General features: G+C 69.2%; 46 protein-coding genes. 15 read left to right on the top strand and 31 right to left on the bottom strand.

Annotation, left to right across the window (positions count from 1 at the left end):
- Positions 1-127: 127 nt before the first annotated feature.
- Positions 128-556: a CBS domain-containing protein gene (locus tag A5680_RS16275; RefSeq protein ID WP_055402585.1), complete on the bottom strand. Its 429-nt coding sequence runs from the start codon at positions 554-556 to the stop codon at positions 128-130.
- A gap of 176 nt (positions 557-732) precedes the next feature.
- Between A5680_RS16275 and A5680_RS16270 the strand changes: the two genes are divergently transcribed.
- Positions 733-1,572: a ribonuclease Z gene (locus A5680_RS16270; protein WP_067821090.1), complete on the top strand. Its 840-nt coding sequence runs from the start codon at positions 733-735 to the stop codon at positions 1,570-1,572.
- A 3-nt stretch (positions 1,573-1,575) separates the two neighbouring features.
- Here the strand turns inward: A5680_RS16270 and A5680_RS16265 are convergent, their stop codons facing one another.
- The 4 genes from A5680_RS16265 to A5680_RS16250 form a co-directional block, all read right to left on the bottom strand.
- Positions 1,576-2,151, bottom strand: coding sequence for a hypothetical protein (locus A5680_RS16265; RefSeq protein ID WP_156675141.1), 576 nt, complete (start codon positions 2,149-2,151; stop codon positions 1,576-1,578).
- Positions 2,152-2,276: 125 nt separating this feature from the next.
- Positions 2,277-3,116 carry a transglutaminase family protein gene (locus tag A5680_RS16260; protein WP_055402587.1) on the bottom strand — a complete coding sequence of 280 codons (840 nt, stop codon included), beginning with the start codon at positions 3,114-3,116 and terminating at the stop codon, positions 2,277-2,279.
- On the bottom strand, positions 3,116-4,093 hold the full coding sequence (locus A5680_RS16255) for an alpha-E domain-containing protein (RefSeq protein WP_067821082.1): 978 nt from the start codon (positions 4,091-4,093) through the stop codon (positions 3,116-3,118). The genes A5680_RS16260 and A5680_RS16255 overlap by 1 nt, the downstream gene beginning before the upstream one ends.
- Positions 4,080-5,774, bottom strand: coding sequence for a circularly permuted type 2 ATP-grasp protein (locus A5680_RS16250; RefSeq protein WP_055402592.1), 1,695 nt, complete (start codon positions 5,772-5,774; stop codon positions 4,080-4,082). Before A5680_RS16250 ends, A5680_RS16255 begins: the two co-directional genes overlap by 14 nt.
- A gap of 138 nt (positions 5,775-5,912) precedes the next feature.
- Here A5680_RS16250 and rpsT point away from each other — a divergent pair, with 138 nt between their 5' ends.
- A complete protein-coding gene (rpsT, locus tag A5680_RS16245) occupies positions 5,913-6,173 on the top strand; it encodes a 30S ribosomal protein S20 (RefSeq protein WP_055402594.1) in 261 nt (86 codons plus the stop codon).
- 10 nt (positions 6,174-6,183) lie between these two features.
- Here the strand turns inward: rpsT and holA are convergent, their stop codons facing one another.
- The 3 genes from holA to A5680_RS16230 are packed head-to-tail and all read right to left on the bottom strand — an operon-like array spanning position 6,184 to position 9,591.
- Positions 6,184-7,134: a DNA polymerase III subunit delta gene (holA, locus tag A5680_RS16240; RefSeq protein WP_156675140.1), complete on the bottom strand. Its 951-nt coding sequence runs from the start codon at positions 7,132-7,134 to the stop codon at positions 6,184-6,186.
- A gap of 44 nt (positions 7,135-7,178) precedes the next feature.
- On the bottom strand, positions 7,179-8,759 hold the full coding sequence (locus A5680_RS16235) for a ComEC/Rec2 family competence protein (protein WP_067821076.1): 1,581 nt from the start codon (positions 8,757-8,759) through the stop codon (positions 7,179-7,181).
- Positions 8,752-9,591 carry a ComEA family DNA-binding protein gene (locus tag A5680_RS16230; RefSeq protein ID WP_067821072.1) on the bottom strand — a complete coding sequence of 280 codons (840 nt, stop codon included), beginning with the start codon at positions 9,589-9,591 and terminating at the stop codon, positions 8,752-8,754. The genes A5680_RS16235 and A5680_RS16230 overlap by 8 nt, the downstream gene beginning before the upstream one ends.
- Before the next feature lie 177 nt (positions 9,592-9,768).
- Here A5680_RS16230 and A5680_RS16225 point away from each other — a divergent pair, with 177 nt between their 5' ends.
- From A5680_RS16225 to A5680_RS16200, 6 genes are all read left to right on the top strand, one after another.
- Positions 9,769-10,929, top strand: coding sequence for an acyl-CoA dehydrogenase family protein (locus A5680_RS16225; RefSeq protein ID WP_067821069.1), 1,161 nt, complete (start codon positions 9,769-9,771; stop codon positions 10,927-10,929).
- A 7-nt stretch (positions 10,930-10,936) separates the two neighbouring features.
- A complete protein-coding gene (locus A5680_RS16220; protein ID WP_067821066.1) occupies positions 10,937-12,043 on the top strand; it encodes an acyl-CoA dehydrogenase family protein in 1,107 nt (368 codons plus the stop codon).
- A gap of 3 nt (positions 12,044-12,046) precedes the next feature.
- Complete coding sequence (locus tag A5680_RS16215; RefSeq protein ID WP_067821064.1) at positions 12,047-12,478, top strand: PPOX class F420-dependent oxidoreductase; 432 nt, start codon at positions 12,047-12,049, stop codon at positions 12,476-12,478.
- A 26-nt stretch (positions 12,479-12,504) separates the two neighbouring features.
- Positions 12,505-13,563 (top strand): dihydrodipicolinate reductase, encoded by a 1,059-nt coding sequence (locus A5680_RS16210; protein WP_067821061.1) that lies wholly within the window; start codon positions 12,505-12,507, stop codon positions 13,561-13,563.
- Between the two features lie 204 nt (positions 13,564-13,767).
- A complete protein-coding gene (locus A5680_RS16205) occupies positions 13,768-14,196 on the top strand; it encodes an MmpS family transport accessory protein (protein ID WP_067821057.1) in 429 nt (142 codons plus the stop codon).
- Positions 14,193-17,093 carry an RND family transporter gene (locus A5680_RS16200; RefSeq protein ID WP_067821054.1) on the top strand — a complete coding sequence of 967 codons (2,901 nt, stop codon included), beginning with the start codon at positions 14,193-14,195 and terminating at the stop codon, positions 17,091-17,093. The genes A5680_RS16205 and A5680_RS16200 overlap by 4 nt, the downstream gene beginning before the upstream one ends.
- Here the strand turns inward: A5680_RS16200 and A5680_RS16195 are convergent.
- From A5680_RS16195 to A5680_RS16150, 10 genes are all read right to left on the bottom strand, one after another.
- Positions 17,090-17,920: a DegV family protein gene (locus A5680_RS16195; protein ID WP_067821051.1), complete on the bottom strand. Its 831-nt coding sequence runs from the start codon at positions 17,918-17,920 to the stop codon at positions 17,090-17,092. The two genes, A5680_RS16200 and A5680_RS16195, sit on opposite strands and share 4 nt — an antisense overlap.
- The gene (octT, locus tag A5680_RS16190) at positions 17,917-18,768 is read right to left on the bottom strand and encodes a diglucosylglycerate octanoyltransferase (RefSeq protein ID WP_067821049.1); all 852 of its coding nucleotides are present in this window, start codon (positions 18,766-18,768) and stop codon (positions 17,917-17,919) included. The genes A5680_RS16195 and octT overlap by 4 nt, the downstream gene beginning before the upstream one ends.
- On the bottom strand, positions 18,758-19,432 hold the full coding sequence (gpgP, locus tag A5680_RS16185) for a glucosyl-3-phosphoglycerate phosphatase (RefSeq protein WP_067821046.1): 675 nt from the start codon (positions 19,430-19,432) through the stop codon (positions 18,758-18,760). The genes octT and gpgP overlap by 11 nt, the downstream gene beginning before the upstream one ends.
- Complete coding sequence (gene rsfS / locus A5680_RS16180; RefSeq protein ID WP_067821043.1) at positions 19,429-19,818, bottom strand: ribosome silencing factor; 390 nt, start codon at positions 19,816-19,818, stop codon at positions 19,429-19,431. Before rsfS ends, gpgP begins: the two co-directional genes overlap by 4 nt.
- A complete protein-coding gene (gene nadD, locus A5680_RS16175) occupies positions 19,815-20,483 on the bottom strand; it encodes a nicotinate-nucleotide adenylyltransferase (protein ID WP_082970396.1) in 669 nt (222 codons plus the stop codon). The genes rsfS and nadD overlap by 4 nt, the downstream gene beginning before the upstream one ends.
- A gap of 150 nt (positions 20,484-20,633) precedes the next feature.
- The gene (locus tag A5680_RS16170) at positions 20,634-22,082 is read right to left on the bottom strand and encodes a VWA domain-containing protein (RefSeq protein ID WP_067821040.1); all 1,449 of its coding nucleotides are present in this window, start codon (positions 22,080-22,082) and stop codon (positions 20,634-20,636) included.
- A gap of 18 nt (positions 22,083-22,100) precedes the next feature.
- On the bottom strand, positions 22,101-22,976 hold the full coding sequence (locus tag A5680_RS16165) for a MoxR family ATPase (RefSeq protein ID WP_067821037.1): 876 nt from the start codon (positions 22,974-22,976) through the stop codon (positions 22,101-22,103).
- Positions 22,977-23,003: 27 nt separating this feature from the next.
- Positions 23,004-24,263 carry a glutamate-5-semialdehyde dehydrogenase gene (locus A5680_RS16160; protein WP_055400084.1) on the bottom strand — a complete coding sequence of 420 codons (1,260 nt, stop codon included), beginning with the start codon at positions 24,261-24,263 and terminating at the stop codon, positions 23,004-23,006.
- Positions 24,264-24,368: 105 nt separating this feature from the next.
- Positions 24,369-25,814, bottom strand: coding sequence for a mechanosensitive ion channel domain-containing protein (locus tag A5680_RS16155; RefSeq protein ID WP_067821034.1), 1,446 nt, complete (start codon positions 25,812-25,814; stop codon positions 24,369-24,371).
- Complete coding sequence (locus A5680_RS16150) at positions 25,814-28,039, bottom strand: adenylate/guanylate cyclase domain-containing protein (RefSeq protein ID WP_067821031.1); 2,226 nt, start codon at positions 28,037-28,039, stop codon at positions 25,814-25,816. Before A5680_RS16150 ends, A5680_RS16155 begins: the two co-directional genes overlap by 1 nt.
- A gap of 146 nt (positions 28,040-28,185) precedes the next feature.
- On the opposite strand from A5680_RS16150, the gene A5680_RS16145 reads away from it, so the two are divergent.
- From A5680_RS16145 to A5680_RS16135, 3 genes are all read left to right on the top strand, one after another.
- On the top strand, positions 28,186-28,857 hold the full coding sequence (locus A5680_RS16145) for a cation transporter (protein ID WP_067821028.1): 672 nt from the start codon (positions 28,186-28,188) through the stop codon (positions 28,855-28,857).
- Positions 28,858-28,909: 52 nt separating this feature from the next.
- Positions 28,910-29,788 (top strand): ribokinase, encoded by an 879-nt coding sequence (locus A5680_RS16140; protein ID WP_067821025.1) that lies wholly within the window; start codon positions 28,910-28,912, stop codon positions 29,786-29,788.
- A gap of 96 nt (positions 29,789-29,884) precedes the next feature.
- Positions 29,885-30,292, top strand: coding sequence for a hypothetical protein (locus tag A5680_RS16135; RefSeq protein ID WP_055400095.1), 408 nt, complete (start codon positions 29,885-29,887; stop codon positions 30,290-30,292).
- A 49-nt stretch (positions 30,293-30,341) separates the two neighbouring features.
- Here A5680_RS16135 and A5680_RS16130 read toward each other — a convergent pair whose 3' ends face one another.
- A complete protein-coding gene (locus A5680_RS16130; RefSeq protein ID WP_067821022.1) occupies positions 30,342-32,384 on the bottom strand; it encodes an NAD(+) synthase in 2,043 nt (680 codons plus the stop codon).
- A 59-nt stretch (positions 32,385-32,443) separates the two neighbouring features.
- On the opposite strand from A5680_RS16130, the gene A5680_RS16125 reads away from it, so the two are divergent.
- Together A5680_RS16125 and A5680_RS16120 are read left to right on the top strand one after the other, a co-directional pair.
- Positions 32,444-32,983, top strand: coding sequence for a cysteine hydrolase family protein (locus A5680_RS16125; protein WP_067821018.1), 540 nt, complete (start codon positions 32,444-32,446; stop codon positions 32,981-32,983).
- 19 nt (positions 32,984-33,002) lie between these two features.
- Positions 33,003-33,851 carry an NAD-dependent deacetylase gene (locus tag A5680_RS16120; protein ID WP_067821015.1) on the top strand — a complete coding sequence of 283 codons (849 nt, stop codon included), beginning with the start codon at positions 33,003-33,005 and terminating at the stop codon, positions 33,849-33,851.
- Here the strand turns inward: A5680_RS16120 and A5680_RS16115 are convergent.
- Positions 33,848-35,125: a cytochrome P450 gene (locus A5680_RS16115; RefSeq protein WP_055400103.1), complete on the bottom strand. Its 1,278-nt coding sequence runs from the start codon at positions 35,123-35,125 to the stop codon at positions 33,848-33,850. The genes A5680_RS16120 and A5680_RS16115 overlap by 4 nt on opposite strands.
- A gap of 104 nt (positions 35,126-35,229) precedes the next feature.
- Between A5680_RS16115 and A5680_RS16110 the strand changes: the two genes are divergently transcribed.
- Both A5680_RS16110 and A5680_RS16105 read left to right on the top strand, forming a co-directional pair.
- Positions 35,230-35,874 (top strand): TetR/AcrR family transcriptional regulator, encoded by a 645-nt coding sequence (locus A5680_RS16110; RefSeq protein WP_067821012.1) that lies wholly within the window; start codon positions 35,230-35,232, stop codon positions 35,872-35,874.
- A 35-nt stretch (positions 35,875-35,909) separates the two neighbouring features.
- Positions 35,910-36,329 (top strand): DUF5313 domain-containing protein, encoded by a 420-nt coding sequence (locus tag A5680_RS16105; protein ID WP_055400184.1) that lies wholly within the window; start codon positions 35,910-35,912, stop codon positions 36,327-36,329.
- A gap of 6 nt (positions 36,330-36,335) precedes the next feature.
- On the opposite strand, the gene proB is transcribed toward A5680_RS16105, so the two are convergent.
- The 11 genes from proB to A5680_RS16050 all read right to left on the bottom strand — a co-directional run.
- Positions 36,336-37,439: a glutamate 5-kinase gene (gene proB, locus A5680_RS16100; RefSeq protein WP_067821009.1), complete on the bottom strand. Its 1,104-nt coding sequence runs from the start codon at positions 37,437-37,439 to the stop codon at positions 36,336-36,338.
- Positions 37,436-38,890 carry a GTPase ObgE gene (gene obgE / locus A5680_RS16095; protein WP_067821006.1) on the bottom strand — a complete coding sequence of 485 codons (1,455 nt, stop codon included), beginning with the start codon at positions 38,888-38,890 and terminating at the stop codon, positions 37,436-37,438. Before obgE ends, proB begins: the two co-directional genes overlap by 4 nt.
- 81 nt (positions 38,891-38,971) lie before the next feature.
- Complete coding sequence (rpmA, locus tag A5680_RS16090; protein WP_055400110.1) at positions 38,972-39,238, bottom strand: 50S ribosomal protein L27; 267 nt, start codon at positions 39,236-39,238, stop codon at positions 38,972-38,974.
- Between the two features lie 47 nt (positions 39,239-39,285).
- A complete protein-coding gene (gene rplU, locus A5680_RS16085) occupies positions 39,286-39,597 on the bottom strand; it encodes a 50S ribosomal protein L21 (protein ID WP_007169506.1) in 312 nt (103 codons plus the stop codon).
- 203 nt (positions 39,598-39,800) lie between these two features.
- Positions 39,801-42,650 carry an Rne/Rng family ribonuclease gene (locus A5680_RS16080; protein WP_082970394.1) on the bottom strand — a complete coding sequence of 950 codons (2,850 nt, stop codon included), beginning with the start codon at positions 42,648-42,650 and terminating at the stop codon, positions 39,801-39,803.
- 315 nt (positions 42,651-42,965) lie between these two features.
- Entirely contained in the window at positions 42,966-43,376 is a 411-nt protein-coding gene (gene ndk, locus A5680_RS16075) for a nucleoside-diphosphate kinase (RefSeq protein ID WP_067821003.1), read from the bottom strand.
- Between the two features lie 51 nt (positions 43,377-43,427).
- On the bottom strand, positions 43,428-43,787 hold the full coding sequence (locus A5680_RS16070; protein ID WP_067821001.1) for a DUF4233 domain-containing protein: 360 nt from the start codon (positions 43,785-43,787) through the stop codon (positions 43,428-43,430).
- A complete protein-coding gene (locus tag A5680_RS16065) occupies positions 43,784-45,235 on the bottom strand; it encodes a folylpolyglutamate synthase/dihydrofolate synthase family protein (RefSeq protein WP_067820998.1) in 1,452 nt (483 codons plus the stop codon). The genes A5680_RS16070 and A5680_RS16065 overlap by 4 nt, the downstream gene beginning before the upstream one ends.
- Positions 45,232-47,865, bottom strand: coding sequence for a valine--tRNA ligase (locus tag A5680_RS16060; protein WP_067820995.1), 2,634 nt, complete (start codon positions 47,863-47,865; stop codon positions 45,232-45,234). The genes A5680_RS16065 and A5680_RS16060 overlap by 4 nt, the downstream gene beginning before the upstream one ends.
- A 62-nt stretch (positions 47,866-47,927) precedes the next feature.
- Positions 47,928-49,187 (bottom strand): trans-acting enoyl reductase family protein, encoded by a 1,260-nt coding sequence (locus tag A5680_RS16055; RefSeq protein ID WP_067820992.1) that lies wholly within the window; start codon positions 49,185-49,187, stop codon positions 47,928-47,930.
- 80 nt (positions 49,188-49,267) lie between these two features.
- Positions 49,268-49,647: transglycosylase family protein (locus A5680_RS16050; RefSeq protein WP_304442369.1), on the bottom strand; the 380-nt coding region annotated here is incomplete at its 5' end.

Raw genomic sequence — 49,647 nt, 5'->3', positions numbered from 1 at the left:
ACGTGAAATCAGGGCGGAAGATCGGTCGAATCTTCGCCCAGAGTGCACGTTCGGCGAAGTGCCCGGGCAATCAGCCCCGCCCGGCGACGATGCGGGCCGCAACGCGGCCAGCTGAGGAGCCGGGCAATCAGCCCTGCGTGATGTAGGAGTGCAGCTGCTGCTGCTCGGCCTCGAGCTCTTCCATGCGGGTCTTCACCACGTCGCCGATGCTGACGATGCCAATCAGCTTCTTGCCGTCGAGCACCGGCACGTGGCGCACCCGGTTCTTGGTCATCAGCACGCTCAACGAGTCGACCGTGTCGGTCTTGGCGCAGGTGGCGACGTTGGCGGTCATGATCTTCGAGATCGGGCGCGACAGCACGCTGGCCCCGTGGGTGTGCAGCTCGCGAACGACGTCGCGCTCGGAGACGATGCCGACGACACCCTCGTCGCCGACCACCACCATGGCGCCGATGTTCTGCTCGGCGAGGCCGGCGAGCAGCTCTTTCACCGTCGCCTCGGGGTTGATGGTCACCACCGCCGCGCCCTTGTTCCGCAAGACATCCGCTATCCGCATCTGGCCTCCAGCCGGTTGTGATCCGCTTCACATCAGGCTACGGCTAACTCGCGCGGCGCAAAAGCCACGACGAGAACCGGTAGCCGATCCGTGTCCATACCCTGACGCCGTAGTCCGAAACCACGGTTCCCGCGTTTGGGCCACCGCGGCGCGCCCCGGCTTGCAAGATGGGGGCCATGATCGAGATCACCCTGCTCGGGACCGGGAGCCCGATACCCGACCCGAACCGCGCCGGGCCGTCGACGCTGGTGCGGGCGGGCGGACAGGTGTTCCTGGTGGATTGCGGGCGGGGCGTGTTGCAGCGCGCCGCGGCGGTGGGCGTGGGCGCCGCCGGGCTGTCGGCGCTGCTGATCACCCACCTGCACAGCGACCACATCGGTGACCTCGGTGACCTGCTGATCACCCGGTGGATCAGCACGTTCGCGCCGGACCCCGCGCCGCTGCCGATCATCGGCCCGCCCGGGATCGCGGAGACGGTGGAGGCGACGCTGCACGCGTTCCGCCACGACATCGAGTACCGGATCGCGCATCATGCCGACCTGAACGCCCCGCCGGCCGTCGAGGTGCACGAATGCACCGAAGGACCGGTGTGGGACCGCGAGGGCGTGGCGATCCGCGTCGCGCCCACCGACCACCGGCCGGTCGCGCCGACCATCGGGTTCCGGGTCGACTACGGGGCGGCGTCGGTGGTGCTCGCCGGCGACACCGTGCCCTGCGCGGGGCTTGACGAGCTGGCGGTCGGCGCCGGCGCGCTGGTGCACACCGTGATCCGCAAGGACATCGTCGCCAACATCCCGCAGCAGCGGCTCCAGGACATCTGCGACTACCACTCGTCGGTCGAGGAAGCGGCGACGACCGCGGCCCGCGCCGGGGTGGGCACCCTCGTCATGACCCACTACGTGCCGGCGCTGGTGCCGGGCCAGGAAGAACAGTGGCGGGCGTTGGCGGCCGCGCGCTTCGGCGGGCGGATCGAGCTCGGCGACGACCTGCACCGCGTCGAAATCGGGACCCCATAACGGTCATTGCCGAATGTCGTTGCGCGGCAACGGCAACAGCGCGCCCGCCAGCACCAGCCAGGACAGCGCGAGCACCCGGGCGACCGGCAGGATCACACCGAGCTCGGGCCAGGCCAACACTCCCGTCGCCGCCCCGGCGAGGACCGCGGCGCCCAGGCCGGCCCAGGCGATCGGCCGGCGCAGCACGCCCAAGTTCCGGCAAGCCACCGCCATCGCGCCGACCAGCACGCCGAGGGCCACGATGTGCCCCGGCCCGCCGACCAGAAACACCAGCAGGTACAGCGCCCGCACCAACGTCGTATCCGCGGCGACGTCGGGCCACGACAGCGGCCAGGCCAGCAACCCGCACAGCGCCAGCCCGCCGGCCGCCAGAATGCCTCCGGTGAGCGCGATCGCGGGCGCCGATCCGGCGGCCCCGAGCCGGCGCAGCCGGGCGCTGACCGTCGCCGCGTAGATCGCCAACGGGACCGACGACGCGAACGTCGCAACGGCCATGACCCGCACGGCAACCGGCTGCGCGCGGACGTAGGCCGCCACGGCGGCCACCGGGCCGTACGGCAGCGGCATCACGCCGCCCAGCGCCACCCCGGCGGCGATTCCACCGAAGAGCAGCGCCGCGCACAGCAACGAGAGCAGCAGCAGCGAGGGACCACCGCGCCGGCGTTCGGTCATGGGTGCACGCTATGCCCGCGCGGCCTCGGCGGCTAAGCCAGCCGGGTCACCTCCACCACGACGTCCAGATCGGTCGCGCCCTCACCGGAGTAGATCCCCTTCAGCGGGGGGACGTCGGTGTAGTCACGGCCGGCGCCCACGCTGACGTATTGCTCGGAGAGCTCGGTTTCATTGGTGGGGTCGTAGCCCCACCACCCGCCGGTCCACGCCTGGATCCAGGCATGGCTGCGCCCGTCCACGGTGTCCCCGACGACGGCGTGCTCCTTGGGATGCAGGTAACCCGACGCGTAGTAGGCGGGAATTCCCATGGCGCGCAACAACATCAGCGACAGGTGCACGAAGTCCTGGCAGACGCCCTTGCCCGCGTTCAACGCGTCCAGGCCCGAGGAGTGCACGCTGGTGGTTCCGGGCAGGTATTCCAGCTGCTCGCGCACCCACTGGGCCGCGGCGACGACGGCCTCGGCGGGCTGGTGCGACTTGGCGATCCTCTTGGCCACGGAGGCAACCTTTTTGCTCGCCGGGGTGTGCTCGGTGGGGCGGAGCAATTCGTCGAACCGGTCGATCACCGCCGCCGAGCGCAGGTCGCTCCAGCCGACGTCGGTCACCGGCGGTTCGGGCCGCTCGGTCTCGACCACCGACGACGACGTCACCGTGAGGTCGGTGTGCGGCGCGTGCAGGTCGAACGCCGTCACCGCGGTGCCCCAGTAGTCGATGTAGCGATAGGAGCGGGTGGCGGGGATCGTTTCGACGCGATTGAGGATGACGTTCTGCCGGGTGTTCGACCGCGGGGTCAACCGCGCCTCGTTGTAGGACGCGGTCACCGCCGACTGGTACGCGTATCCGGTGGTGTGCACCACCCGCAGCCGCCACATCAGTTGTCCCCCGCCCTGCTGACCAACGGGGCGCGGTCGCCGGCGTCCGACCACGCCACCCACGGGGTGACGTGAAAGTACTGCACCGACAACGCTTCTCCGACGTCGCGGCAGGTTCGCTGCAGCCCGGCCAGGCGGTCCTCCAGCGACTCCAGCAGGACGCCGGGTTGAACGAATTCCAGTTCGCTGCGGGCCTGCCCGAGCAGCCGCTGCGCCTCCCCGGTGGCCCCGATGCGGCTCTGCCGGTTGTGCAGCAGTTCGTCGAGGTTGTGTTCGGCCAGCCGCAACGAATAGAACACCGAACGCGGGAAAAGCCGGTCGAGCAACATGAATTCGACCACCCGCCCGGCGTCCAGGACACCGCGGTAGGTGCGCAGGTAGGTGTCGTGCGCGCCCGCGGAGCGCAGCAGCGTCACCCATGCCGGCGACGACGCGCTGTCGCCCACCCGGGAAAGCAACAGCCGCACCGTCATGTCGACCCGCTCGATCGCGCGGCCCAGCACCATGAAGCGGTAGCCGTCGTCGCGGGACAGCGTCGAGTCCGCCAGCCCGGCGAACATCGCCGCCCGCCCCTCGATGTACGACAGGAATTCATGGGGCCCAAGGCGTTTCGCGGCGCGCTCGCGCTCGGCAAGGGCATGGTAGGTGCCGTTGAGGCACTCCCAGATCTCGCTCGAGGTCACTTCCCGCGCCGACTTCGCGTTTTCCCGCGCCGCCGTGATCGCGTCGACGATCGAAGAGCCGCCCGAAGCGTTGCTGCTGAAGGCCACCAGGTCGGTCAGCGACCAGACGTCGAGGTCGTGGGTCGGGGGGTCGATGCCCAGCACCCGCAACAGCAGCCGGGACGCCTGGTCGGGGTCGACGCTGGAATCCTCGAGCAGCTGGTGCAGCACGACGTCGAGAATGCGCGCGGTGTCGTCGGCTCGCTCGACGTAGCGGCCGATCCAGAACAGCGCCTCGGCGTTACGGGCCAGCACGGCGCTTCGCCCGTCGCTGTTGCTGCTGCAGCTGCTGTTCCTGCGGCGATTCCGTGGGTTGCGACTGTGTTTGCCTCAGCCGCGGCGCGCCGTCGGACGCCGGGTCGGCGATGGACTCCGGCAGCGAGCGCACGACCTCCGCCGCGCCGAGTTCGTGCTCACCGGCCGAGGTGCGCGACGCCAGCACCCAGGTGTCCTTCGAGCCCCCGCCCTGGCTGGAATTGACCACCCTCGAGCCCTCGACGAGGGCGACCCGGGTGAGCCCGCCGGGCAGCACCCACACGTCTTCGCCGTCGTTGACGGCGAACGGCCGCAGGTCGACGTAGCGGGGCGCCAGCGTGTTGCCGATCTGCGTCGGCACGGTCGACAGTTCCATCATCGGCTGGGCGATCCAGCTGCGCGGATCGTCGCGAACCTTCTTGGCGACGGTGGCCAACTCCTTGTCGGTCGCTTCCGGCCCGAACACGATGCCGTAACCGCCGGAGCCCTCCACCGGCTTGAGGACCAACTCGTCGATCCGGTCCAGCACTTCTTCGCGTTCGTCGTCGAGCCAGCACCGGTACGTCTCGACGTTGGCCAGCAGCGGCTTCTCGCCCAGGTAGTACTCGATCATGGTCGGCACATAGGTGTAGACAAGCTTGTCGTCGCCCACCCCGTTGCCGATGGCGCTGGAGACGACGACGTTGCCGGCGCGCGCGGCGTTGACCAGGCCGGCCACCCCCAGCACCGAGTCGGCCCGGAATTGCAGGGGATCCAGGAAGGCGTCGTCGATGCGCCGGTAGATGACGTCGACCTGAACCTCGCCCTCGGTGGTCCGCATGTAGACCTGGTTGTCCCGGCAGAACAGGTCGCGACCCTCGACCAACTCGACGCCCATCTGGCGGGCCAGCAGCGAGTGCTCGAAGTAGGCGGAGTTGTACACCCCCGGGGTCAGCACCACCACCGTCGGGTCGGCCTCGTTGGTCGCCGCCGAGTTGCGCAGCGCACGCAGCAGGTGGGCCGCGTAGTCGTCGACCGCCCGCACCCGGTGGGTGGCGAACAGATTCGGGAACACCCGCGCCATGGTGCGCCGGTTCTCCATGACGTAGGACACGCCCGACGGCGAGCGCAGGTTGTCCTCGAGGACGCGGAAGTTGCCCTTCTCGTCGCGGATCAGGTCGATGCCGGCGACGTGGATGCGCACGCCGTTGGGCGGGACGATGCCGACGGCCTGGCGGTGGAAATGCTCGCAGGACGTGATCAGCCGACGCGGGATGATGTCGTCGTTGAGGATCTCCTGGTCGCCGTAGATGTCGTCGAGATACATCTCCAGGGCCTTGACCCGCTGGATGATGCCGCGCTCCAACCGGCTCCACTCGGCGGCCGAGATCACCCGGGGCACCAGGTCGAGCGGGAAGGGCCGCTCCTGGCCCGACAGCGAGAACGTGATGCCCTGGTCGATGAACGCGCGGCCGAGCGCTTCGGCGCGGGCCTTGAGCTCCGAGGCGTCCGACGGCGCGAGCTCGGCGTAGATGCCCTTGTACGGTCCCCGCACGCCGCCCTGGCCGTCGAACATCTCGTCAAAGGCCATCGAATAGACGTCCGACGACGTGTTGTAGCCGCCGAAGATGCGCTCAGCGCGCGCGGCGCGTAACCCCCGCCTGGTTTCCTCGAGCTGGCTAGGAAGACTCACTTTTAAGATGCTGCCTCAAATTGACGTTATGGCAGGCCACGGGTTCCCGTTTTGGGAGAAAACGTAACCGACTGATAACCTGGGCAGTCGCCGTGGTGGTATCCGGCGCCCCAAGCCAAACGTCGATTCGAAGAAGGAACTACAAGCGTGGCCAACATCAAGTCGCAGCAGAAGCGCAATCGCACCAACGAGCGCGCTCGCCTGCGCAACAAGTCGGTGAAGTCGTCGCTTCGCACCGCCGTTCGCGCGTTTCGCGAGGCCACCCATGCCGGCGACAAAGAGAAGGCCACGGAGTTGCTCGCGTCGACCAACCGCAAGCTGGACAAGGCGGCCAGCAAGGGCGTGATCCACAAGAATCAGGCGGCCAACAAGAAGTCGGCCCTGGCCCGAGCGCTCAACAAGCTCTGAGCCCCGCCGCTCATCGGTTCCGGTTGGCGGCCAGCTCGGCGACCTTTCTGACCGCCGCTTCCAGCGCGAAGTCGGCGTCCGCGACGGCCCCCTTGACGTTGGCGTTGAGCGTCGCCACCACCTTCATCGCGGCCGCCACGCTGTCGCGCGACCAATACCGCGCCTGCTTCTGGGCCTTCTGCACCCGCCAGGGCGGCATGCCCAGCTGCGACGCCAGCCGGTAGGGATCCCCCGACAGCGGTCCGACCCGGCCGATCGTGTGGATCGCCTCGGCCAGCGCGTCGGCCAACACCACCAGCGGCTCCCCGCGCAGCATCGCCCACCGCAGCGCCTCCGCGGCGCCCGCTACGTCGCCGGCCACCGCCTTGTCCGCGATGTCGAACCCCTTCACCTCGGCCTTGCCGCTGTGGTAGCGGCGCACCGCCGCCGGATTGACCACCCCGCCCGTGTCGGCAACCAGTTGCGAGCAGGCGGCCGCCAGCTCGCGCACGTCGGAGCCGACCGCGTCCAGCATGGCGGTCACCGTGTCCTCGTCGACCTTGACCTTCAGCGCGCGGAACTCCTTGCGGACGAAATCGATCCGCTCGCTGGCCTTGGTGATGCGCGCGCACGGGTGCACGACGGCGCCGAGTGACTGCAGCTCGGTGGCCAGCGCCTTGGCCCGCCCGCCGCCCGAATGCACCACCACCAGCATGGTGCCCAGCGGGACGTCGGCCGCGGCCGAGGTGATCACCGCGGCCGCCTCCTTGCCCGCCTCCCCGGCGGCCTCCAGCACGACGATCCGCTCGTCGCCGAACAGCGACGGACTCAGCAGTTCGGCGAGTTCGTAGGTGCTGACGTCACCCGCCCGCATCCGGCTGACGGGAACGTCCTCGATGCCGGCCCGCTTGCGCGCCGACCGCAACACGTCGGCCACCGCCCGCTCGACCAGCAGCTCCTCGTCTCCGAGGACCAGGTGCAACGGCGAAACCTCGCTCACCCCACGATGGTGTCACGAGGCACCGACTACGCCGCTCGGGGATCCAACAGCTCCGACAACCACCACGCCAGCACACAGAGCGCGGCCAGGCCGACCGCCCGGCCGAACCAGCGCCGGCCGCGCAGCCGCGCGACCAGCACGACGATCGCAGCGGTCGCCCCGGCCACCAGCAGGACGCCCGGTGCCCCGGCAGGAACCGGCACCGTCGCCGCGGGCGCGCCGGCCGACCACCGCGCCACGTGCACCACCCACCACACTTCGGGCCCGCTGAAGCGGACCAACAGCTGGGCGCCGGACGGCCACGCCACGCTCAGCACGGCGGCCGCGCTGCCCAGCACGGTGATCGGCGCTATCACCGGTGCGGCCGCGAGGTTGGCGGCGATCGCCACCAGGCTGAGCCGCCCGGAGATGCCCGCCACCAGCGGGGCGGTCACCACGTGCGCGGCGGCGGCGATCGCCAGCGCGTCGGCCAACGGTTTGGGGCAGCCCCTGGCCGCCAGGCGGCGCGACCAGCGGGGCGCGATGACGACCAGCGCGGCCGTCGCCACCACCGACAGCGCGAAACCCACATCCACGGCCAGCTGCGGGGCCACCGCCAGCAATCCCAGCACCGCGGCGCACAGCGCCGGCATGGCCTGGCGCCGACGGGAAGACAGCATCCCCAGCAGCGCGATGGCGCCCATCACCGCCGCCCGCAACACGCTCGCCGTCGGTTGCACGACGACGACGAACGCGGCGAGCGTGACGCCGGCGAGGACGACGGCGGCCCGCGGGCCGATCACGCGCGCCGAGAACAGGACGGCCGCGCACACGATGGTCACGTTGGCGCCCGACACCGCCATCAGGTGCGTCATGCCGGCCGCGCGAAAGTCACGCTCGGTCTCGGCGGTGACCGCCGAGGTGTCGCCCAGGACCAGGGCGGGCAGCATGGCCGCCTGCTCGGCGGGCAGCGCGCCACGGACGGCGGCGGCGAACCGGCCGCGCACCGCGTGCGCGGCGCGCTGCACGGCGCTCGCGGTGCCCACGGTCGGGTGGCCCGAGGCGTTGAGCACCGCGACGGTGAGGTCGCGGCGGGTCGGATGGCCGATTCGTGCGGTGAACCGCATCGGCCGGCCCACCACCGGCCCGTCGGTTTCCGAGTCGAAGTCCGACGCCCGCACGAAAACGACCACCCGGCCGGAGGTCGGCGCGTCGCGCAGGCGCTGCAGCGTGGCGCGAAACATCAGCCGGCCGCGACCCAGCGGGACCGGGCTCTCGGTCGGGGTGAGCGTGACCGGGGCCGCGGTGCCGAAGGCCGCGGTGATCGGGTGCCGATCGACCGCTTCGGCGCGCAACGCGACCGCGAACCCGAATCCCGCGCCGACCACCCCGACCGCGGCCAGGCCGGCGGCCATCGCCCGCAACCGCCCGGCCTCGCCGGCCCGGCAGGCCAGCGCGCCCGAGGCCGCGAGCAACACCAGGCAGCACGCCGCCACCGTCCGGCCGATCGGCCACCAGATGCCGGCGGCGGTCACCAGCCAACAGGTGAGCGCCGCGGGCACCAGGCGCGCATCGAGGCGGGTCGCGCCCGAGTCGGCGAGGCCGGCCGGCCCTTCGGCGTCAGACACGGACCAGCGCGCGCAACCTCTCCAGTCGCGCCGGGCCGATGCCGTCGACATCGGCGAGCTGGTCGACGGTGGTGAACTTGCCGTTGGCCTGCCGCCAGGCGACGATCGCGGCGGCCGTGACGGGTCCGACGCCGGGCAGGGCGTCCAAGTCCTCGGCGGTCGCGGTGTTGAGGTCGAGCACCTCGCCCGGCTTCGGGCGGGCCGTTCCGGACCGCGGCGGCGCCGGCTTCGACGTCGGCGTCGACGCGGATGCCACCGAACTCCCCAACGCCGCCGGCTGCCCGGGCACGGGAGCCAGCCCGACGACGATCTGCTCGCCGTCGCCGAGCGGGCGCGCCATGTTCAGCCCGATGGTGTCCGCCCCGTTCACCGCACCCCCCGCGGCCTGCAGCGCGTCGGCGACCCGCGCGCCGGGCGCCAGGGTGACCAAGCCGGGGGTGTGCACCAGACCCACCACGCTCACCACCACGGGCCGCTCCGGGCCCGGGCTGGGGCTCGCCGAGGACTTGGGGCCGGCCGTCGCCGCCTTGTCCACCGGCGGCAGTTTGGCCGACATCACCGGCGTCGGCCGGTCGTGCAGCAGCGTGAACACCGTGACGAGGACGGCCAGCGCCGCCACGATCGCCAGCCCGATGGCACCCGCGCGTCCCGGGTCGGCGCGCAGCCTGGCCGCCCAGCCCCGATCCCGGGCTGCGTCGGGCAGCCAGCGCGGCAGCAGCGAATTCTGGTCCTCGTCCGCGGCGTCCTGTAGTGACGTCGCACCGTCGGCCTCGGTGTCGGCTTCGGCGCCCAGCCGCCGCTGCAGACGCTCGCCGGGAAGTTCGATTCGCATGCCGCGACCGTAGGCGCGCCGGCCGCCGGATCGGCCCCGCGCGGCCGCGCCGCGGCGCCCACTGGGGATTAAACCGAGGCTGTGCACAACCGCTCCGCGGGATGGGTCAATATGGAACCACGAACGCATCGCCAGCCAGCTGGTAGCCACGTTCACCCCAGACGACAGGAGGCCGCCGTGCAACTGGCGCTCACACCGGAGGAAGCCGCATTCCGCGACGAACTTCGCACCATCTACACCACCAAGATTCCCGAAGAGGTGCGCGATCGGGTGCGCCGGGGCTCGGCGGAGGTGAACCGCGACGACATCGTCACCAGCCACAAGATCCTGCACGAACACGGTCTGGCGGTGCCGAATTGGCCGGTCGAATGGGGCGGCAAGGATTGGACGGCCACCCAGCACCAGATCTGGGCCGACGAGATGCAACTGGCGTGCGTCCCGGAGCCGCTGAACTTCAACACCAAAATGGTGGGGCCGGTGATCGCCGAATTCGGTTCGGAGGAGATCAAACAACGCTTCCTGCCGCCCACCGCCAGCCTCGACATCTGGTGGTGCCAGGGGTTCTCCGAGCCGGAAGCCGGTTCGGACCTGGCGTCGCTGCGCACCACCGCGGTCCGCGACGGTGACAGCTACGTCGTCAACGGCCAGAAAACCTGGACCACCTTGGGCCAGTACGCGGACTGGATCTTCTGCCTGGTGCGCACCGACCCGCAGGCGCCCAAGCGTCAGGCCGGCATCTCGTTCCTGCTCTTCGACATGAACACGCCGGGCATCACCCTACGGCCCATCAAGACGATCGACGGCGGCCACGAGGTGAACGAGATCTTCTTCGAAGACGTCCGCGTGCCCGCCAATCAGCTTGTCGGAGAAGAAAACAAGGGCTGGACCTACGCGAAGTTCCTGTTGGGCAACGAGCGCACCGGCATCGCCGGTGTGGGTCGGACCAAGGTGCGCCTCGCCGAGGTGAAGAGGCACGCCGCCGAGACCGGGCTGCTCGCCGATCCCCTGTTCGCCGCCCGGCTGGCCGAGGCCGAAAACGAGCTGCTGGCACTGGAACTCACGCAGTCGCGGGTGGTCACCGATTCCGCGAACGGCCAGCCCAACCCGGCGTCGTCGGTGCTCAAACTCCGCGGCAGCCAGCTGCAGCAGGTGGCCACCGAACTGCTCGTCGAGGTGGCGGGCCCCGACGCCCTGCCCGCCGACGGCGAGGGCATCGCGTCCCCGGCCTGGGCGCAACACAGTGCGCCGCACTACCTCAACTACCGCAAGACGTCGATCTACGGCGGCAGCAACGAGGTTCAGCGCAACATCATCTCGTCGACCATCCTGGGATTGTGAGGCTGCCATGGACTTTCAGTTGACCGACGAGCAGACCCTGCTCCGCGACACCACCCGCGATCTGCTGTCGCGCAGCTACGACCCGGAGAGCCGCAACAAGGTGATCGGCACCGATCTGGGCTGGAGCCGCGAGGTGTGGAGCCAGCTCGCCGACACCGGAATCCTCGGGCTCGGCTTCGACCCGGACGAGGCGGGCCAGATCGAGATCATGGTCGTGCTCGCCGAGGCGGGACGCCGGCTGGCCCCCGAACCGATCCTGCACGCCGCGCTGGCGCCGGGTGCGCTGATCGCCGAGCTGGGCACCGACGCCCAGAAGGAACAGCTCGACGAGGTCGCGGCCGGCCAGCGGCTGCTCGCCTTCGCCCACCTGGAGCCCGGCCACCGCAAGGCGACCGAGGGCGTGGTCACCAAGGCTGTGCGGCAAGGAGATTCGTGGGCGTTGACCGGCAGCAAGAACCCGGTGCTGGCCGGTGACTGCGCCGACACGTTGGTGGTGAGCGCCGCCTTGCCCGACGGCGGCACCGGCCTGTTCCTGGTCGACGCGGAAGCGCCGACCCGGCACCCCTACCGGACATTCGACGGACAGCGTGGCGCGCAGGTCGACCTGGACGCCACCCCCGCCGAACCCCTGGGCGAGGCGGTCGACGCCTCCCCTGCCATCCGCGACGCCATCGTCCGCATCCAGGCCGGGCTGTGCGCCGAGGCCCTCGGGGCGATGGCGGAGGCGCTGCGGCTGACCACCGATTACCTGAAGAGCCGCAAGCAGTTCGGCGTCACACTGAACAAGTTTCAGGCGCTCACCCAGCGGGCCGCCGACATGTACGTGTCGCTGGAATTGGCGCGCAGCATGAGCCTGTACGCGTCGATGTCCATCGCGGACGGCAACCTCGACCCGCTGATCGCGTCGCGCGCCAAGCTGCAGATCGGCCGCTCGGGCCGGCACATCGCGCAGGAGTCGATCCAGCTGCACGGCGGGATCGGGGTGACCGCGGAATATCCGGTGGCGCACTATGCGGCCCGGCTCACCGCGATCGAGCACACCCTGGGCACCTCCGGCGACCACTTGCACAACCTCATCGACCACCTCGGCGACTACGACCTGGCCCGGCTATAGCCGATGGCCGAGGCCGCCAAGCTCTCGCAAAGAGTCGTCGAGTTCCTGTCAGCGGGCACCCGCACCGGGATGCTGGGCTACGTCGCGGCCGACGGGCGGCCACTGGTGGCGCCGGTGTGGTTCGTGGTCGACGGCGACCAACTGGCGTTCACCACCGGCCGCGACACGTCGAAAGGCCGTGCCCTGGCCCGTGATCCGCGCACGGTGATCTGCGTCGACGATCCCCATCCGCCGTATTCGTTCGTTCAGGTACAGGGCGTCGTCGCGCTCGGCGAGGAGCCGGCCGACGTGCTGGACGTGGCGACGCGGACCGGCGCGCGGTACATGGGCGCCGAGCGCGCCGAGGAGTTCGGCCGCCGCAACGCCGTCCCCGGTGAACTGGTGGTGCGGCTGCGCCCGACCAAGGTCATAGCCGGCTTCGATATCAGCGACTGAATCCCCCACCCGTCAAAGGAGACGCGATGAGCAAGCCCCCGATGGACCGCCCGCTCAAGGTGATCCAGTGGACCACCGGAAACATCGGGCGGCGCTCGCTGCACGCGATCATCGGCAGGGGAGACATGGAGCTGGTCGGGGTGTACGCACACGGGGCGGACAAGGTCGGGGTCGACGCCGCCGAACTGGCCGGCTGGCCGGAACCGACCGGCGTGCGGGCGACCAACGACATCGACGCGCTGCTCGCCCTGGGCCCCGACGCCTGTTGCTATAACCCCTTGTGGCCGAACGTCGATGAACTGGTGCGGTTGCTGGAATCGGGCGTCAACGTCTGCTCCAGCGCGGCCTGGATCACCGGCGGCAAGCAGACGCCCGAGGACCGCGAACGCATCGCGGACGCCTGCAAGCGAGGCGGTTCGACGATCTTCGGCAGCGGGGCGCACCCGGGCATGACGAACATGGTGGGCATGGTGCTGTCCGGCGCCTGTGAACGCGTCGACGAAATCCGCATCACCGAGTCGGTGGACTGCTCGACGTACGAATCGGCGGAAACCCAGACGGCGATGGGCTTTTCGCAGGATCCCGATACGCCTGGCCTCGCGGAAAGCGTGCGCCGCGAAAGCGAGGTCTTCGCCGAATCGGCCGCCATGATGGCCGACGCGATCGGGGCGAAGCTGGACCGGATGACCTTCGACGTGACCTTCACCGCCGCCACCGGTGATTCCGATCTGGGCTTCATGACCATTCCCGCGGGAACCGTCGGCGGCGTCTATGGCTACCACCGGGGCTGGGTGGGCGACCGCAACGTGGTCAGCGTCGGGTTCAACTGGACCATGGGCTCTCACGTGACCCCGCCCAAACCGCTGGAGCACGGCCACGTCATCCAGGTGTTCGGGCTGCCCAACATGCGCACGGTGCTGCACTGCCTGCCACCCAAGGATTGGACCGAACCGGGGTTCATGGGCTTGGGCATGATCTACACCGCGATGCCGGTCACCAACGCGGTCCCGGCCGTGGTGGCCGCCGAGCCCGGGATCGTCACCCTTGCCGACTTACCGCCGGTCACGGGACGCGTGGCGGGGTAGGCGCGTATGCCGTTCGCCACATCGAAGGGCCCCGGAGGAACGCTTGCGTGCACTAAGGTTTACAGTGCTTAGCTGAGCAAATAGTCGAAAAGACAGCGGTGTCGTCGACGACATAGGTGAGCTTTGCGGCAATGCCCGGACGGCGGGCAAGCGGAAGGCGGTCAGGTGGTGGCTAGTCCAGGCTCGGGTCCACGTACTCCCACCGTGACCCGTGCGCTCAAGCGGGCGTGGATACCCCTGGTTTTGGTGGTCGTCCTGGCCGTTTCGGCATTGATCGTGTCGCGGCTTCACAAGATCTTCGGCTCGCAGGACCTCAACGCGAACGCCGGCAAGGGGATCGAAATCGTGCAGTTCAACCCGAAGGTCGTGGTGTACGACATCACCGGCCCGCCCGGCGCCACCGCCAACATCAACTACTGGGACGAGAACGCCAACACCCATCAGGTGAACGCCGCGCCGCTGCCGTGGTCGACCACCATCTCGACGACGTTGCCGTCGGTCAGCGCCAACATCATGGCGCAGAGCGACAGCGGCGAGATCACCTGCAAGATCACGGTGGACGGCGTCGTGCGCGAACAGCGGAGTTCCGACGGCCACAACGCGCAGACCTTCTGCCTGGTGAAGTCCGCATGAGCAACGCGAGCAACGAAACCCAACGCGACCTGAGCGCGGCCGACACCGGCCCGATCAACACCAAGGGCCTGTCCAAGGCCGAGCGGGGTCACCGCCCGTACCTGCCACATGCGATCCGCATCTTCGCGGTGCCGATCATCCTGGTTTGGTTGTTCGTGACGGTCCTCGTGAACGTCATCGTTCCGACACTGGAAAAAGTCGGTGAGGCCCACTCGGCGCCGATGACACCGCTGGACGCGCCGTCGATGAAGGCGATGATGCGCCTGGGCCACAACTTCCACGAATTCGACTCCAACAGCACGGTGATGATCGTGTTGGAGGGCCAGCAACCGCTCGGCACCGACGCGCACCAGTACTACGACAAGCTGATTCGGCAACTCCGCCAGGATCCCAAGCACATTCAGCACATTCAGGACTTCTGGGGCGACCGGCTGACGGCCGCGGGTGCGCAGAGCGCCGACGCCAAGAGCGCCTATGTGCAGGTGAACCTCGCCGGCAACCAGGGCACCACGCTGGCCAACGAGTCCGTGGATTCCGTCCGCAAGGTGATCGAGGAGAACAAGGCGCCGCCCGGCGTGAAGGCCTACGTCACGGGCCCTGCCGCGCTGTCCGACGATATGCACATCATCGGTAACGCCAGCCTGGCCAAGATCACGCTGTTCACCCTGGGCGCCATCGCGATCATGTTGCTGCTGGTGTACCGGTCCATCGTGACGACGCTGGTGCAGCTGTTCATGACCTTTGTCGCGCTGGCGTGTTCGCGGGGGGTCGTCGCCGTCCTGGCGTACCACAACGCATTCGGGCTCACCACGTTCGCCGCCAACATCCTCACCATGTTGGCGATCGCCGCCGGGACGGACTACGGCATCTTCCTGATCGGTCGCTATCAGGAGGCGTTGGCCGCGGGCGAAGACCGAGAAACCGCGTACTACACCACCTTCAAGGGCGTCGCCCCGGTCGTCTTGGGTTCGGGCCTGACGATTGCGGGCGCGACCTATTGCCTCAGCTTTTCGCGGCTACCGTGGTTCAACACCATGGGCGCGCCCGTGGCGATCGGCATGATCGTCGTGGTGCTGGCCGGCGTCACGCTGGGGCCCGCGGTGGTCTTCGTCGGCAGCCGCTTCCACCTGTTCGAGAGGCAGGCCAAGCGTGGCCGGCTGTGGCGCCGGGTGGGTACCGCCGTAGTACGTTGGCCGGCACCGGTTTTGGCCGTGAGCGCCGCGGTCGTGCTGGTCGGCATGATCGCCCTGCCGAGCTTTCACACGAGCTACAACGACCGCCATTACCTGCCGTTGTCCGCGCCGTCCAATCAAGGACAAGAGGCCGCGAACCGGCACTTCTCGGAGGCACGGATGAATCCCGACCTGTTGATGGTCGAATCCGACCACGACATGCGGAACCCGGCCGACATGCTGGTTTTGGACCGGGTCGCCAAGAACGAGATGCGCACGCTCGGCATCGCCATGGTGCAGGACATCACCCGGCCGCTGGGCATCCCGATTCAGCACAGCTCGATTCCGTTCCAGAACAGCATCCAAAGCCAGACGACGATGCAGAACATGGGCTTCCTCAAGGAACGCATCGCCGACATTCTGCGGATGGCCGACGACCTGCAGACCCAGATCGAGACGACGCAGCGCCAGTACGAGGTGTCCAAAGACCTGGCCAACGCCGCCGAGGACAGCGCCAAGACCACGGCGGTGACGTCGCAGATCACCGATACCCTGCGCGACCACATCGCGGACTTCGACGACACCTTCCGGCCCGTGCGCTCCTACTTCTACTGGGAGCGGCACTGCTACGACATTCCGTTGTGCATCGGGTTGCGGTCGCTGTTCGACACGTTCGACGGATTCGATCAGCTCGCCGAGCAATTCCATTACCTGACAACCGATATCGAGCACACCGCGAAGGCCTCACGCGACCTGACCGAGTTGTTTCCGACGCTGATCAACACGCTGAAGACGACCCGGGGCATCACCTTGACCCTGTATCAGACGTTCAAGGCGATGATCGACCAGATGGAGGCGATGAGCAACACCGCGATCGTGATGGGTCAAAGCTTCGACGCATCGAAGAACGACGACTTCTTCTACCTGCCGCCCGAGGCCTTCGACAACCCGGACTTCCAGACCGGCCTTCGAATGTTCTTGTCGCCGGACGGTAAATCGGCGCGGTTCTTCATCACGCATCAGGGTGATCCGATGTCGCCGGAGGGCATTGCGCAAGTCGACGCCGAACGCACGGCGGCGCAGGAGGGTCTGAAGCAATCGTCGCTGTCCGACGCCCGGGTCTATCTGGGCGGAACCGCCGCGACGTTCAAGGACATGGCCGACGGCGAGAAGTACGACCTGATGATCGCCGTGGTGTCCGCCCTGACGCTGATCTTCATCATCATGCTGCTGCTCACCCGCAGCGTGGTGGCCGCGTTGGTGATCGTCGGCACCGCGGCCAGCTCGATCGCGGCGTCGTTCGGTCTGTCCGTGCTGATTTGGCAGGACCTGTTCGGCATCAGGATCCACTGGATCGTGATGGCACTGTCCGTGATCATCCTGCTGGCCGTCGGATCCGACTACAACCTCCTACTGGTCTCCCGGTTCAAAGAGGAGATCCATGCCGGCCTCAAGACGGGAATCATCCGCTCTATGGCGGGTACCGGTGGGGTGGTGACCGCGGCGGGTCTGGTGTTCGCGTTCACCATGGCTGCCATGTTGGGCAGCGACTTGCGGGTGCTGGGGCAGTTCGGGTCGACGGTGTGCATCGGTCTGCTGCTCGACACGCTCGTCGTGCGGACGTTGCTGATGCCGTCGATCGCGACGCTGCTGGGCCGTTGGTTCTGGTGGCCGCAGGTGGTGCACCCGCGCGGGGACAACGCGCGGCGCGCGGTGCCGGCTTAAGTCGGCGGCTGCACGACGACCGCGACGGCTCCCGCGCCGACGTGCAACGCCAGCACCGGCCCCAATCCGGTGATGATCGCCGGCTCGCAGGCGGGTAACCGCCGCGCCAGCGTCGCCGTCACCTCCTTGGCACCGTCCGGGTTGGCGACGTGATGCACCGCCAGCGCGCACGCGCTGTCGCCGGCCGCCTCGCAGACCCGGTCGACCATCGCCTCCGTCGCGTGACTGACTGTGCGCACCCGTTGCGCCAGAACGAGTTTGCCGTCGTCGATGCGCAGCACCGGCTTGAGCGACAGCGCGGTGCCCAGCCACGCGGTGGCCCCGCCGATCCGCCCGCTGCGGCGCAGGTTGTCCAGCCGGTGCACGACCATGAACGCGTGGCTGTGCCGGGCGGCCACGGTCGCCGCCTCGGCGACCGCGTCGAGGTCGCCGCCGGCGGCCGCGGCCCGCGCGGCGGCCAGCGCCGCGAAGCCGGTGCCCATCGCGGTGGTCTTAGAGTCGACCACCCGCACGCGGGGGTCCAGGTCGGCGGCGGTCCGTTCGGCGGCGCCGCAGGTCCCCGACAACCCGGACGAAATGTGCACCGCCACCACGCCGTCCCCGCCACTGTCGGCCAGCGCCTGCTGATAGGCGTCGGCGAGTTCGGCCGGCGTGGCCGCCGCGGTGGTGGCATGGCGCTTGTAGACGTCGTCGGGGATCTCGTCCACACCATCGCGCAGATCGACTCCGTCGAGCAGAATGTGCAGCGGCACAACGCGTATCGCCCACCGGTCCAGCAGGTCGGCCGGTAGGCGCGCCGACGCGTCGGTCACCACCACGACGGTCACGATTGTGGCTTATCGGTCGCCACTGGTCCCTTTTGCAACGCCTGATTGCGCGGCTTCTCATCGCGCTGCGCGTCCCCCGCAAGCGGGCGCTGCGCGTCCCCCGCAAGCGGGCGGTGCCCCCACTGCATCGTCGCCACGCCCGCCTCGGCCAGCGCCTTCAGCATCAGCTCGGCGACCGCCTGATGGGCTTCGAAATTCCAGTGGATGCCGTCGGGATTTCCCCGCCCGGACATGATTTGTTCGGCGACAGCGGCTTTGAGATCCACCAGGGGAACGTCGTGGCTTTGCGCCCACTCGGTGATCGCGGCCGCGGTCCCCGCGCGGCCATGGTGGGCCCGGCCGTACGTGTCGGCGATGTGCACCGACGGCAGCGACGCGACGATCGGGATGCCGGGGCGGTTGAAATCGATTGCCCCGCGGGTCTGTTCGAGGTATTCGGCGCTGAGGTGCGGCGGCAGCGCGGACCGGGCCACCGGCGAGAGCCGGGGTTGCAGCCAGCCGTATCCGTCGCGGACCCAGCGCCGCAACCGCGGCGGGCGCACGTAGCGGATCAGCTCGCGCAACGCGGTCGGCAACACCGACGGCAGCGAATCCATGCCGCCGGTGGCGAAAATGACGGCGCCCGCCCGGGGCAGCGCCGCCCAGGCGCGCGGGTCCTGGGTCGCCGCCCACCAGATGTCGCGGCAGGTCCAGCCGATGCGTCCGATGAGTTCGACGTCCCAACCCAGTTTGGCGGCAACGATATTCGGCCAGATCCGGTGGTCGTCGGCGGGCAGGCCGCCGGTGGGCCCGTAGTAGGCCAGGGAATCGGCGAAGATCAGTAGCGTGGGCCGGGCGTCAGAGGACATCGTTGGACACCTGCGCCGAAGCGTTCCAGACGTCGAGGCGCCAGCGGATGCCGTCGAAACCCGCCGCGTCGTCGTCGGAATGGCCGGAAAGCTGCACCCAGCTGGCATTGCCCATGCCGCCCAGCACCGGCCAGTTGGCGACCGGGAGCTTCAGCAGCGCGGCCGACAGCGCGGCGATCAGGCCGCCGTGGGCCACCAGCACCACGGGCCGGTCGGCGTGCTGGGGGTCGCCCCATTCCGGTTCGCCGGAGACCAATTCGGCAACCAAGGGCACGCTGCGGGCGGCCACGTCGACGCGGCTTTCGCCGCCATGCGGCGCCCAGGTGGCGTCCTCGCGCCAGGCCAGCCGGGCCCCGGGGGCCTGGGCGTCGACCTCGGTATGGGTCAACCCCTGCCAGTCCCCGAGATGGGTCTCGCGCAACCGCTGGTCGACCCGGATCGGCAGGCCGGTCCGCTCCCCCAGCCGCACGGCGGTGTCGTAGGCGCGGTGCAGGTCCGACGACACGATCAGCAGCGGCTGCAGCTTGCCGAGCACCTCGGCGGCCGCGATCGCCTGGGCCCGCCCGAGCTCGCTGAGCTCGGAATCCAGTTGGCCCTGCATCCGGCTGCCGGCGTTGAACTCGGTTTGCCCGTGCCGCAACATGATCAGGCGACGAATGGTCATTGCGCGTCCGCTGAATCCTCGGGGCCCTCGGCCAAATCCACGGGCACCACCGGGCAGTCGCCCCACAACCGGTCCAGGGCGTAGAAGTCGCGGTCGTCCTGGTGCTGGATGTGCACGACGATGTCGCGGTAGTCCAGCAGCGTCCAGCGGCCCTCCCGGGTGCCCTCCCGTCGGGCCGGCTTGTAGCCCGCCCTGCGCATCTTCTCCTCGACCTCGTCGACGATGGCGTTGACCTGTCGTTCGTTGGACGCGGAGGCGATGACGAAGCAGTCGGTGATGACCAGCTGACCCGACACGTCGATCACGACGACGTCGTCGGCCAGCTTCGAGGCGGCCGCGCCGGCAGCCACCGTCGCCATGTCGATGGCTTCCGGGGTGGCGGTCATGGGTTGTTCCCGGCTGGCATGCTCGATCGGCTCACGGTGTCCTTCGATGGTTCAGCGGCGCGATACAGCCGGCGCTTGGAGACGTATTGCACGACACCGTCGGGCATCAGGTACCACAGGGGCCGACGCTGTTCGGCGCGCAGGCGGCAATCGGTCGACGAGATCGCCAGCGCCGGAATCTCGACCAGCGTCAGCACATCGTCTTCCAGCTCGCCCAGCACGCCGGTGATGTGTTCGCGCCGCAGCTCGTATCCGGGCCGGCTGACGCCGACGAACCGCGCCAAGTCGAACATCTCCGCCCAGCCCTGCCACGACAGGATGGAAGCGAGCGCATCGGCGCCGGTGATGAAGTACAGCTGCGAATCCGGGTTCAGGGCCTGCAGATCCCGCAGCGTGTCCTTGGTGTAGGTGGGCCCGGCGCGGTCGATGTCGACCCGGCTCACCGAGAAGCGGGGGTTGGAGGCGGTGGCGATCACCGTCATCAGATAACGGTCCTCCGCGGCCGAAACCTCGCGGTCCTTCTGCCAGGGCTGACCGCTGGGCACGAACACGACTTCGTCGAGGTCGAACAGGTCGGCGACCTCGCTGGCGGCAACCAGGTGCCCGTAATGGATGGGATCGAACGTCCCACCCATCACGCCGAGCCTGCGAAGCTGCTTTTGCACGGTTTGCCAGCTTACTTGAGGCGGCGATCCGGCCCGATTTCGTCACAGCGGCCACAGCGGCCCCGGCTAACACCGCCGGGGGTCACGCTGGCGTGACTCTCGGCCCTCCCCGCCACGCTGGCGTGACGCTGGGCGACGCGGGAACCGCCCTTAGACCGGCAGCAACTGGTCGATCACCGCGGCCAGCTGCTTGGCCGACCGGCATTCGTGCATCGTGATGACCTCCTGGTAGCGCGGCACCGCCGAGTCGCCGCTGCCCCACAGATGCCTGGGCTCGGGATTGAGCCAGTGCGCGTGCCGGCTCGCCGTCACCATGTGGGACAGCAGCTCGGTCTCCGGATTGCGGTAGTTGGTGCGGCCGTCGCCGAGCACCAGCAGCGAGCTGCGCGGCGACAGCACGTTGGGGAACGCCTGCACGAACGACGCGAAGGCGTTGCCGTAGTCGGAGTGCCCGTCACGGCTGAACACGCCGGCCTCCCGGGTGATCCGCTGGATCGCCACGGCCAGATCGGCCTCCGGCCCGAACATGTGAGTCACCTCGTCGGTGGTGTCGATGAACGCGAACACCCGGACCCGCGAGAACTGTTGGCGCAGAGCGTGTACCAGCAGCAGGGTGAAGTGGCTGAATCCGGCAACCGAGCCGGACACGTCGCACAGCACCACCAGTTCCGGTCGCGCCGGCCGCGGTTTGGCCAGCACCACGTCGATCGGCACGCCGCCGGTGGACATCGACTTGCGCAGCGTCTTGCGCAGGTCGATCACCCCGGCGCGGCTGCGCCGGCGCCGCGCCGCCAGCCGGGTGGCCAGGGTGCGGGCCAGCGGGGCGACCACCCGTTGCATCTGGCGCAGCTGTTCGCCGGATGCCCGCAAGAACTCGACGTTCTCGGAAAGCTGTGGAATGCCGTACATCTGGACGTGATCGCGGCCCAGCTGTTCGGCGGTGCGCCGTTTCGTCTCGGCGTCGACCATTTTGCGCAGCTGGGTGATCCGCTGCGCGGCAAGCGCTTTGGCGATCTGCTCCTGGGTGGGAGTGGGCTCGTCGCCATACGGGGCGAGCAGTCCGGCCAGCAGCTTGCCCTCCAGCTCGTCCAGGGCCATCGCCTTGAGCGCCTGGTAGGAGGAGAACGAAGGGCCGCGGCTGGAACTGTATTTGCCGTAGGCCTCCACGATCCGCGCGACCATGGCTACCAGCCGCTCGTCCATGTCGGCCAGGTCGGGGTTCTCGTTGAGCAGATCCAGCAGCATCTGGCGCATGGCCTCGACGTCGTCGGGCGGCAACGAGTCGTCGCCCGGGGTCCCGCCGCCTTCCTCGTCGGTGACCGTCGCGCGCGCGCCCAGCGCCGCGGGGAACCACAGGTCGAACATGGCGTCGTAGGTGTCGCGGTGTTCGGGGCGGCGCAGCACCGCGCACGCGAGGCCCTCGCGCAGCACCTCACGATCGCCCAGACCAAGGGTGGCGATCACCCGGCCGGCGTCCACGGTCTCGGACGGTCCCACCGAAATGCCCACTCCGCGAAGCGCTTCCACGAAACCCACCAGGTGGCCGGCCAGCCCGTGCGGGGCGAGCGGCCGGGTGGGGCGGATACGGCGGGCGGCCATCTTTGTTGAGCCCTTTCCCTAATTGAGCCGGAGCTCCCCGGCCGCGCGCTGCTGGTCGGATTGATGCTTGAGGACCACCCCCAGGGTGGCGGCGACGACGGCGTCGTCGATGGTGTCCAGGCCCAGCGCGAGCAAGGTGCGGCCCCAGTCGATCGTCTCGGCGATGGACGGCACCTTCTTGAGCTGCATGCCGCGCAACACCCCGATGATGCGCACCAGTTCCTCGGCGAGGTGCTGCGGCAGCTCGGGCACCCGCGACAACAGGATCCGGCGTTCCAGCTCGGGGCTGGGAAAGTCGATGTGCAAGAACAGGCATCGACGCTTGAGGGCCTCGGACAGTTCGCGGGTGGCGTTGGAGGTCAACACCACGAACGGCGTCCGCTCGGCGGTGATGGTGCCCAGTTCGGGAACGGTCACCGCGAAGTCGGACAGCACCTCGAGCAGCAGGCCCTCGATCTCGATGTCCGCCTTGTCGGTCTCGTCGATCAGCAGCACCGTGGGTTCGGTGCGCCGGATGGCGGTCAGCAGCGGGCGCTGCAGCAGGAACTCCTCGCTGAACACGTCGTCCTTGGTCTGGTCCCAGTCCCCGGAGCCGGCCTGGATGCGCAGGATCTGCTTGGCGTGGTTCCACTCGTACAACGCGCGCGCCTCGTCGACCCCCTCGTAGCACTGCAGGCGGACCAGTCCGGAGTCGGTGGCCTGGGCGACGGCGCGGGCCAGCTCCGTCTTGCCGACGCCGGCCGGGCCCTCCACCAGCAATGGCTTGCCCAGCCGGTCGGCCAGGAACACCGCGGTCGCGGTGGCGGTGTCCGGCAGATAACCGGTCTCGGCCAACCGCCGCGATACGTCGTCGATGTCGGCGAACAACGGCTTGGGCCGGGCGGGCACGCTCACTATCTCAGTTCTCCTAAAACACGGAAGTCAGGCGGGGCGGACTTGCCCGTCACCCCACGCGATCCACTTGGTCGAGGTCAGCTCCGGCAGCCCCATCGGACCGCGCGCATGCAATTTCTGGGTGGAGATGCCGATTTCGGCGCCGAAACCGAACTGCTCGCCGTCGGTGAACGCCGTCGACGCGTTGATCATCACCGCGGCGGCGTCCACACCGTCGCTAAACCGTTGCGCCGCAGCCATATTGCTGGTGACGATGGCCTCGGTGTGCCCGGTGCCGTACTCGTTGATGTGGGCGATCGCGGCGTCGATGCCGTCGACCACCGCGACCGCGATGTCCATCGACAGATACTCGCGGCGCAGGTCGTCCTCCGCGGCGTCCGCCGAAATCCCGCCGTGCACGGTCACTCCGGCGTCCTGCAGGGCGCTGAGCAGCTGAGGCAGCGCCTTCTTGGCGATCGCGGCGTCGACCAACAGCGTCTCGGCGGCGTTGCAGACGCTGGGCCGACGGGTCTTGGAATTCAGCAGGATTCGCTCCGCGAGCTCCAGATCGGCCCCTTCGTGCACGTACACGTGGCAGTTGCCGACCCCGGTCTCGATGGTGGGCACCTGCGCGTCGCGGACCACCGCGTTGATCAGGCTCGCTCCCCCACGCGGGATCACCACGTCGACCAAACCGCGGGCCTGGATCAAGTGTGTCACCGTGGCGCGGTCCTCGGCCGAAAGCAATTGCACCGCATCGGCGGGCAGGTCCTCGCTGACCAGCGAGGCGCGCAGCACCTGGACCAGCGCCTGGTTCGACCGGGCCGCCGACGAACTCCCGCGCAACAACACCGCGTTTCCGGACTTGAGCGCCAGGCCGAAGGCGTCGACGGTGACGTTGGGCCGGCCTTCGTAGATCATGCCCACGACGCCGAGCGGCACGCGCTGCTGCCGCAGATGCAAACCGTTGGGCAAGGTGTAGCCGCGCAGCACCTCCCCGACCGGGTCGGGCAGACCGGCGACCTGCCGCAGCCCGGCGGCGATTCCCTCGACCCGCTTGGCGTCCAGCGCCAACCGGTCGAGCATCGCGGTCGGTGTGCCCGCGGCTTCGGCGGCGCTGAGATCCTCGGCGTTGGCCGACAGGATCAAGTCGGTGTGGGCGGCAATCGCGTCGGCCGCGGACCGCAGCGCCTGGTCCTTGGCGACCGTCGGCAACAACGCGAGGACGCGGGAGGCGACCCGGGCACGCCGCGCGGCGTTGTGGACCTCCCGGCGCAAGTCAGGCAGCGATGGTGCTTGCAGACTCATTGAACCAGGGTATCGGGCCACAACCGGCCAGGTGCGGCGGCCCGGGTATTTACGGCATGCGCTCGGCGCGTAACGCCGGGGCCGGGCGCGGCACCCGCGTTCTCCTCAGCGCAGCGGCTTGGCGGAATCCTGCGCCTCGGCGCGGGCCGGCCCGAGCCGCTCACGCCCACTGACCTGACGCACCTTGGCTTGCCGCTCGTCGATCAGCCGGCCTAAGTCTTGAAGCAGCAACGGTTTTCGCATCACCAGATGCTCCAGGTGCTCCCGATCGATCTGCAGGGCGGTCACCTCGTCCAGCGCGTAAGCGCCGGCGAGGTTGGGCTGGCGGGTCAGCGCGGTCAGGCCGAGGAACGACCCCTCGTCCAGGATGGTGACCGGAACCATCGACCCGTCTTCGGTCCTCGCGGTCAGCCGCACCCGGCCGGCCACCAGAAAGGTCATTCCCGACGACACCTGCCCGGCGTACTCGAGGATCTCGTCGGCACCGTAGCGGACGAGTTTCGCGTACGGCACCAGCGACTGCTGATCGATGTGGCTCAGCCGCAAGGCTGGCGCCACCACCGTGCGCAACGCCTTCTCCACCCGTCGCTTGGTGGAGAAGTTGTCCTCGGTGCCGTCCAGGCGCAGGCGCGCCCGGCGCGCGGCGTACCAGACCCAGCGCAGGAAGGTGGCCTCGGTCGCCTCGGCGTCGGCGGGCGACAGCAGCCGGATCGTCGTGCGGTATTGGGCGCTGCCGAGGGCCACGGTGCTCGGCGGCACTTCGGGTCTGCGGGCCGGTAGCGCGCCGGCGACCCGGGTCAACATCGCGCACACCTTGTCCGGCGAATCGCCGGGCGCGAACTTCGTTGTGATCGCGCAGTCGTACGCGCGCGAGGGCCGACTGAGGTTGGTGAACGAGGTGCTGGCCAGCATCGAGTTGGGCATGATGCGGATGCCGTTGCCGGTGTCGATGTGCACGGCCCGCCAGTTGACTTCGACGACGCGCCCGCGCACCGTGCCGGTGTCCAACCAGTCGTCGATGCGGAACGGCTGCTCGAACAGCATGAACAAGCCGGACACGATCTGCCCGACGGAGTTTTGCAGCATCAGGCCGATGACCACCGACGTGACGCCCAGCGCGGTGAACAAACCGGCGATCCGGACACCCCAGATGACCGACAGCATCAGCGTCAGCCCCACACCGATGACCCCGAAACGGGCGACGTCGAGGAAGATGGCCGGCAGTCGCTTGCGCCAACTGTCGTCGGGCGCACCCTCGAACACGGTCGCGTTCAGCGCCGACAGCACCAGCACCAGCACCAGCAGGCCGAACACCGTGGTCAGGATCCGCACCGAGCCCTGGCCGGCCGGCACCTGCGAAGCCTTGACGAGCAGCAGCAACAGCGCGCCGAGCGGCAGCAGGTAGTTGCGCAGCAGGCTCACCTGCCTGGCGAGGTGGCTGTGGCGACGGACCAGCGTGCGGTGCAACTCGGTCAGCAGGATCAACGCGACCGGAAATCCGATCGCGACGCCGATGGCCCAGTAGAACCACGATGAGCCGAAGAGGTTCATTATCGCTCCGACAACCGGTAGATCGGCTGGTCGGTTCCACCGACCGATATGGTGCCTGCCGGCGCGAACTGCCGCACGTCACGCATCGCCTCGTACACCTGCGACGTGACGTAGATGCCGGATTGGCTTGAGCCACTCTGCATCTGATAGGCCAGGCTCACCGCGGCGCCCCACATGTCGTAGACCAGTCCGGATCGGCCGACCAGTCCGCTGATGACGTTGCCGGTGTTGATGCCCACCCGAAGGCGCAACTCGTGACCCGTTTGGCTGTTGAACCGCTCGATGATCTGGCGCATCTCCACGGCGAAGTCGACGCTGCGGTGGATGCTGTCCAGCCGCGGCGTCACCACCCCGCAGCTGGCGAGGTAGCCGTTGTGGAAGGTGCGGATCCGCTCGACGCCAAGGGATTCGGCCGCCGAATCGAACTGCCGGAACAGTTCGTCGACGATGCCGACCAATTCGTCTCCCGACACATCCCCGGAGATCTCGTCGAGCCCGACGATTTCGGCGAAGATGATCGCCACGTCCTGGTGTTCCTGCGCGATGGTCTCCTGGCCTTCGCGATACCGCTGGACGACGGACTCGGGCATCAGCGCAAGCAACAGGCGATCGTTCTCCCGGCGCTGTTCGTTGAGCAATTCCTCCTTGATGGCGAGATTGCGACTCATCTCGTTGAAAGCCCCAGTCAGGTCCCCGATTTCGTCCCGCGTGGTCACCGGGATGCTGACCTCGTAATCCCCGGAGGTGATCTTCTGGGTGCCGGCCTGCAGGCGGCGGATCGGCCGCAGCATGAGCTGGGCCAACACCATGGACGCGACGCAGATGGCGAAGATCATGATCGCCACCGCCAGCACCAGCGTCCTGCTGAACCTGCCCAGGCGCGCGAACGCGTCCGAGTTGTCCCGCGTCGCCAGGATCGACCAGTGCAGATCGGAGTTCGGCACCGTCAGCGGTGCGTAGGCCTCCAGTTCCCGGTTGCCCTGGTAGTCGGTGGCGCTGATGACCCCGGACTGCCCGCGTTGGGCCGCACGAAGACCCGCGGTTTGGACCGGCTGCACCAGCGTGGTCCCGCCCAGGCGGATCGCTTCGTCCACGACGTCGGGCGGGGTGCCCGCCGCCACGGCCTCGCGCCGATACTCGGCCGGGTCCTCCAGGAAAAGCCTTGAGTCGGAACGCATCAGGCCGTCGGGGCCGGCGAGGTAGGTCTCCGTTGCCGGCCCCATGCCGGCGGCCTCCCAACGCTTGTCGGCGGTCATGATCCGGTTGATCTTCGAGATCGGCAGCGGCAGGGCCATGACGCCGTCGATCTTGCCGTTCATCCCGACCGGGGACACCGCCCACGCCGTTGGGGCGTCCAGCTGTGGCTGGTATTGCTGGAAGTCGGTGATCCAGACGAAGTTGATGTCGTTGGAGCGCAGCGCTTTTTGATATGCGTCCCGCAGATTCGATTCCCGGTAGGGGCCGGTGAGGATGTTGGTGCCGAGGTCCGGGCCCTTGTTCACCGAGTACACGACGTTGCCCTGCATATCCAGCAACAGCGCGTCCGGGAACTCGAAATGCGTGACGATGTTGCGCATGTAGAAGCCGTAGCGGGCGTTGGCCGCCGACCAGGCGCTGCCGTCGCCGGCGTCGTCGACCTTTCGCGCCTCCGAGACCAACGGGTACGGCGCGGTGTAGTGCGCCTGAAGATACTTCTGCGCATTGGAACTCGGGAAGATCGCGTTGCGATCGAGCTCGTCGCCGGTGATCCGCCTGATCGGTTGGATCATGTTTTCGTCGTAGTAGGTGACGAGCGCCTGCTGCTGGGCCGGTGTGATCGTCGCGTTGGACAACTGCGCGAAACCCTCGGTGAACGCCGCCGCGCCCTCGACGATGGAGAACCCGCCGCTGTAGACGATCAGCGAATTCGTCACCTCCCGGAACAGCGACTGCACCTGCCGCGCCTGCGACTCGCGCAACTCGATGAGTCGCTCGGATTCGACCTGGCGCAAGGCGTTGCGCCCCGACGACGCCCCGATGAAGCCGATCACCCCGATCGACAGGATGCTGCAGAGCAGCAGCGTCAGCAGGAGCTTGGATTGAATGCCGATGCGGAAAAGCCGGCGACGGCGAAACTTATGGTGCTTGCGAGCCTCGTCTTCCTGCGTCCCAGCCGTTTCCGCCCGGGTGGGGGCCGGTGCGGTTTGCGAAGCCGGCTCAGCGTCTTGCAGCTCGCTCGATGTCACTGAAACTTCGCCCTTCCTCGGACACGCAGCATCGCTCACGCAGCACATTAGCGCGCGCGTTGCAAGATATGGGGGATTGCGGCAAAGCGTTCGACGGGAAGAACGGCACTTAACTCACCGGGCAGCGGGCACTTATCCTTGGCGCTATGAGCGACGGGTGCGCCCAGGGTTGCGGCTCCGCGGCGGCCGACGTGGCAACCACCCGACGCCGGGACGCCGAATGGGTTCGGGCGGCGCGCTGGGCGCGCCGGCTGGCGTGGGTGAGCCTGCTCTGGATGTGCGCGGAGGGCGCCCTGGGCCTGTGGCAAGGGTTCACCGCCGGGTCCGTCTCCCTGATCGGCTGGGCGCTCGGCAGCGCGGTCGAGGGACTGGCCAGTGTGATCGTCGTCTGGCGGTTCTCGGGCTCACGCACGCTGTCGGAGACCTCCGAGCGGCGGGCGCAGCGCGGGGTGGCCATTTCGTTCTGGCTCATCGCGCCCTACATCGCGTTCGAATCGGTCCGCAACCTGCTTTCCGGGGCCCGCCCCGAGACGACGGTGATCGGGATGGTGTTGACCGCCGTTGCGCTCGTGCTGATGCCGCTGCTGGGCTGGGCCAAGCGCGCGCTCGCCAGGCGCCTGGACTCGCGGGCCACCGCCGGGGAGGGCACCCAGAACTATCTGTGCGCCGCGCAGTCCGCCGCGGTGTTGCTGACGCTGGCCGTGATCGCCGTGTGGCCGGGTGGCTGGTGGCTGGACCCGGTGGTGGGGCTCGCGATCGCCGGCGTCGCGGTCCGGGAGGGTGTCGAGGCGTGGCGGGGCGAGGATTGCGGATGCTGACGCACGCTCCAAAACGGCGTCACCGCAAACGTTTTGGCCCGGACAACCGCTGATGCCACGAGTCTGCGTGGTCGGCAGCGTGAACATGGACGTGTCGCTGCGCGTCGAAGCGCTTCCGCGCCCCGGCGAGACGGTGCTGGCGTCGGAGTTGGCCTACGCGCCGGGCGGCAAGGGCGGCAATCAGGCGGTGGCGGCGGCCCGGGCGGGCGCGCGGGTGCAGTTCGTGGGGGCCGTCGGCGACGACCCGGCCGCCGAGCGGTTACGCGCGCACCTGCGGGACAACGGCGTGGGATTGGACGCCACGGCCGAGGCGCCGGGTTCGAGCGGCACGGCGATCGTCGTCGTCGACGCCGACGCCGAGAACACCATCGTGGTCGCGCCGGGCGCCAATGGGCGACTGTCGCTGGACGGCGCCGCCGCACGAACGGCCATCGCCGGCTGCGACGTCTTATTGACGCAGTTGGAAATTCCGGTGGCGGCGGCGGTTGAGGCGGCGCGGCAGGCTCGCGCGGCGGGGGCGGTCGTCATCGTCAACGCCTCGCCGGCCGGCCAGGACCGGGGCTCGTTGTCCGACCTTGCCGCCCTGGCCGATGTGGTGATCGCCAACGAGGCCGAGGCCCGCAAGTGGCCCTGGCGACCCGCTCACCTGGTCACCACGCTGGGCGCGCGCGGCGCCCGGTACGCGGGCGTCGACGGCGAGTTCGTGGTGCCCGCGCCCGCGGTGACGGCGGTGGACACCACCGGGGCCGGGGACGTGTTCGCCGGTGTGCTGGCCGGAAGCTGGCCGCCCAACCCGGGCACGCCCGCCGAGCGGCTGCAGGCGTTGCGGCGGGCCAGCGCCGCGGGCGCGCTGGCGACGCTGGTCGCCGGCGCCGGGGACTGCGCGCCGGCTGCCGACGCCATCGACGCGGCGCTCGAATCACTGGCCTGACCTGCGGTTGGCAGTAGTTGGCAGCGTCTGGCGTCGATCTGGCAGTGGTCAGCGGGCAGCGTCGGAGGCGTTCAAGCCATCGACGAAAGGAACATCATGTCCGCCACCACGATTGACCGCACCGGCACCCGCGACGGCCTGCTTCGCCTTGCCATGCGTGCCGACGCCGCCATCAGCGGACTGGTCGGTCTGGCCGGTATCCCGCTGGCCGGCCGGCTCGCCGAGCTCTCGGGCACGACGAAGGGGTTCGAGTACGCCATGGGCGCGTTCCTGATCGGTTACGGCGTGGTCGTGTTCGCGCTCGCCGCGCGGCCGTCGGTCCTGCGCGCCGGCATGGCCGTCATCATCGCCAACGTGGCGTACACGGTGGCCGCCGTCGTGCTGGTGCTCACCGACGTCTTCCCACTGACCTCGGCGGGCGTCGCCTTGAACCTGGCGGCCGGCGCCTACACGCTGGTGTTCGCCGAGCTGCAGTACCAGGGCTGGCGCCGCGCGCGGGCGTGAGCGGACGCCCGGGGGCCCGTCCGGCGCTGCGGGGCGGGCCCGCAACGCGCTATTCCTCGGGGATCTGCCGCTCGATTTCGTCGAGCCAGATGCGGGCGGACATGTCCGACGGGGCACGCCAATCGCCGCGCGGCGACAACGCGCCGCCGTGCGACACCTTCGGGCCGTTGGGCAGCGCCGAGCGCTTGAACTGACTGAACGAGTAGAACCGCTGCACGAAAACGCCCAGCCAGTGCCGAATCTCCTTCAGCGAGTAGGTCGGTCGCTTTTCCTCGGGAAATCCCGGCGGCCAGTTGCCACGGTCGGGGTCGCTCCACGCGTGCCAGGCCAGGAACGCGATCTTCGAGGGCCGGAAGCCGAAGCGCAGCACGTGGAAGAGTGAAAAGTCTTGCAGCGCATAGGGACCGACCTTGTCCTCGCTGCTCTGCAACTCTTCCTCTTCGCCGCTCGGAACGAGCTCCGGGGAGATCTCGGTGTCCAGCACCGACTGCAGCACGTCGGTGACGTCGGTTTCGAACTGACCGGACGAGATGACCCAGCGAATCAGGTGCTGGATCAGCGTCTTGGGGACGCCGCCATTGACGTTGTAGTGCGACATCTGGTCGCCAACCCCGTACGTCGACCAGCCCAGCCCCAGCTCGGAGAGGTCACCGGTGCCGAGCACGATGCCGCCGCGCTGGTTGGCCAGCCGGAACAGGTAGTCGGTGCGCAGGCCGGCCTGGACGTTTTCGAAGGTGACGTCGTAGACCTTCTCGCCGCGCCCGAACGGGTGGCCGATCTCGGCGAACATCAGCTTCGCGGTCTCGGTGATGTCGATCTCCTCGAACGTCACACCCAGGGCGCGGCACAGCTCGATCGCGTTGCGCTTGGTCCGATCTCCGGTCGCGAAGCCGGGCAGCGTGAACGCCAGGATGTCGCTGCGCGGCCGCTCTTCCCGGTCCATCGCGCGGGCCGCGACGATCAGCGCGTGCGTCGAGTCCAGGCCGCCCGAGATCCCGATGACGATCTTCGGATAGTCCAGGGCCCGCAGCCGCTGCTCGAGCCCGGAGACCTGAATGTTGTAGGCCTCGTAGCAATCCTGTTCCAGCCGTTCGCGGTTGGCGGGAACGAACGGGAACCGCTCGACGTCACGACGCAGTCCGATGTCGCCGCCCGGCGGGTCCAGCCGAAAAGCGATGCGCCGGAACGATTCGGCCGGCCCGCGGTGGTGACGCCGGTTGTCGTCGAACGTCCCCATGCGCAGCCGTTCCGAGCGCAGCAGGTCGAGGTCGACGTCGGCCACGCTGCGTCGCTCCCCCTTGGGGAAGCGCTCGGAGGAGGCCAGCAGTTCGCCGTTCTCCCACACCATGGTTTGCCCGTCCCACGCCAGGTCGGTGGTCGATTCGCCCTCGCCCGCGGCCGCGTACACGTAGGCGGCCAGGCATCGCGCCGATGCCGAGCGGGCCAACAGGCAGCGGTCCTCGGCCCGGCCGATCGTGATGGGGCTGCCGGACAGGTTCGCCAGCACCGTCGCGCCCGCCAACGCCGCCTCCGCGCTGGGCGGGATCGGCACGAACATGTCCTCGCAGATTTCGACGTGCAGCGCGAAGTCGGCGATGTCCGACGCGGCGAACAACAGGTCCGGGCCGAACGGAACCTCGGCGTCGCAGATCCGGATGGTGCCGCGCTCGTCGTCCCCGGCCGCGATCTGGCGGCGCTCGTAGAACTCCCGGTACGTGGGCAGGTACGACTTCGGCACCACCCCGAGGACCGTGCCGCGGTGGATGATCACCGCGGTGTTGTAGATGCGGTGCCGATAGCGCAGCGGGGCCCCTACGACCAGCACCGGCAGCAGATCGCTGGAGGACGCGACGATGGTCTCGACGGCGGCTTTGACGTCGTCGAGCAACAGGTCTTGCATCACGATGTCCTCGATGGAGTACCCCGACAGCGTCAGCTCCGGGAACACCGCCACCGCGACGCCGTCCTCGTGGCACTCTTGCGCCAACCGTAAGACCGACTCGGCGTTGGCCGCCGGATCGCCGATCGTGGTGTGATGGGTGCACGCGGCGACCCGGACAAAGCCCTGGCTGTAAGCGTTGTAGAAGTCCATCGCCCTTCCATTGTCGCCTGACCGGTGTCAACCCGTGGCCGCCGGGTATCCCCTCCATCATGAGCGATACGGCCGTGGTGGTGGTCGACATGATGAACACCTATGAGCATCCCGATGCTGAGGACCTAATACCCAATGTGGCCAAGATCATCGACCCCTTGGCCGATTTGATCCGCCGCGCACGCGAATCCGACGAGGTCGACCTGATCTACGTCAACGACAACTACGGCGACTTCGCCGCCCAGTTCTCCGACATCGTCAGCGCCGCGCTGGACGGCGCGCGACCCGATCTGGTCAAGCCCATCGTTCCCGCCGGCGACCTCCGGGTGATGACCAAGGTGCGCCACAGCGCCTTCTACGCGACCGCGCTGGCGTACCTGCTCAACCGGCTGGAGACCAAGCGGCTGATCATCGCCGGGCAGGTCACCGAGCAGTGCATCCTCTACACCGCGCTCGACGCCTACGTGCGCCATTTTCCCGTCGTGATCCCGACCGACGCCGTCGCCGGCATCGACGCCGAATTGGCCGAGGCGGCGTGCAAGATGATGGAGCAGAACATGTCCGCGGAGCTCACCACGGCCGCGGAGTGCCTGGGCTAGGGTCCGTACCCTGGATGGGGTGACCAGCCGCCGCGCCGAAGCTCCGGAACTGGTCGCGCTGCTCGCCGGCCGCCGGATCGCGGTGCTGACGGGCGCGGGCCTGTCCACCGATTCCGGGATTCCCGACTACCGCGGGCCCGATTCACCGCCGAGCAATCCGATGACCATCCGCCAATTCACGTCGGATCCGGTGTTCCGCCAGCGCTATTGGGCGCGCAACCACGTCGGCTGGCGGCACATGGACGACACCCAGCCCAACGCCGGGCACCGCGCGCTGGCGCGACTCGAGCGCGCCGGTGTGGTGAGGGGGGTGATCACCCAGAACGTCGACCTGCTGCACACCAAGGCCGACAGCCGCAACGTCGTCAACCTGCACGGCACCTACGCGCGGGTGGTCTGCCTGAGCTGCGGCTACACCATGAGCCGCGCGGCGCTGGCCGACCGGCTCGAAGCGCTCAACCCGGGCTTCATCGAGCGGGCCGAAGCGGTCGGCGGCCTGGCGGTGGCCCCCGACGCCGACGCCGTCGTCGGCGACACGGCGTCGTTTCGCTACCTCGACTGCCCGCGCTGCGGCGGCATGCTCAAGCCGGACATCGTCTACTTCGGCGAAAACGTCGCCAAAGACGTTGTCGCTCAAGCATATTCACTCGTCGATGAGGCCGATGCCCTGTTGGTCGCCGGCTCGTCGCTGACGGTCTTCTCCGGCTACCGATTCGTGCGGCACGCCGCCGCGCTGGGCACGCCGATCGCGATCGTCAACCGCGGCGAAACCCGCGGCGATGAGCTGGCGACGGTCAAGGTCGACGGCGGTTGTTCCGAGCTACTGACCCTGTTGGCCGACGAATTGTCGCCGCTGGCAACGCGTTAGAACGTGCAGGGCATGCTGCGGACGGCGTGCACGAAATTGCCCGCCACGTAGGTCGGATCGCCGGCCTCGATGCCCGGCAGCTGCCGCAGCAGCTCGCCGAAGATCGCCCGCAGCTGCGCCCGGGCGACGTGCGCCCCGAGGCAGAAGTGCACGCCGCCGCCGCCGAAGCCGACGTGCGGGTTGGGGCTGCGGCCCAGGTCCAACCGTTCCGGATGATCGAACGTCTCGGTGTCCCAGTTGCCCGACGGGTAGAACATCACCACCTTCTCCCCCGCCGCTATCTGCTGGCCGCCCAACTCGAAATCCGTTGCGGCCGTGCGGCGGAAGGTCATCACCGGGGAGGCCCACCGGACGAACTCCTCGACCGCCGTGCCGATCCGGTTGTCGAAATCCTCCAGCAACCACGCCCGCTGATCACCGAAGTCGGTGAGCGCCTTCATTGCGTGGCTGGTCGTTTGCCGGGTGGTGTCGTTGGCCGCCACGGAAAGCAGCACGAAGAAGGCGGCCACCTCGGCGTCGGTCAACCGCTCACCGTCGACCTCGGCGTTCACCAGGCCGCTGATCAGGTCGTCGCCGGGATGCTCGCGGCGCTGGGCCGCCAGCTCCCCGGCCACCTGGTGCACGTAGGTCTGGTTCTCGAACAACACCTCCATCGGGTGGCGGCCGTCGAGGTAGGCCGGGTCGGCCCAGGACACCATGGCGTCGGTGGCGGCCGCCATGTGCTCACGCTCGGATTCGGGGATCCCGACCATGTCCGACAACGTGCGGATGGGCAGCTCCTTGGCGCAGTGGTCGACGAAGTCCGCCCCGCTGCCGGCGGCCCGCAGCTCTTCCACGATGGTGCGGGCGTTGGCCCGGATCGAGTCCTCGATGCGGCGCACCTGGCGCGGGGTGAACGCGGCGCTGACCAGCTTGCGCAGCTTGGTGTGCCGCGGCGGGTCCATCGCCAGGAACGACTGGGACGCTTCGAGCAGCTCCACCGGGATGTTCTCGAACATCACGCCCCGCCCGGACAGGAACACCTCGTTGTTGCGGCTGACCGCGACGATGTCGGCGCGCCGGGTGATGGCCCAATAGCCGGGGTCCGCGGGATCGGGCATCAGGGCGTCTTCGACCGGCGGGTGCCAGCTCACCGGCCGCTCGGCGCGCAGCACGGCGAACGACCGTTCCCGCTCGGCCGCGGTCGTCGCCCAGAACGCGCGGGAGGACAGGTCGATGGGGTCGTAGGGGCGGCCGGGCTGCTCGGTGCCCGACTTTCCGGTCAGCACGGTCATGATGGTCCTCCGTCGCGTATGACCCCGGTCACAAATCCGCCTGTGACACTATTCCTAGACAGGATGTCTAGTCAAGTTGTCGAAGCACGGTCTATGCTGGGAGAATGCCATCGGTCACCCGCAAGCCGCAGGCCAACCGCGAACAGGAACGCCAGCAGCGGCGCGAGCAGATCGAGCGCCGGTTGCTGGACGCCACCGAGCGGCTGATGCGCGACGGCGCCAGCTTCACCGAGCTCAGCGTGGACCGGCTGTCGAGCGCGGCCGGCATTTCCCGCGCGAGCTTCTACATCTACTTCGAGGACAAGGGCCACTTGCTGCGTCGCCTGGCCAACCAGGTTTTCGGCGACCTCGCCGACAGCGCGGAGCGCTGGTGGGCGGTGGCCGGGCGCCACGATCCCGGTGACGTCCGCGCCGCGATGGACGGCATCATCGCCAGCTACCGTCGGCACCAGCCGGTGCTGGTCGCGCTCAACGAGATGGCCGGATACGACCCGCTGGTCGCGGCGACCTACCGCAACCTGCTGACCGCGGTCACCGGGCGGATGGCCCGGGTCATCGAGGAGGGCCAGGCCGATGGCTCGATCCGGCCGGAGCTGCCGGCGACCACCACGGCCGGCGCGCTGACCTGGATGGTCGAGCGGGCCTGCCAGCAGGAGCTCCCGGTGAAGCCACCCGAATACGACCCGGAACTGGCCGCGACGTTGGCCGAGATCGTCTGGGGTGCGCTCTATCTCAAGCCCGTGCGCTGATGCGCCCGCGACAGGACGAGGACAAAATGGGAACCATGACCACCACCAAACCCAACGTGTGGCAATACATCGGCTACTCGTACGGGCGCTGCCTGCCCAGCTCGATGCGCGACTGGGTCGCCAACGATCTCGCCGGCAAGGGAGCAGTGCGCCGGCACATGATCCGGTGGGCCATCCCGCCGCTGTTCGTCCTCGCACCCTTTTGGCTGCTGCCCGCTTCGCTGTATGTGCACACCGAGATGACGGCGCCGCTGTACATCTGGGCCCTGCTGATCACGCTGGCGTTGAACAAGGTGTGGCGTCGGCACCGGCTCGCCCAGCACGGGCTCGACCCGAACATGGTCGACGTGCTCAAGAACAAGAAACAGGCGCGGATGCACGAGGATTACGCGCGCCGGTTCGGGCCGCGCCCGGAATCGGCGGCGTGGCAGGACAACAGCAACCCGTTCACCTGACCCGGCTCAGACCGCCACCAGGTCGTCGGCGTGCACGGCGGGCCGGCGCAGCTCGCCCGGCAGCTCGGAGGTCGACCGGCCGATCATGGTCGCCAGTTCGGCGGCGTCGTAGGCCACCACGCCCCGGGCCACCATGGCCGCGTCCGGTCCGCGCAGTTCGACGACGTCGCCGGCGTAGAACCGGCCCGCCACCGCGGTGATCCCGGCGGCCAGCAGCGAGCGGCGCTGGGTCACCACCGCGCGCACGGCGCCCTCGTCGAGGGTCAGCACCCCGGCGGCCTCGGCGGCGTAGCGGACCCAGAAGCGCCGGGCCGACATCCGCGCGGGTCGTGCGGCGAACACCGTGCCGACCGAGGCGTCGGTGAGGGCGGTCGCGGCGTCGTCCGCGGCGGCCAGCAGGACCGGCACCCCGGCGTCGGCGGCCAGCAAGGCCGACGACATCTTCGACACCATCCCGCCGGTGCCCAGGTCGCTGCCCGGGCCCGCGACGACACCGGACAGGTCCGCCGCGCCGGACACTTCCGCAATGAATCTCGCGCCCTTGGTTTTTCGCGGATCGGAGTCGTACAGGCCGTCGATGTCGGAGAGCAGCACCAGGGCGTCGGCGCCGACGAGGTGAGCCACCAGCGCCGAAAGCCGATCGTTGTCGCCGAACCGGATCTCGTTGGTGGCCACCGTGTCGTTCTCGTTGACGATCGCGACCGCGCGCAGGGCGCGCAACCGGTCCAGAGTGCGCTGGGCGTTGGTGTGCTGGGCCCGCATCGAGATGTCGTGCGCGGTCAGCAACACCTGCCCCACCGTACGGCCGTAGCGGGCGAACGCCGCGCTCCACGCGTTCACCAGCGCGACCTGCCCGACGCTGGCCGCGGCCTGCTTGGTCGCCAAATCCTTGGGGCGCCGGGTCAATCCGAGCGGCTCGATACCGGCGGCGATGGCGCCCGACGACACGATGACGACGTCGGTGCCCGCCTTCATCCGCGACTCGATGGCGTCGGCGAGCCCGGCCAGCCTCCCGGCGTCGAACACACCGGCCGCCGTCGTCAGTGCGTTGGTCCCGACCTTGACGACCAGGCTGCGCGCGGTCCGGACGGCTTCGCGATGCGCACTCACGACCGCTCACCGGGGTCGTCGCCGCGCTCTCGGCGCTGCCGCCGGGCCGCCTTGCGCTCGGCGGCGCCGGTGCGTTCGCTGCGTTCCAGCCGAACGTCCGTGCCCCTGCCGGACATCGCAACGTGTTGTCCCGCAGGCGTTTGCGGCTCCCAGTCGAACGTCATGTCCCCGATCGTCACGGCGCAGCCGGGTTGCGCGCCGAGGCGCAGCAACTCCTCCTCGACCCCCAACCGGGCCAGTCGATCGGCGAGATAACCGACGGCCTCGTCGTTGTCGAAGTTGGTCTGGCGGACCCATCGCTGCGGCCGGGCGCCGGTGACGAGGAAGCCGCCCTCGCCGTCCGGCTCTACGGCAAAGCCGCTGTCGTCGACCGGGACCGGACGGATGACCGGGCGCCGCGGCACGATCGCCGGCCGGGCCGCGTTGTACTCCGAGATCATCCGCCACAGCCCGAATACCAAGGGCTGCAACCCTTCTCGAGAGACCGTCGATACCAGGTACACCGGCCAGCCGCGCTCGGCGATCTCGTCGCGGACGAACTCGGCGAGTTCGCGCGCCTCTGGCACGTCGATCTTGTTGAGCACCACCGCCCGGGGCCGTTCCGCGAGATCTCCCAGCGTCGTATCCCCTTGCAGGGTGGGCTTGTACGCGGCGAGTTCGGCCTCCAGCGCCTCGATGTCGGAGATCGGGTCGCGGCCCGGCTCCGCCGTGGCGCAGTCGACGACGTGCACCAGCACCGCGCAGCGCTCGATGTGGCGAAGGAAATCCAGGCCCAGGCCGCGGCCCTGGGAAGCGCCGGGGATCAGGCCCGGCACGTCGGCGACGGTGAAGGTGTGCTCACCCGCCGACACCACGCCCAGGTTCGGCACCAGCGTGGTGAACGGGTAGTCCGCGACCTTGGGTTTGGCGGCCGAGATCGCCGACACCAGTGAGGATTTGCCGGCCGAGGGAAACCCGATGAGGCCGGCGTCGGCGACGGTCTTGAGTTCGAGGGTCAGGTCCCGCGTTTCGCCCTGCTCGCCGAGCAGCGCGAAGCCGGGGGCCTTGCGGGCGCGCGACGCCAGCGCCGCGTTGCCCAGGCCGCCACGGCCGCCGGCCGCGGCTTCGAAACGGGTGCCCGCGCCGACCAAATCGGCCAGCAGCCGGCCGTTTTCGTCCAGCACGACGGTGCCGTCGGGGACTTTGACTTCCAGGTCCGCACCGGCCGCGCCGTCACGGTTGTTGCCCATCCCCTGCTTGCCCGACGGCGCGGTGACGTGCGGGTGGAAGTGGAAGTCCAGCAGGGTGTGCACCTGCGGGTCCACGACGAACACGATGCTGCCGCCGCGGCCGCCGTTGCCGCCGTCGGGACCACCCAGCGGCTTGAATTTCTCGCGATGGACCGACGCGCAGCCGTTACCGCCGGAGCCCGCACGCGCGTGGATGACGACGCGATCGACGAACCGGGGCATCGAGGGTCCTCCCAACCGCCCGACGTGTACTCACTGCCGAATTCGGGATGATTCTCAGCGGTGAGCGCACGCTCGCGGTGGTCAGTCGGCGGTCTGGCCGGCCGCGACGATGTTGACGGTCTTGCGTCCGCGCTTGACGCCGAACTCGACGGCCCCCGCCGCCTTGGCGAACAGCGTGTCGTCACCGCCGCGCCCGACGTTCACGCCGGGGTGGAACTTGGTGCCACGCTGGCGAACGATGATTTCGCCGGCCTTGACGATCTGGCCGCCGAATCGCTTCACGCCCAGCCGCTGGGCTGCGGAATCGCGACCGTTGCGCGAGCTGGAAGCGCCCTTCTTGTGTGCCATGTCTGTGGTCTCCGCTCAGTCTTGTCTGTTCTTCGCCTGACGGCTCATCACTTGATTCCGGTGACCTTCAGGACCGTCAGCTGCTGACGGTGTCCCTGACGCTTGTGGTAGCCGGTTTTGTTCCTGAACTTGTGGATGCGGATCTTCGGGCCCTTGGTGTGCTCGAGCACCTCGCCGGTCACCGCGACCTTGGCCAGTGCGGCGGCGTCGGTGGTCACCTTCGCGCCGTCCACCACCAGGGTGACGGGCAGCGACACGTTCGCGCCCGGGTCGGAGTCGAGCTTCTCGACCTTGACCACGTCCCCGACGGCGACCTTGTACTGCTTGCCGCCCGTCTTGACGATTGCGTAGGTCGCCATCGTTGCTCCTGCCTTCTTTCCTCTGCTCAGCCGCTTGGCCGGCGCTTCGCGCGCGAGCCACCGGCGGTGCGCGTGGTGGGTCTTGGTTGCGGGTCCGCGCCGACTGCCCGGGAGTCCCGCCGTCACCGGCCAAAGCCCAACCGGCCTGGCGACAACTGTCCTAGGGTACTTGACCAGCGGCTACAGGGTCAAACCGGGTCAGGTCAGTCCGCGTGGATGGGAGGGCCGGCCGGCCTGCCCGCCGCGCGGCGCCGACGCGGACGCCCGAACGCCGGCCCGCCGTCTCCGCCGTCGGAGTCGGAGTCTTCGGAGTCGTCGTCCTCGACGTCCAGGTCGTCGTCGTCCATCTCGAGGTCGTCGTCGTCATCGCCGAGGTCTTCCTCGTCGTCGATGTCCTCGTCCTCGTCCTCGTCGTCGGCCTCGTCGTCCTCGTCGTCGAGCTCGTCGTCTTCGTCGGTGTCGTCATCGCTGTCGTCGGACTCCTCGAAGTCCTCCTGCTCGGTGTCCTCGGTGTCCTCCACGTCGGCCAGGTCGCGCCGCTTCTGCTCGTCGAGCTCGTCGGTGGCTTCCACGGCGGATTCGTCGGATTCCTCGTCGGCACGGCCGGTCTGCCCGGGGCCGCCGGCGGCCATGGCCTTGAACATCGGGTGCTCGCCCGGGGCGTGCGCGGGCACCTTGGCCACCACCGGCTCCTCGGCCCGGTTCTTCTTCGAGCGCCTGCCGCGGCGTCCACCGCCCTCGGACTTGCGCCCGTTCGACGGCGCCGAGTCCACCGGGTCGGTGTGCAGCACGATCCCGCGGCCGCCACAGTGCGTGCACGACGTCGAGAAGGCCTCGATCAGCCCGGTGCCCAACCGCTTGCGGGTCAGCTGGACCAGTCCCAGCGACGTCACCTCCGACACCTGATGGCGGGTGCGGTCCCGGGCCAGCGCCTCGGTCAGCCGTCGCAAAACCAGGTCGCGGTTGGACTCGAGGACCATGTCGATGAAGTCGATGACCACGATGCCGCCGATGTCGCGCAGCCGCAGTTGCCGGACGATCTCCTCGGCCGCCTCCAGGTTGTTTTTGGTGACGGTCTGTTCGAGGTTGCCGCCGGAGCCGGTGAACTTGCCGGTGTTGACGTCGACGACGGTCATGGCCTCGGTGCGGTCGATCACCAGCGTGCCGCCCGAGGGCAGCCACACCTTGCGCTCCATCGCCTTGGCGAGTTGCTCGTCGATGCGATGCACCGCGAACACGTCGGGGCCCGGCTGACCCTCCGGCCCGCTGGGTGGCTCGTACTTGTTGAGCTTCGAAACCAGGTCGGGCGCAACGGAATTCACGTATTCGGTGATGGTGGTCCACGCCTCGTCGCCGGAGACGACCAGGCCGGCGAAGTCCTCGTTGAACAGGTCGCGGATGACCTTGACCAGTACGTCCGGCTCTTCGTAGAGCGCGACGGCGGCTCCGGCGGCCTTACCCGTGATCTCCGCCGCCTTGGCCTCGATCTGCTTCCAGCGCTCCTGTAGGCGGGTGACGTCGTTGCGGATGTCGTCCTCTTTGACGCCCTCGGACGCCGTGCGGATGATCACCCCGGCGTCGGACGGGACCACCTCGCGCAGGATCTCCTTGAGCCGCTGCCGTTCGGTGTCGGGCAGCTTGCGGCTGATCCCGGTCGACGACGCGCCGGGCACGTAGACCAGGTAGCGGCCGGCCAGCGACACCTGGGTGGTCAGTCGGGCGCCCTTGTGCCCGACGGGATCCTTGCTGACCTGGACCACGACGTAGTCGCCCGGTTTGAGCGCCTGTTCGATCTTGCGGTCCGACCCGCCCAGCCCGGCGGCTTCCCAGTTGACCTCGCCGGCGTAGAGCACGCCGTTGCGGCCGCGGCCGATGTCGACGAACGCCGCCTCCATCGAGGGCAGGACGTTCTGCACGATCCCGAGGTAGATGTTGCCGACCAGCGAGGCGGAAGCGGCCGACGTCACGAAGTGCTCGACGACGATGCCGTCCTCGAGCACCGCGATCTGGGTGTACCGCGCCCCCTGATGCGGCGGCTCGCTGCGGACCCTGTCGCGCACGACCATGATCCGTTCGACGGCCTCCCGGCGCGCCAGGAATTCCGCCTCGGTCAGCACCGGCGGGCGGCGCCGCCCGGCGTCGCGGCCGTCGCGGCGCCGTTGCCGCTTGGCCTCGAGGCGGGTGGAGCCGTCGATGCCTTTGATCTCGGCGTTCGACGAGCCGTCGCCGCCGTTCTTGCCGTTGCGGGGCGGCCGCTCGTGCACCACCGTGTTCGGCGGGTCGTCCGGGGACGGCGATTCGTCGCCATCGTCGCCGCCCGCACCCGACTTGCGACGCCGGCGCCTGCGGCGACGGCGGTTGCCGCCCTCCGCGGAACCATCGTCACCGGCGTCGGAGTCATCGGAGTCGTCGGAGTCGTCGTCCTCGGCGTCGGCGTCGGCGTCGGCGGAATCGTCGCGGCCGGCCTTCTGGCCCCGCTGCTGCGGCTCGTCGTCCTCACCGCCGTCTTGACTGTCGGATCCGCCCTGCTCACCGCGGCCGCGGCCCCGGCCACGGCGCCCTCGGCGGCGGCGCCGGTTGGCCGGCCGATCGGCCTGCTCGTCGTCTTCGTCGTCGGCGTCGGAATCGTCGGAGTCGGAGTCCGAATCGGAGCCCTCGTCGGCGCTTGCGTCGTCCTCGTCTTCCGGTATCGGCTGCGGGGCGACGAACAGCGGCATGTAATGCGGCCGCTCGGTAGCGGTCTCCAGCATCAACCGGGATTCGGGTTCCTCGGCCGCGGCCTCGGCGTTTGCAGCGCTCGCGGCGTCGGCGGCGCTTTCGGCGCCGCCGTCGGGCTGGGCGGCCAGCAGATCGCGCACCCGGACGGCGTCGTCGCGGTCCACGGTGGAGTGCGCGCTGCGCACCCGCCCGTCGAGTGCGCTCAGCGCGTCCAGCACCCGCTGGCTGGTGGTTCCCAGCGTTCGTGCCAGCGAATGAACTCTCAGGCGGTCCGGCAGTTCGTCGTGCCCGGTCGGCTCTTCGGATGACTCTGCAGATGGTGCACCGTCTACCACGTATTCTCCTCAAGCCCCCGGGCGCGTCCTTGCGACGCGGCCACGCGAGGGCTTCGCTATGGGTCCGGGTGGCTTCCCGGACTTGTGATGGTCTCGCCCCGAGCGGTTCGCGGGGAACGCACTCGGCGCCGTGCTGAATGATGGCCTGACATGCCGCGCACCAACGCCGGTGGCGATGATCGCGCTTGTCTAAGTCTTCATTCGGGTGTCCGACACCGGTCCGGCGACGTTCACCCTCCGTCAGTATCCCACATCACTCGGCGAGCCAAGCCGCCCCCGAGCAAACCGGCCGTCAGCGCGCCGTTAGCTGGGTCGCTAGGCGTCGGGAAACCAGAGCGCGATTTCGCGCTTTGCGGACTCCGGCGAGTCCGACCCGTGCACGAGGTTGAACTGGGTCTCCAGCCCGAAATCGCCCCGAATGGTGCCGGGCGTGGCCTTCTCGACCGGGTCGGTACCGCCCGCGAGCTGCCGAAATGCGGCAATCGCGCGCGGTCCCTCGACGATCGCCGCCACCACCGGTCCCGAGGTGATGAACTCCAGCAGGGATTCGAAGAACGGCTTGCCTTCGTGTTCGGCGTAATGCGCGGCGGCCAGGTCCCCGCCGACGCGCCGAAGCTCCAGCGCGGCGATGGTCAGGCCCTTCCGCTCGATGCGGCTGATGATTTCCCCCACCAGCTGCCGCTCGACGCCGTCCGGCTTGATCAGTACCAGGGTCCGTTCGGTCACGGCGGACAGCGTACAGAACCGGGCGCCGATCGGCCGGGCGGCGACCGGGCCCTACGGCTGCCGGCGCCGCACCTCGGCCCGGAAGTACGCGATCAAGGCCCACAGGCCGGTGAACAGCACCCCGATGAATCCCACGCCCGGGTACACCGCGAAGCCGGCGAGCAGGAGCAGCTGAGCGGCCAGGTTCACCCAGATCGCCCAGGGTTTGCGCTGCACCCCGCCCAGCACGATGAGCAGCCCGGCCACGCTGACCAGGTAGCCCAGGGACACCGAGGTCAGCCCGCCGCCGACCGCACTCACCACGGGGATCGCCAGCAGCACCACGATCGCTTCCAGGAGCAGCGTGGCGGCCATCACCGCGCCGAAGCTGCGCCACGGGTCGGCCGGCGGGGTCGGGTCTTCCTCGGTCATTCCGGATCACGACCGAACAGGGTCCGCGCCGCCCCGGCGGTGACGACCGAGCCGGTGATGACGACCCCGGTGCCGGAGAAGGCCCCGGAGAAGTCGGAGGCCGCCCCGTCCGTCGCCGCGTCGTCGACCAGCGCGGTGGCGGCGTCGATGGCGTCGCGCAGGTTCTCGGAGGTGTTGACCCGCTCGGGTCCGAACCGCGCCGCGGCCGCCACCGCGAGCGAGTCGACGTCGAGCGCCCGCGGGGACCCGTTATGGGTCACCACCACGGCGTCGAAGGCCGGCTCCAGGGCGGCGAGGATGCCGTCCACGTCCTTGTCCGCCATCACGCTGAGGACGCCGACCAGGTATCGGAAGTCGAATTCGTCGCCCAGCGTCTGCGCCAGCGCGGCCGCGCCGGCCGGATTGTGGGCGGCGTCGATGAACACGGTGGGCGCGCTGCGCATGCGTTCGAGCCGGCCGGGGCTGGTGACGGCGGCGAAACCGGCCCGCACCGCCTCGACGTCGAGTTGCCGCTGCGCGCCGGCGCCGAAGAAGGCTTCCACGGCCGCGAGTGCCACCACCGCGTTGTGGGCCTGGTGTTCCCCGTGCAGCGGCAGGTAGATGTCCGGGTACACCCCGCCGAGGCCCTGCAGTTCGAGCACCTGGCCGCCGATCGCGATCTGGCGGCCCAGGACCGCGAACTCCGATCCCTCGCGGGCCACCGCGGCGTCGGCGCGCACGGCCTGGGCCAGCAGCACCTCCATCGCTTCGGGCGCCTGCCGGGCGATGACCGCGACGGTGTCGGGTGCGCCCTCGGGCGCTTTGGTGATGATGCCGGCCTTTTCGCCGGCGATGCCGGGAAGGTCGCCGCCGAGGTATTCGACGTGGTCGATGCCCACGGGCGTGATGACCGCCACCGGCGCGTTGATCACGTTGGTGGCGTCCCAGCGCCCGCCCATGCCGACCTCGACCACCGCAACGTCGACGGGCGCGTCGGCGAACGCCGCGAACGCCATCGCCGTCAGCACCTCGAACTTGCTCATCGCCGGGCCGCCCGCGTCCTGCGACTGGGCGTCGACGATCTGGACGAACGGTTCGATCTCCCGGTAGGTCGCCACGTATTGGGCGGGGGTGACCGGCCGTCCGTCGAGGGCGATCCGCTCGACCGCCGATTGCAGGTGCGGGCTGGTGGTCCGCCCGGTGCGCTGGTGCAGCGCGGTCACCAGCGCGTCCACCATGCGCGCCACCGAAGTCTTTCCGTTGGTGCCGGCGATGTGGATCGAGGGATAGGCCAGTTGCGGTGAGCCGAGCAAGTCCATCAGGGCGCTGATCCGGGTCAGGCTCGGTTCGAGCTTCGTCTCCGGCCAGCGCTGATCCAGCAGGTGCTCGACCTGCAGGAGCGCGGCGATCTCGTCCGGGGTGGGCGCCAGGCCCGTGGCAGGTGCCCAGTCGGGCTGCTCGGACGTCATTGCAGCGCAGCCAGCCGGGCGTTGATGCGCTCGGTCTCCTCCCGGGCCACCCGCTGGCGGTCCCGGATCTTGTCGACGACGTTCCGCGGGGCCTTGCCCAGGAAGTCCTCGTTGGCCAGTTTGGCGGTGGTGGACGCCAGCTCCTTCTGCGCCGCGGCGAGGTCCTTCTCCAGGCGGCGGCGTTCGGCGGCCAGGTCGATGGTGCCCGAGGTGTCGATTTCGACGACCATGGTGTTGGCGCCAACCCGAACCTCAAGGGACGCAGAGGGATTGAAATCCGGACCCGGGGTGGTCAGCGAGGTCAGGGCCATCACCTGTGCGCTCAAGTGGCCGCCGCCGGCCAACTGGGCCGGCACCTTCTGCCGATCGGCCAGCCCCTGATCGCTGCGGAACCGGCGGACCTCGGTGACGAGCCGCTGCAAGTCGTTGACGCGTTGCGCGGCAACGGCATCCAGCGCGATGCCGGACGGCGCCGGCCAGTCGGCGATCACCAGCGACTCCCCGCCGGTCAGCGCCTGCCACAGCGCCTCGGTGACGAACGGGATGACCGGGTGCAGCAGCCGCAGCAGCGTGTCCAGCACCGCGGCCAGCACGGCGGTGGTGTGGGTGATCCCCTCGGACAGCTGTGTCTTCGCCAATTCGACGTACCAGTCACAGAATTCGTCCCAGGTGAAGTGGTAGAGCGCCTCGCAGGCCCGGCTGAACTCGTAGACGTCGAACGCCGAATCGACCTCGGCACGAACCTCCTCCAGCCGTCCCAGGATCCAGCGGTCCTCGTCCGTCAGGTCGGCGAGATCGGGCAGCGGCGCCGGGCGCGCACCGTTCAGGAGCGCGAACCGGGTGGCGTTGAACAACTTGGTGACGAAACTGCGCGACGCGCGGACGGCGTCCTCGCTGACGGCGAGGTCACCGCCGGGGCTGGCGCCGCGGGCCAGCGTGAACCGCAGCGCGTCGGCCCCGAACGTTTCGACCCAGTCCAGCGGGTCGATGACGTTGCCCTTGGACTTGCTCATCTTGCGGCCGAATTCGTCGCGGATCAGGCCGTGCAGGAACACATCGGTGAACGGCACCTGCGGGGAGCGACGGCCGTCGAGCGTGATCGTGTCGTCGCCGCCCACGTAGGTGCCGAACATCATCATCCGGGCGACCCAGAAAAACAGGATGTCGTATCCGGTCACCAAAACGCTTGTGGGATAGAACTTTTCCAGCTCTGGAGTCTTTTCCGGCCAGCCCAACGTGGAGAACGGCCACAGGGCCGACGAGAACCAGGTGTCCAGCACGTCCGGGTCCTGCTCCCAGCCCTCCGGCGGCGTCTCGTCGGGCCCGACGCACACCTGTTCGCCGTCCGGCCCGTACCAGATCGGGATGCGATGTCCCCACCAAAGCTGCCGGGAGATGCACCAGTCATGCATGTCGTCGACCCAGGCGAACCAGCGTGGCTCCAGGCTGGCGGGGTGAATGACGGTGTCCCCGTTGCGAACAGCGTCACCGGCGGCCTTGGCCAGCGATTCCACCCGCACCCACCATTGCAGCGATAGCCGCGGCTCGATCGGCTCGCCGCTGCGCTCGGAATGGCCCACGCTGTGTAGGTAGGGTCGTTTCTCCTCCACGACGCGGCCCTGCCCGGCCAGCGCCTCGCGCACCGCCACCCGGGCCTCGAAGCGGTCCATGCCGTCGAATTGCGTTCCGGTGTCGACGATTCGGCCCTTGGTATCCATGATCGAGATCATCGGCAGCTGGTGCCGCAGCCCGATCTCGAAGTCGTTGGGGTCGTGCGCCGGGGTGACTTTGACCGCGCCAGTACCGAATTCGGGGTCGACGTGTTCGTCGGCGACGATGAGGAGCTGACGGTCCACGAAGGGGTGCGGCAAGGTGGTGCCCACCAGGTGGCGGTAGCGCTCGTCGTCGGGATGGACCGCAATGGCGGTGTCGCCCAGCATCGTCTCGACCCGGGTGGTGGCGACCACGATGTGGGGTTGCGAATCGTCGAGCGAGCCGTAGCGGAACGACACCAGCTCGCCTTCGACGTCGAGGTAGTTGACCTCGAGGTCGGAGATCGCGGTCTCGAGCACCGGGGACCAGTTGACCAGCCGCTCGGCCTGATAGATCAACCCGGCGTCGTAGAGCCGCTTGAAAATCGTTCGCACCGCCCGCGACAGGCCCTCGTCCATGGTGAACCGGTCGCGGCTCCAGTCCACCCCGTCGCCCAGCCGGCGCATCTGGCCGCCGATGGCGCCGCCGGACTCCCGCTTCCAGTCCCACACCTTGTCGACGAACAGCTCCCGGCCGAAGTCCTCTTTGGTCTTCCCGTCGACCGCGAGCTGCCGTTCCACCACGCTCTGGGTCGCGATGCCCGCGTGGTCGGTGCCCGGCTGCCAGAGCACCTCGTATCCCTGCATCCGCTTACGACGGGTCAGGGCGTCCATCATGGTGTGTTCGAGCGCGTGGCCCATGTGCAGGCTGCCGGTGACGTTCGGCGGGGGCAGCACGATCGAGTAGCCGGGCTTGGCGCTGGCCGCGTCGGCCTTGAAGTAGCCCGCGTCGAGCCATTTCTGGTAGATCGCGTCTTCGGCGGCAGCGGGATCCCACGACTTGGGCAGGTCGGTGGCGGGGCTGCGGCTGGCGGTCACCCGTCAATTCTAGGGAGCGCCGCTCACCTGAATGTAAGTGCCCAAACTGCAGGTGAGCCGGGTCACTTCCCCAGCCGGTCGACCTGCAAGGTCACACCGGCGGCGGGGAACCTGTCCAGCAGCGCGTCACCCATCGCGGCCGCGGGCGTGAGGACGCCGCGCAGCGCCGACAGCTTGTCACGGTCGAACGCGAGCGCAAGGGCGCACTCCCCCAACAGCACCGCGGTCGCCTTGTAACCGGGATCGCCGCGTTGCTCCATGCGTGCGACGTACCGCGCGCCGGTGGTCGTGGTGGTGTAGGTCTCGATCCGGTAGTAGCCACGCTCGCGCGCCGCCTCACTCGGCCCGGTACCCGGCTTGGGCAGGATGCGTTCCAGCAGCTTGCGGGGCAGCAGCCGGAAATAACGGCTGCCCAGTTCCATGCCGGCGTTGCCCACGCCGCTCAGGACGGCGGATCCCACCGGCGCCAGGGGCGACGAGCCCAGGCTCAGGCTTTCGCTGTACCGGAACTGCCTGCCGTAGGCCCAGTCCATTAATGCGTTGCTGCGCCGCACGATTCGGGTGTTGACGGGCGCCATCATGAATCCGCCGGTCCACACCCCGGCCAGTTCGGGCGCGATGTCACTGCCTCGACGCCAGGGCAGGTCGGGCTGGCGGCCCAAATCCGGTTCGGCGGCGCGATCGGTGCTCAGGGTGTACGGATCCGAGAGCCGGCGACGCTCGTCGGCATCGCGCGACGCCGTGTCCAACACTTCCAGCAGCGACGCGATGGTGCCGCCCGACAGCCCGCCGGACATGGAGCGCACGACGAAGTCGGTGCGGGCCAGTTCCCCCGCACCGTCGCCGCGGGCCGCGAGGTACAGCGCGTACACGGTGAGATCCGAAGGAACGGAGTCGAATCCGCAACAGTGCACGATGCGGGCGCCGGTGTCGGCGGCCTGCTTGTGGTAGGAGTCGATGCTGTCGCGGATGAACGGCGGCTCACCGGTCAGGTCGGCGTAGTCGGTGCCCGCGGCGGCACAGGCGGCCACCAGCGGCAGCCCGTAGCGGGTGTAGGGCCCGACCGTGGTGATGACGACCTGGGTGCGGGCCGCCATCTCGTTGAGCGTCGAGGGCGATGAGGCGTCGGCGGTGACAAGCGGCCAGGACTGCGCCGACTCGCCCAGGGTGTCCCGGACCGCGCGCAACCGCTCGGTTGACCTGCCGGCCAGCGCGACCCGCGTGCCGGGCGCCGACCGCGCCAAGTATTCGGCGGTCAACTTCCCGACGAAGCCGGTCGCCCCGTACAACACGATGTCGAATTCGCGCGGCGTTGCGGTCACGGGCCCGACGCTACCCCTCCCACAAATAAGTAGTGCCGGGCCCGTGGCCCGGCACTACTTATTACTGCGTTGTCCGATGATCAGCCGCGACGCCCGCAGACCGGCCAAGCGCCGATGCCCTGCGAGTGCAGCACGTTCTCGGCCACCCGGATCTGCTCCTCACGGCTCGCGTTCTGGGGCGAACCGCTGCCGCCGTTGGCGTGCCAGGTGCTCGAGGTGAACTGCAGGCCACCGGAGAAGCCGTTCCCGGTGTTGATTCCCCAGTTACCACCCGACTCGCACTGCGCGATGGCGTCCCAGTTGACGCTGTACGCCCTCACCGGCGGGGGCGGCGGCACGTCCGGGCCCGGAGGCGGCGGCACGTTGGGGTCGAAGGCCGCGGGGGCCGGCGGCGGCGCGTCCGGCGCCGGGGGGATCCGCCGTCCTGAGCGGCGTGGGCAACGCCGGCATGGAACTGGGC

The sequence above is a fragment of the Mycobacterium sp. E2989 genome, assembly GCF_001667595.1.
In the GTDB taxonomy this organism is placed as follows: domain Bacteria; phylum Actinomycetota; class Actinomycetes; order Mycobacteriales; family Mycobacteriaceae; genus Mycobacterium.
Note: the sequence above shows the minus strand (reverse complement) of the source record. Positions and strands in the feature narration are given on the sequence as shown.

Coding starts and splice junctions, on each gene's coding strand:
- A5680_RS16275 (WP_055402585.1), bottom strand. CDS start 556: ATGCGGATAGCGGATGTCTTGCGGAACAAGGGCGCGGCGGTGGTGACC.
- A5680_RS16270 (WP_067821090.1), top strand. CDS start 733: ATGATCGAGATCACCCTGCTCGGGACCGGGAGCCCGATACCCGACCCG.
- A5680_RS16260 (WP_055402587.1), bottom strand. CDS start 3,116: ATGTGGCGGCTGCGGGTGGTGCACACCACCGGATACGCGTACCAGTCG.
- A5680_RS16230 (WP_067821072.1), bottom strand. CDS start 9,591: ATGCGAATCGAACTTCCCGGCGAGCGTCTGCAGCGGCGGCTGGGCGCC.
- A5680_RS16220 (WP_067821066.1), top strand. CDS start 10,937: ATGGACTTTCAGTTGACCGACGAGCAGACCCTGCTCCGCGACACCACC.
- A5680_RS16215 (WP_067821064.1), top strand. CDS start 12,047: ATGGCCGAGGCCGCCAAGCTCTCGCAAAGAGTCGTCGAGTTCCTGTCA.
- A5680_RS16210 (WP_067821061.1), top strand. CDS start 12,505: ATGAGCAAGCCCCCGATGGACCGCCCGCTCAAGGTGATCCAGTGGACC.
- A5680_RS16200 (WP_067821054.1), top strand. CDS start 14,193: ATGAGCAACGCGAGCAACGAAACCCAACGCGACCTGAGCGCGGCCGAC.
- octT (WP_067821049.1), bottom strand. CDS start 18,768: ATGTCCTCTGACGCCCGGCCCACGCTACTGATCTTCGCCGATTCCCTG.
- gpgP (WP_067821046.1), bottom strand. CDS start 19,432: ATGACCATTCGTCGCCTGATCATGTTGCGGCACGGGCAAACCGAGTTC.
- rsfS (WP_067821043.1), bottom strand. CDS start 19,818: ATGACCGCCACCCCGGAAGCCATCGACATGGCGACGGTGGCTGCCGGC.
- A5680_RS16170 (WP_067821040.1), bottom strand. CDS start 22,082: ATGGCCGCCCGCCGTATCCGCCCCACCCGGCCGCTCGCCCCGCACGGG.
- A5680_RS16160 (WP_055400084.1), bottom strand. CDS start 24,263: ATGAGTCTGCAAGCACCATCGCTGCCTGACTTGCGCCGGGAGGTCCAC.
- A5680_RS16155 (WP_067821034.1), bottom strand. CDS start 25,814: ATGAACCTCTTCGGCTCATCGTGGTTCTACTGGGCCATCGGCGTCGCG.
- A5680_RS16145 (WP_067821028.1), top strand. CDS start 28,186: ATGAGCGACGGGTGCGCCCAGGGTTGCGGCTCCGCGGCGGCCGACGTG.
- A5680_RS16140 (WP_067821025.1), top strand. CDS start 28,910: ATGCCACGAGTCTGCGTGGTCGGCAGCGTGAACATGGACGTGTCGCTG.
- A5680_RS16135 (WP_055400095.1), top strand. CDS start 29,885: ATGTCCGCCACCACGATTGACCGCACCGGCACCCGCGACGGCCTGCTT.
- A5680_RS16130 (WP_067821022.1), bottom strand. CDS start 32,384: ATGGACTTCTACAACGCTTACAGCCAGGGCTTTGTCCGGGTCGCCGCG.
- A5680_RS16125 (WP_067821018.1), top strand. CDS start 32,444: ATGAGCGATACGGCCGTGGTGGTGGTCGACATGATGAACACCTATGAG.
- A5680_RS16115 (WP_055400103.1), bottom strand. CDS start 35,125: ATGACCGTGCTGACCGGAAAGTCGGGCACCGAGCAGCCCGGCCGCCCC.
- A5680_RS16110 (WP_067821012.1), top strand. CDS start 35,230: ATGCCATCGGTCACCCGCAAGCCGCAGGCCAACCGCGAACAGGAACGC.
- A5680_RS16105 (WP_055400184.1), top strand. CDS start 35,910: ATGACCACCACCAAACCCAACGTGTGGCAATACATCGGCTACTCGTAC.
- obgE (WP_067821006.1), bottom strand. CDS start 38,890: ATGCCCCGGTTCGTCGATCGCGTCGTCATCCACGCGCGTGCGGGCTCC.
- rpmA (WP_055400110.1), bottom strand. CDS start 39,238: ATGGCACACAAGAAGGGCGCTTCCAGCTCGCGCAACGGTCGCGATTCC.
- rplU (WP_007169506.1), bottom strand. CDS start 39,597: ATGGCGACCTACGCAATCGTCAAGACGGGCGGCAAGCAGTACAAGGTC.
- A5680_RS16070 (WP_067821001.1), bottom strand. CDS start 43,787: ATGACCGAGGAAGACCCGACCCCGCCGGCCGACCCGTGGCGCAGCTTC.
- A5680_RS16065 (WP_067820998.1), bottom strand. CDS start 45,235: ATGACGTCCGAGCAGCCCGACTGGGCACCTGCCACGGGCCTGGCGCCC.